This is a genomic window from Citrobacter sp. B72, from assembly GCF_016894305.1.
GTDB lineage: Bacteria > Pseudomonadota > Gammaproteobacteria > Enterobacterales > Enterobacteriaceae > Citrobacter > Citrobacter portucalensis.
The window spans coordinates 115343-173013 of sequence record NZ_CP069801.1; the positions used below are offsets into that span (position 1 = coordinate 115343).

The window sequence follows — 57671 nt, forward strand, 5'->3', positions numbered from 1 at the left end:
GCCACGTTATTAACTTTTGTGCGAACAACTATCTGGGACTGGCTAACCATCCGGAACTGATTGCAGCGGCAAAAGCGGGTATGGATTCTCACGGATTTGGTATGGCTTCGGTTCGCTTTATTTGCGGTACCCAGGACAGCCATAAACAACTGGAGCAAAAACTGGCGGCATTCCTCGGTATGGAAGATGCCATCCTTTACTCTTCTTGCTTCGACGCCAACGGCGGCCTGTTTGAAACGCTGTTGGGCGCAGAAGACGCAATTATTTCCGATGCCCTGAACCACGCTTCTATCATTGATGGCGTGCGTCTGTGTAAAGCAAAACGTTTCCGTTACGCCAACAACGATATGGTGGAACTGGAAGCTCGCCTGAAAGAAGCGCGTGAAGCGGGCGCTCGTCATATCCTGATCGCCACTGATGGCGTGTTCTCTATGGATGGGGTAATCGCTAACCTGAAAGGCGTTTGCGATCTGGCGGATAAATACGACGCGCTGGTCATGGTTGATGATTCCCATGCCGTCGGTTTTGTCGGCGAAAATGGTCGTGGCTCCCATGAATACTGTGACGTGATGGGTCGCGTGGACATCATCACCGGTACGCTGGGTAAAGCACTCGGCGGCGCATCCGGTGGTTACACCGCAGCGCGCAAAGAAGTTGTTGAGTGGCTGCGTCAGCGTTCCCGCCCTTATTTGTTCTCCAACTCACTGGCACCGGCGATTGTTGCGGCTTCCATTAAAGTGCTGGAAATGGTTGAAGCTGGCAGCGACCTGCGCGATCGCCTGTGGGCGAATGCACGTCAGTTCCGCGAGCAAATGTCTGCCGCAGGCTTTACGTTAGCCGGTGCGGATCACGCGATCATCCCGGTTATGCTGGGTGATGCAGTAGTGGCGCAGGCATTCGCCCGCGAGCTGCAAAAAGAGGGGATTTACGTTACCGGATTCTTCTATCCGGTGGTTCCAAAAGGCCAGGCGCGTATCCGTACCCAGATGTCTGCGGCGCATACCCCTGAGCAGATTACGCGTGCTGTTGAGGCGTTCACACGCATTGGTAAACAACTGGGCGTTATTGCCTGAGGATGTGAAATGAAAGCGTTATCCAAACTGAAAGCGGAAGAGGGCATTTGGATGACCGACGTTCCTGAACCGGAAGTCGGTCATAACGATTTGCTGATTAAAATCCGTAAAACAGCCATCTGCGGGACTGACGTTCACATTTATAACTGGGATGAATGGTCGCAAAAAACCATCCCGGTACCGATGGTCGTTGGGCATGAATATGTCGGCGAAGTTGTTGGCATCGGCCAGGAAGTTAAAGGCTTTAAAATCGGCGATCGTGTTTCAGGCGAAGGTCATATCACCTGCGGGCATTGCCGTAACTGCCGCGGTGGACGTACTCACCTGTGCCGCAATACGACCGGTGTCGGTGTAAACCGCCCTGGCTGCTTTGCGGAGTACCTGGTGATCCCGGCATTTAACGCATTTAAAATCCCGGACAATATCTCCGACGACCTGGCGTCTATCTTCGATCCGTTCGGTAATGCAGTGCACACGGCGCTGTCGTTCGATCTGGTTGGGGAAGATGTGCTGGTTTCCGGTGCGGGTCCAATCGGTATTATGGCGGCAGCGGTCGCGAAGCATGTTGGCGCACGCCACGTGGTGATCACCGACGTTAATGAGTATCGCCTTGAGCTGGCGCGCAAAATGGGTATCACCCGCGCGGTCAACGTGTCGAAAGAGAATCTGACCGACGTGATGGCTGAACTGGGTATGACCGAAGGGTTTGATGTGGGCCTGGAGATGTCAGGGGCGCCGCCAGCGTTTCGCGCCATGCTGGACACCATGAACCACGGTGGCCGTATTGCTATGCTGGGTATTCCGCCATCTGATATGTCCATCGACTGGACGAAAGTTATCTTTAAGGGACTGTTTATTAAAGGTATCTACGGTCGTGAGATGTTTGAAACCTGGTACAAAATGGCTGCACTGATCCAGTCTGGTCTGGATTTGTCGCCGATCATCACCCATCGATTCTCCATCGATGAATTCCAGCAGGGCTTTGACGCGATGCGTTCAGGCCAGTCAGGGAAAGTGATCCTGAGCTGGGATTAACCGTATCCACCCTGTGGATTCTGTGTGTTGTCCCCGGATGTTGATTATCATTACCATCCGGGGCTTTTTTGCTTCCTCCTGCCCGGTGCATTTTCCGCTAAAGAATTAATATTTTTTTCTGAAAATCTACCGCTTAATATGCTAAAAAGTGCCGATAACTCTACTGTTTGGCAGGATTTGATATGACCTATACCCCTGGTCTCCTGAGCGTCATTATGCCGCTTTACAACACGGGTGAGCCGTTCATTGCGTGTATGGATTCACTGATTGCGCAAACCTGGAAGAACCTGGAGATCATTATTGTTAATGATGGCTCTACGGATAACTCTGCGGAGCTTGCTCAGTCTTATGCGGATCGTTATCCGCACGTTCATCTGCTGCACCAGCGCAATGGGGGCGTTTCTGCGGCGCGCAATACCGGTATGAAAGTTGCCAGGGGAGAGTATATCGCGTACGTAGACGGCGATGATATTGCCTATCCGGAAATGTATGAAACGCTGATGAATATGGCGCTGAAAGACAACCTGGATGTTGCGCAGTGCAACGCTGACTGGTGTATTGCCGAGACGGGCCACACCTGGGCATCCATTCCTACCGATCGTATTCGTTCTACCGGCGTGATGACCGGGCCAGACTGGTTACGCAAAGCGTTAGCCAGCCGCCGTTGGCGGCACGTTGTCTGGATGGGCGTTTATCGTCATCAGACTATCCGCGACGCGGGGCTGACCTTTCTGTCTGGCCTGCACCACCAGGATATTATCTGGACAACGGAGTTTATGTTTAATGCGAAGCGCGCGCGTTACACGGAAGTCCCGCTGTACAAATACTTCCTGCACGGCGCATCTGTTAGCCGTCTGCCGCGCACCGGGCTGAAAAACCTCGCTTACCAGCGCCACTACATCAAAATTACCCGTCTGCTGGATAAGATGAATCACGACTACGCCGGACGCATTCCAATTTACCCGGAATTCAAACAGCAGGTGATTTACGAAGCGCTACGCGTTTGTCATTGCATACGTAAAGAGCCGGACGAGAAAATCCGCCAGCGCATGATTGCTGAAGTATTTGTATCGGGTATGTTCAAGCGTATGGTGAGTAATATCTGCAGCGTTAAGCTGGGTTATCAGGTGCTGTTGTGGGCTATCCGTTTTAGCCAGTGGCGCGATAAATCATTGACGCCGCGCCGCCTGGCCCATTTAACGCTGGATAGTAAAGACTGATTATTGCCAGCCCTGCCACTGCAGGCGCATATACTGCACCAGCGTGCTTTGGGTGATGCTTTCGCCGAGCACGCTGAAGAAGCGGCTGGCGTACACCGGCTCTAACGGCTGTTTCGGTTTGCATAATTTCACCCCGCGGAAAGGATTACGCGGAGCATCAGGCGTACCGTTCTTCGGTGGCGTGAGGTTTGGCTTGGAGGTATCCACCTGTGGTTCATTGAGCAAGCTGCTTGGGCGAACCAGCGTGATGTCGGCTGGCAGGCTATACAGCATCTGCTGCAGGACGCGAACCGTAGACGGGTGAGGGTGGCCAATGGCGATTGCGGAACCGTTGCGGCGTGCAAGCTCGACGGCACGATTAAACTGACGGCGAATATCGGCTTCGTTTTGCGTGTCATCCAGGAAGACTTTGCGTTTGATGACCTTCACACCGGTGCCTGACGCTGCGCGCATTGCCTGGCTGTTACCGATGGTCATGCTGTCCAGGAAGTAGAGGTCGTAGCGTTCCAGCGCCTGCATCACCTTCTGCATGCCGAAAAGACTGGAGGTCATCGCGCTGCCCATATGGTTGTTCAGACCGACCGCATTCGGTACTTTGCTTACCGCGTCACGAATGATCCGCTCAATCTCTTCGCTGCTCATTTCAGGGCGTAACGTGTCTTTCTTTAACGGCTGCTTGCTCAGCGGCGCCATTGGCAGATGGATCAAGACTTCATGCCCGCTGTTATGCGCTTTGATTGCCATTTCACGCGCATGTGGGGCGTTAGGCAGAACGGCAACGGAGATGGTAGAAGGCATCGCCAGTACCTGGTTTTCAGTGTGTGGGCGATAGCCGAAATCATCAATGACGATGGCGAGTTTGCCAGCAAATACAGGTGTTGCGAAGGCCAGCAGACTGGCGAGAGAGAGTAGTAGACGACGAAATTGTTGTGGCAAAACTTATCTTCCCAACCACGGCTGTGGATTGACCGCCTGACCCTGGCGACGAATTTCAAAATAGAGTGCCGGCCTGCCCTGACCGCCGCTGCTACCCACAAGTGCTATAGGCTGCCCGGCGCGAACCTGCGTACCGACGCTGACCAGTGCGCTCTGGTTATAACCGTACAGGCTCATATCGCCTTTACCGTGTTCAACGACGACCACCAGGCCATAGCCCTGCAGCCAGTCCGCCAGAATGACGCGACCATCGGCAATGGCTTTAACTTCGGTGCCTTCGGATGCGCCAATAACCATCCCCTTCCAACGTAGCTCACCCTGCAGCTGTTCGCCATAACGATGTAACGTTGGACCACGAACGGGCCAGAATGCCTGACCGCGCGGCGAACCCAGGCCCCCGGTACGCGACATCAGTGATTTTTCACTTTCGGTCGGTTTATAGGTTGAGCCTTTTCGTGACGCATCCTTCTGCTTATCACGTACGGCCTGCGCCTCGCGTGCTTCACGTTCCGCGCGCGCTTTGGCCGCGGCTTCGGCGCGAGCAATGCTGTTGCGCAGACGGGATTCGTTGGCGCGCATTTCGCCCAGTTGCTGTTGACCCTGTTGAATCGATGATTCCAGACTCGAAAGCGTTTTCTGGCGTTCGTTACGTGCCTGTTCCAGCTTAGCCTGCTGAGCGCGCTGTTCGTACAGTAGCGTCTGCTGTTCGCTCTGCTTATCTTCCAACTCGGCTTTTTGCGAGTCGACCTCTTCGCGGGTTTGTTTCAGCTGCGCGATGGTTTCCTGTCGCGCCTGGTTCAGATAGCCGAAATAGGCCTGCAGGCGTTGCCCACGCTGGCTTTCTTCACCGCTAAGAATGAGCTGAATGCCGGTGTGTTCGCCCTGGCGAAAAGCTGCGTCTAGCTGCGCTGCCAGGCTGCGCTCTTGCGCGGCCCGCTGTTTTTCCAGCTTCGCGAGTGCTGCGTTCATCTCTGCGATTTGTGCATTCAGCTGCGCCAGTGAGTTTTGCGTTTCGCGCAACTGCCTTGCGGCAACGGCGATGGCTTGTTCCTGAGCTTTAAGCTGAGCGAGGAGGGTGGCGCGTTGTTGTTGCTGTTGGCGTACCGCGCGTTCTTTTGCCGCGATATCGGCCTGAATAGATTTGAGCTGGTCGCGTTCGTCCGCGTGGGCGGAAAAGGCGCACAGCAATACGCCAGCGCTAAGCGCGCTGGCGTAGAACAAGGGCCTGACTGAAAACTTACGCGGTTTCACGGCCCGAGTGATGGTATTAATCGCCTTTCCCCTCATGGGGAGGGATTATTCCACGATGAACAGCGGCTTACCAGTCATCTCTTGCGGGATTTCCATACCCATCAGCGTCAGCATCGTCGGGGCGATATCAGAAAGTTTGCCGCCTTCGACTGCTTTAACGTTCTTACCACCGACATAAATCAGCGGAACGGGCAGGTTGGTGTGCGCAGTGTGCGCCTGACCGGTGGACGGATCGCGCATCTGCTCTGCGTTACCGTGGTCTGCGGTGATCAGCAACTGGCCGCCAACGGATTCAACCGCTTTCGCGACCTGTGCAACGCAGTGATCCAGCGCTTCAACCGCTTTAACCGCTGCTTCCATTACGCCGGTATGACCAACCATGTCGCCGTTCGGGTAGTTACAAATGATGGTGTCGTATTTTCCGCTCTCAATCGCCGCAACCAGTTTTTCGGTCAGCTCAGCAGAGCTCATCTCCGGCTGCAGATCGTAGGTCGCCACTTTCGGCGAGTTGATCAGGATGCGGTCTTCACCTTTGAACGGCTCTTCTACGCCACCGTTGAAGAAGAAGGTCACGTGCGCATATTTTTCGGTTTCGGAAATACGCAGCTGTGTTTTGTCGTGCTTCGCCATCCACTCGCCAAGGGTGTTAGCCAGAGACGCTGGTGGGTAAGCAACCGCAGTTTTGATGTCGGCCGCGTATTCGGTCAGCATCACAAAGTTGAGGTTAACGACTTTCTTACGGGCGAAGCCGTCGAAATCAGCATTAACAAACGCACGAGTGATTTCACGCGCACGGTCAGCACGGAAGTTCATGAAAATCAGCGTATCGCCGTCTTCCATGGCGGCTTCAGCCTGGCCTTCAGCACGGATCACGGTCGCTTTCACGAATTCGTCGTTTTCGTCGCGGGCATAAGCAGCCTGCAGGCCTTCAACCGCTGTAGCGAACTGGAACTCACCTTTTGCCAGCGTCATCAGGTCATAAGCCTGTTCAACGCGATCCCAACGGTTGTCGCGGTCCATAGCGTAGTAACGACCAATGATGGACGCTACGCGGCCTTTGCCCAGCGCGGCAAATTTCTCTTCGAATTTCTGCAGTGAATGTTCAGCGCTGCGCGGCGGGGTATCACGGCCATCAAGGAAAGCGTGCAGATAGATTTTCTCAGCCCCGCGTTCAGCAGCCATTTCTACCATCGCCATGATGTGATCTTCGTGGCTGTGAACACCGCCCGCAGAGAGCAGACCCATGATGTGAACCGCTTTGCCGCTATTTTTTGCCTGGTCGACCGCATTGGTCAGCACCGGGTTAGCGAAGAAAGTACGCTCTTTAATTTCTACATCCAGACGGGTCAGGTCCTGATACACGATACGGCCCGCGCCCAGGTTGACGTGACCGACTTCGGAGTTGCCCATCTGGCGATCGGGCAGGCCAACTTCCAGGCCAGACGCATCAATCAGGGTATGCGGACGTTTTGCCCACAGGGCATCCATTACCGGGGTTTTAGCACTAAAAATGGCGTTATCCTGGCTGTCTTCGCGATAGCCGTAGCCATCCAGAATCACCAGTACCATAGGTTTTTTAGAAACCGACATTGCGACAACCTCACACTTAATAGATAAAAAATAATTGCGTAATTTTACTACAGCTGAATCGATAAAGTAGCCCCGGAAGATCAAATAATCGACCAGAGCGCGCCGCAGAGGGCGTGGTTTTAGGTTTTTTTTTCCGTAGCGCCCCGCAAAAATGCAATCCAATGCACGCTCTGGCTGTATTTGCGCCAACGCGCAGGTATACTCCTTTCCTGGTTTTTTTAATCACTGAGTCGGGAGTTGTTACCCCCCATGCAAGAAATTATGCAATTTGTTAGTCGCCACCCTGTATTGAGTATCGCCTGGATTGCGTTACTGGCGGCTGTATTATTTACCACGTTTAAGAGCCTGACTTCCAAAGTGAAGGTGATTACGCGCGGAGAAGCCACACGTCTCATCAATAAAGAAGACGCCGTTGTCGTGGATTTACGTCAGCGCGACGACTTCCGCAAAGGCCATATCGCAGGCTCCACTAACCTGCTGCCGAGCGAAATCAAAGCCAACAACTTTGGCGAACTGGAAAAACACAAAAACAAACCTGTGATTGTGGTTGATGGTTCAGGCATGCAGTGCCAGGATTCAGCAACTGCGCTGATCAAAGCCGGTTTTGAGCAGGTGTCTGTACTGAAAGATGGCGTAGCGGGCTGGAGTGGTGAGAATCTGCCACTGGTTCGCGGCAAGTAATTTACCCGTCTTCTTTCATGCCGCAGGGTAAAAAGAACACTGGAGATAAGTCATGGCCAATATTGAGATCTATACCAAAGCAACCTGCCCGTTTTGCCATCGCGCAAAGGCGCTCCTGAACAGCAAGGGTGTGAGTTTCCAGGAGCTTCCGATTGACGGCGATGCCGTGAAGCGTGAAGAAATGATCAAGCGCAGTGGCCGTACTACGGTTCCGCAGATTTTTATTGATGCACAGCACATTGGTGGTTGTGACGACTTGTATGCGTTGGATGCGCGTGGTGGACTGGATCCGCTGCTGCGTTAAGGCGTACCGAAGTATTTAAAGGACAACACTAAAGGGTTTTCTCAACATGTCAGAACAAAATAACACTGAAATGGCTTTCCAGATCCAACGTATTTATACCAAGGATGTGTCTTTCGAAGCGCCAAATGCACCGCATGTTTTCCAGAAAGATTGGCAGCCAGAGGTTAAACTGGATCTTGATACCGCATCTACCCAACTGGCAGATGACGTGTATGAAGTAGTGCTGCGTGTCACCGTAACGGCTTCCCTGGGTGAAGAAACTGCGTTCCTGTGCGAAGTTCAGCAGGGCGGTATTTTCTCCATCAGTGGTATTGAAGGGACTCAGATGGCGCATTGCTTGGGCGCATACTGCCCGAACATTCTGTTCCCGTATGCCCGCGAATGCATCACCAGCCTGGTTTCACGCGGTACGTTCCCGCAACTGAACCTTGCGCCGGTCAACTTTGATGCGCTGTTCATGAACTATTTACAGCAGCAGGCTGGCGAAGGTACTGAAGAACATCAGGATGCCTGATGAACCAAAGTAATGCTTCAATGACTGTGATTGGTGCCGGCTCGTACGGCACCGCTCTTGCCATCACCCTGGCAAGAAATGGCCATCAGGTTGTCCTGTGGGGCCATGATCCTAAACATATCGCGACTCTCGAGCACGATCGCTGCAACGTCGCGTTCCTTCCTGATGTGCCTTTTCCCGACACGCTGCGCCTGGAAAGTGATTTAGCCACTGCACTGGCCGCCAGTCGTAATATTCTGGTGGTGGTGCCGAGCCACGTCTTTGGCGAAGTGCTGCGTAACATCAAACCATTGATGCGTCCTGACGCACGACTGGTCTGGGCGACAAAAGGTCTGGAAGCGGAAACAGGGCGTCTGCTGCAGGACGTCGCGCGTGAAGCGCTGGGGGACTCAATTCCACTGGCGGTTATTTCCGGCCCGACGTTCGCCAAAGAGCTGGCTGCGGGCATGCCGACGGCGATTTCTCTGGCCTCGACGGACGACAATTTTGCTGACGATCTCCAGCAGTTGCTGCACTGCGGCAAAAGCTTCCGCGTTTATAGCAACCCGGATTTCATTGGCGTGCAGCTTGGCGGCGCGGTGAAAAACGTCATTGCCATTGGTGCGGGGATGTCTGACGGCATCGGTTTTGGCGCGAATGCACGAACCGCATTGATCACCCGTGGGCTGACCGAAATGTCTCGTCTTGGTGCGGCGCTGGGGGCCGATCCTGCCACCTTTATGGGGATGGCGGGTTTAGGCGATCTGGTGCTGACCTGTACCGACAACCAGTCGCGCAACCGTCGTTTTGGCATGATGCTCGGCCAGGGGATGGACGTGCAGGGTGCGCAGGACAAGATTGGCCAAGTGGTTGAAGGCTATCGCAATACGAAAGAAGTTCGTGAATTGGCGCACCGTTTTGGTGTTGAGATGCCAATAACCGAGGAAATTTATCAAGTATTGTATTGCGGAAAAAACGCGCGCGAGGCAGCATTGACGTTATTAGGCCGTGCACGCAAGGACGAGCTGAGTCGCCACTAGCTGTAAGGAACTGTTGAATATAACGACCCGATCCGCGAAGAACGGATCGGTCGTTTTGCTACCTTCTGGAGTACGCAATGCCGTGTGAAGAACTGGATATCGTCTGGAAAAACATTAAAGCGGAAGCCCGGGCACTGGCGGAATGTGAGCCAATGCTGGCCAGTTTTTACCACGCAACGCTGCTCAAGCATGAAAATCTCGGCAGTGCGCTAAGCTATATGCTGGCGAATAAACTCGCTTCTCCAATCATGCCCGCCATTGCGATTCGCGAAGTCGTAGAAGAGGCCTACGCGGCCGATCCTGAAATGATTGCCTCAGCGGCCTGCGATATTCAGGCAGTACGCACGCGTGACCCGGCTGTAGATAAATATTCCACTCCACTGCTGTATCTGAAGGGCTTTCATGCGCTTCAGGCCTACCGTATCGGTCACTGGCTGTGGCATCAGGGGCGTCAGGCGCTGGCGATCTTTCTGCAAAATCAGGTGTCCGTTACCTTCCAGGTTGACATTCATCCGGCGGCAAAAATTGGCCGTGGGATTATGCTCGATCACGCCACCGGCATTGTGGTCGGTGAAACCGCGGTGATTGAAAACGATGTCTCTATTCTGCAATCCGTCACGCTGGGTGGGACCGGTAAAGCCGGCGGTGACCGCCACCCGAAAATTCGTGAAGGCGTGATGATCGGCGCGGGAGCAAAAATTCTCGGCAACATTGAAGTCGGGCGCGGCGCGAAGATTGGCGCAGGTTCGGTCGTGCTACAGCCCGTACCGCCGCATACCACCGCCGCAGGCGTACCGGCGCGCATCGTCGGTAAGCCAGACAGCGATAAACCGTCCATGGATATGGATCAGCATTTCAACGGGATACATCATACGTTCGAATACGGCGATGGCATCTGATTTCGAGCTATCTTACTTGTCATCTTGAACCCGGGCTGTGCTCGCCATCCTCACGTACTACGTGTACGCTCCGGTGGCTGCGTGCAGTCCGTGTCCAACCTGACTGCGCCGATAACGCTCGAAAAATAACGGTAAATTCTTTCGTAGGTCGGATAAGGCGTCAGCCGCCATCCGACAAAAATCAACTACGCAATATCGCGCCGGGATAACCTAACTGGCGCCAGGCCTCATACACCACCACCGACACCGCATTCGACAGGTTCATGCTGCGACTGTCCGGCATCATCGGAATACGAATTTTTTGTTCGGCAGGCAGCGCGTCGAGGATGCTGGCTGGCAGACCGCGAGTTTCCGGGCCAAACATCAGATAATCCCCATCCTGATAGCTTACCGCGCTATGCGCTGGCGTACCTTTGGTGGTCAGGGCAAACAGACGTTGCGGATTTTCTGCGGCGACGAAGGCGGCGTAATCAGGGTGGCGTTGCACGGCGGCAAATTCATGGTAATCCAGCCTCGCGCGACGCAGGCGCTTGTCGTCCCAGGTAAAGCCCATTGGCTCAATAATATGCAGACGAAAGCCGGTGTTGGCGCAAAGACGGATAATATTGCCGGTATTTGGCGGGATTTCTGGTTCGAATAAAACGATGTTTAGCATGCTGCCCCCTTAAGTACGGGGCAGCATAGCAAATTAACGTTTACGCCGCATTTCCACGTTTGGGCTGCATCGGGTAGTCAGCCACCTGTTTACCCAGTTCTTGTACCAGCGAATCACGGCTGATTTCGCTAATCGATTTTGCACCGGTCAGGGTCATTGCCACCTTCATCTCTTTCTCGATCAGATTTAGTAGATTCGCCACCCCGGCCTGACCGTGGGTGGCCAGCGCGTACAGATAAGCACGTCCCAGCAGAACACTATCCGCGCCCAGCGCAATCATACGTACGACGTCCAGACCGTTGCGGATCCCACTATCTGCCAGAATGGTGATATCGCCTTTTACTGCATCGGCAATGGCGGGCAGCGCGCGAGCAGAAGACAGCACGCCGTCTAACTGGCGGCCACCGTGGTTAGAGACAACAATACCATCCGCGCCAAAGCGTACGGCGTCTCGGGCATCTTCGGGATCGAGGATCCCTTTGATCACCATCGGGCCATCCCAGAATTCGCGGATCCACTCGAGGTCTTTCCAGGAAATCGACGGATCGAAGTTATTCGCCAGCCAGCCGATGTAATCCTCAAGACCGGTAGGTTTACCAAGATAAGTCGAGATATTACCTAAATCATGTGGGCGACCGTTCAGGCCAACGTCCCATGCCCACTGTGGATGGGTGACTGCCTGCCAGTAGCGGCGCAGTGCGGCATTTGGGCCGCTCATCCCGGAATGGGCGTCACGGTAGCGTGCACCCGGTGTTGGCATATCGACGGTAAAGACCAGCGTAGAGCAGCCCGCCGCTTTGGCGCGTTCCAGCGCGTTGCGCATAAAGCCACGATCGCGCAGAACATATAGCTGAAACCACATTGGACGCTTGATGGTTGGGGCGACTTCTTCAATCGGACATACGGATACCGTGGAAAGCGTAAACGGAATGCCTTTGGCATCAGCGGCGGCGGCGGCCTGAACTTCGCCCCGGCGCGCGTACATGCCGCACAGACCGACAGGTGCAAGGGCCACCGGCATGGAGAGCGTTTCGTTGAACAGCTTTGTCTCCAGGCTCAGGTCGGACATATTCTTCAGCACGCGCTGGCGCAGCGCCACCTCTGACAGGTCTGCCACGTTACGGCGCAGAGTGTGCTCTGCATACGCCCCTCCGTCTATATAGTGGAACAAGAAGGGGGGTAGGATGCGCTGGGCTGCGGCACGATAGTCGCTGGCTGCTGAAATAATCATGTGTTGTTCTCCCTGCTATTCTCACCAGGGTCACCGGGCAGGCGGGTGATACGCGCCTGGCGGGCCTGATCTTCATCAAATCGTTTAATCGTGGTATGGACAAAACTGAGGTGCGCCATCATTGCTTTACGCGCTCCGTCGGCATCTCCGGCAACAATCGCATCCAGGACGGCCTGATGCTGCGCCGTCAGTTGCGAAAATACGGGCGGCACAAGGTACATACGCTGGCGGCTCTGTTTCACCGAAGACTGCAATACGTCGAAGAAACCGCGCATGGTCTGTAACAGCACCACGTTGTGCGAGGCTTCCGCAATGGCGAGATGAAAGCGAACGTCTGCCTGCGAGGCGAGATCTGGATCTTCGCTTTGTGTGGCCTCGAAACAGAGTCTGATCTTCTCTTTGTCGGCAGCAGTGGCACGCATAGCTGCATGCCAGGCGGTGCTGGCTTCGATGGCGTGGCGGGCTTCCAGAATATCGAAACTGTAATCAGGGTCGTCCGCCAGCAGAGTTTTCAGCGGCTGAACGATGTTTTGTTCAGACCAGGCCTCATGCTGCCAGCGGATAAACGTCCCGCCGCCACGACGGCTAATCAACACGCCTTCGCTCACCAGTTTCGCCAGCGCCTCGCGCAGCGAGTTGCGCGATACGCCGAGCTGTACGGCCAGTTGGCGCTCAGCGGGCAACTTCATGCCCGCCTCCAGCTGTTGTTCTTCAATCAGCGCCCGCACACGAGATGCGACTTCGTCTGACAGGCGTCTGGGCATCACTATCATGGAATCATCCAGGTTAAGACATAGGCCTGCAGCGTGGTAATCACACCCACCATGCAGGTGAAAATCAGACTGTGCTTCACGGTAAAGCGGAACAGATCAGACTCTTTCCCCACTAATCCCACTGCCGCACAGGCGATTGCGATAGATTGCGGAGAGATCATCTTGCCGGTCACGCCGCCGGTGGTATTTGCGGCCACCATCAGCACATCCGAAACGCCGATTTGCTGAGCGGCCGTGGCCTGCAGGGCGGCGAACAATGCGTTTGATGAGGTGTCGGACCCGGTCAGGAATACCCCCAGCCAGCCAAGGAACGGCGAGAAGAAGGTAAATGCGCTGCCGGTATGTGCCAGGGCCAGTGCCAGGGTGGATGAAAGCCCGGAGTAGTTAGAGATAAACGCGAATGCCAGCACCATCCCGATGGAGTAGATAGGCAGCGCCAGATCTTTCAACGTGCTGCCAAAGGTCTGCAGCGCAGCAGATGGCTTCATTTTCAGCCAGACGATAGACAGCAGGGCGGCAAACAGTATTGCGGTACCGGTCGCGGAGAACCAGTCAAATTTGTACACCGCCGCGTAGGCTGTAGCTTCGTGTACGACCGGTGGCATACGGGCAACCAGCTTGTCGAGGAACGGAACCGGAATATTGACCACCCAGTGGTACATCGCGCCGCCTGGCGCAAACAGCGCTTTAAACGGCGGTATGCTCCACAGCGTGACGGTAGCGGTCAGGAACAGGAACGGTGACCAGGCGCGTACCACCTGCCCAGCGGTGTAGCGGGTGCGTGACAGATCCATATCGACCTGCGAAGCGCCCATATCGCCAAAACGGAAGATGCGTACCGGCTGCCAGCGTTTCAGGAACAGCGTCAGACACACCAGTGAGACCAGAGAAGAGATGATGTCCGGCAGTTCCGGCCCGATAAAGTTAGAGCTGAGGTACTGTGCGATAGCAAACGAGCCGCCAGCGACCATCACCGCAGGCCAGGTTTCTTTGACACCACGCCAGCCATCCATAATCGCCATAATCCAGAACAGCACGATAATGGTCAGGAACGGCAGTTGACGACCTACCATCTGGCCAATCTCGAAGCTGTCCAGTCCGGTAACCTGACCGGCAACCAGAATCGGAATGCCCATTGCGCCAAAAGCGACCGGCGCGGTATTTACGATCAGGCACAAACCTGCCGCATACAGCGGGTTAAAGCCAAGACCAACCAGCAGTGCGGCGGTAATCGCTACCGGAGCACCGAAGCCTGCTGCTCCTTCGAGGAATGCCCCAAAGGAGAAACCGACAATCAGCATTTGCAGACGCTGGTCTGGGGTAATCGAGAGTATCGATGATCGGATAATGTCGAACTGTCCGGTCTTCACCGAGATTTTATAGACGAATACCGCGGCGATAATGATCCAGGCAATTGGCCACAGACCGTAGAAGAAACCGTACACTACGGATGCCAGCGCGTGATCGACCGGCATTTTGTAAAACAGCAGGGCGACTGCCAGAGCAATCACCACCGTCCAGGACGCCGCAACATAGCCTTTCAGCTTGAGCTTAATCAGGGCGAAGAAAAAAAACAGGATAGGGAGCGATGCGATCAGGCTGGAAAGCCAGATATTACCGGCCGGGTCGTAGTTCTGTTGCCAGAGATTCATTGCAGGTCTCCTGGGGGCCGCCGACATAATGGAATGAGTCTTTGCTCAAATCTTCGTCACACTATGTGTAAAAGTGGCCCTGCCAATATTGTTGTGTAGGGGTAATGACAATGAATGGTTAATCAAATGTTATTTATTGGCAACGGTATTGTACTCACATTTTAATGAAATGTGAGGTGTTGGTATGATCTGGCTAAAATTGGTAGGGCCAATTGAGGGGTGAGGGCAACAAAGAGAAGTGAAAAGGCAATGGCATGATGCCATTGCCTTTGATGTCGGGAGTATTGTTACTTCATTACCACTGGAAGCCAGCACCAATGGCTGCAGAGTAATCGCCCTGGCTGTTGCTGGTTCCTTGCAATTTATACACCCAGCCCCCGCTTTCACTTACCATGGAGACACCAATGGCGACGGCACTTTCACCATTAAACGTACCCCCAGCAATCGAGGTCATGTTGGCTCCCGGTGCGTAAGCTTGTGGAAGACCAGCCATGGCCATTGCTGAGGCAATACCGCCGCTCATCTTGTTTTCTACTCCTTTGATTTTACTGTTCATTTCACCCATTTTTTGATCGGTATAGGTGTTTGCTTCTTCTACGCTGCGTTTCAATTGCGCATAGTTCACCGCATCCGTATCGTTCACCGCCGCTGAAACATTGCCGATCCGAGTGGTACCGCCACTCCCGTCTCCCAGGTTGAGCACACTGTAGTTAACCGAGCCATCGGTATTGGTTTCATAACGAACGGAACCTGCTTCTGAGGCTTTCAGTTGCGCCACATTAACCGCGTCAGTGTTGTTCACCCCTGCGGCAACATTGGTAATACGACGTTGTTGAGTCGAGGAACCGACAGACACCGTATTCGCTTCATCTGCGACTGAATTTGTACCTAACGCCACGCTGTTTTCAGCAGCCGCAATAGATCCGGAACCTATCGCGACGCTGTCCGTACCTTGGGCATTTGCATCTACGCCATCGGTGTTGGTCTTGAAGTACTTGGTGCTCCCGGTAGTGACAATATCGCCGACAGAGTTTTCGATATTGGTGACGCGGGTATCAAGACTACTCACCTGCGTGTTCAGGTTATTGATGCTTTCGGTATTTGCGGCAACGTGGCTGTCGGTGACTTTCAATTGACCAACGTTTACGGCATCGGTGTCTGCCGAACCCGCCGCGACGTTAGTGATCTGACGTTGACCGTCTTCACTGCCGACAGAGAACTCACCGACAGAGTTCTGCGGTGCGTCCATGTTGTAGGCGGTGTAGTCAGTCTGTGCGCCGCGAGTGGTCTGAGAACCATTACCCATTGCAATACTGTTTGCATGGTTGGCGCGTGCGTTAGAACCGATAGCAATACCGTTGATGGCATCAGCCATCACCAGTGTATTCAGACCAATACCAATACCTGCATCAGCATTGACGATGGTTTTCGCACCCATTGCCAGTGAGTCAGTCCCGACAGCCAGTGAATCTTCTTCCGTTGAGTTTGCGTGGTAGTACTTGGTCGGTGTAGTGGCGACCGCACCAATGGCATTTTGTAACTGACGAACTGTTACTGCATCTTGCGCTTCAGAGCCGTCCGCAACGTTGGTAATTTGACGATAGCTTTCTCCATCCGTCCCCAATGACAACGCGCCCAGCAACTCTCTGTCTGTTGTATCGTAACCAATGACGACGCCATCGCTTGTTACACTCGTTGCTTGTATACCGGTTGTAATAGCGCGGTTAGAGCTGGAGCCACTGCCCAAGGCGATGCTGCCCTCAATGCTGCTGCTGCTGTTCTCTCCAAGAGCCAGGCTCGAAGCACCGGATGCAACGGCGTTGTAACCCACTGCTGTTGCGCCGTCACCCGTTGCGTATGCATCCTGGCCTTCAAGCCCGCTATCATTCGTGCGGATGTATTTCACGCCGGTACCATTTTCCGTGATATAGGTTTCGCTGGTATCGCCGGTTATTTGGCTAATAGATTCGTTGTACTGAGAAATCAGCATGTTAGTTTCATAGAGCTGAGAGCCATTAACGGCGTCAGTACTGTCACTGGCGATTTCACCTGCTGCTACATTGGTTATCTTATTGGTACCGCTGGTACCGTGGCTGGCGCTGAACGCACCCTCTTCGTCATCCCAGCTCAGTGCATCGGTACCAAGGTTGGTGATGGACGTATTGATATCCGCGATAGCAGAGGTGTTTTGATCTACCTTCTGGTTGGTTTCATACAACTGTGAGCCGTTTACCGCGTCGGTACTGTCCTCAGAAAGCTCCCCGGCGGCGACATTGGTGATTTTACTGGTACTTCCACCGTGGTTTGCGCTGAAAGCTCCGATGTCTTCGTCCCATAACAGAGCATTATCAGTGAGGCCGGTAATGGAGGTATTAATGTCAGTGACAGAAGTATTCAGGTTATCAATTGCGGTGCTGTTCTGAGATATGTTGGTGGTATTGGCGGCGATATCGGTCGTATTCTGATCCACTTTTTCATTGGTTTCGAACAGCTGCGAACCGTTAACCGCGTCGGTGCTGCTCTCAGAAAGCTCCCCGGCGGCGACATTGGTGATTTTGTTTGCCGTACTACTTCCGTGGCTGGCGGAGAACGAATTCGTTTCCTCATCCCAGCTCAGTGAATCGGTACCAAGATTGGTGATCGTCGTATTGATATCTGCAATATCTGATGTGTTTTGATCTACCTTCTGGTTGGTTTCATACAGCTGTGAGCCGTTCACCGCGTCTGTACTGTCTTCAGAAAGGTCCCCGGCGGCGACATTAATGATTTTGCTGGCGCTTCCCGCGTGCTTAGCGCTGAATGCACCAGAGTCAGCATCCCACAGCAGGGCATCATCGGTGAGCGTGGTAACTGAGTCGCTCAGGTTGTTGATATTGGTGGTGTTGGTGGCGATATCAGTGGTGTTCTGAGACACATTTTCGTTGGTGGCAAACAACTGGGAGCCGTTAACGGCATCGGTGCTGTCCGCGGCCAGGGTGCCTGCCGCCAGATTGGTGATCTTACTGGCGCTTCCCGAGTGGTTAGCGCTGAATGCACCAGAGTCAGCATCCCACAGCAGGGCATCATCGGTGAGCGTGGTAACAGAGTCGCTCAGGTTATTGATATTGGTGGTGTTGGTGGCGATATCGGTTGTGTTCTGGTTAATGCTGTCGGTATTGGTAGTGATATCAGCAGTGTTCTGATCCACTTTCTCATTTGTATCAAACAGCTGGGAGCCGTTAACGGCATCGGTGCTGTCCGCGGCCAGGGTGCCTGCCGCCAGATTGGTGATCTTGCTGGCGCTTCCCGAGTGGTTAGCGCTGAATGCACCAGAGTCAGCATCCCACAGCAGGGCATCATCGGTGAGCGTGGTAACAGAGTCGCTCAGGTTATTGATATTGGTGGTATTGGTGGCGATATCAGTGGTGTTCTGGTTAATGCTGGTCGTATTAGCGGCGATATCGGTTGTGTTCTGGTTAATGCTGTCGGTATTGGCGGTAATATCGGCAGTGTTTTGGTTGATGCTGTCGGTGTTGGCGATGATATCAGCAGTGTTCTGATCCACTTTCTCATTTGTATCAAACAACTGGGAGCCGTTAACGGCATCGGTGCTGTCCGCGGCCAGGGTGCCCGCCGCCAGATTGGTGATCTTACTGGCGCTTCCGTTGTGCTTAGCGCTAAAGGCGCTAGTGCTGTCATCCCATAACAGCGCGTCTTCGGCTAATCCTGCGACAGAGGCATCTGTGTTAGTGATAGAAGTGTTAAGTGCGCTTAATGCACTGCCTACGTTATTGTAGATGCCAGTGCCCACCTCGTAGAGAGGGGCATTCACCGTACCATCAGAATTAACAGAAGCCCCTCCGCCGAGTCGATCGGCGACAGATTGACTTAAAGAATAAATTTGCGAACCTGTGACGGCATCGGTACTGCTGGAATTGATGTCGCCTTTAGCAACATAGGTGATCTGCCGTTGAGTGGTGCTGTTACCCACGGCGACGGAATTGTCTTCCAGGGCGGTAGAGCCAGTGCCAAGGGCAACTGAGTTGGTGCCTATCGCTTTTGCGCCATTACCAAATGCAGCACTGTCGTCGCCGCTCGCAGTGGATTGATTACCTAGTGCAACGGAAGTTATTCCGCTCGCAGTGGCTTTATTACCTAATGCAACCGATTTTGCACCGCTCGAATCGGCATAAACACCCATTGCCATCGAATAACTTCCACTGGCCGAGGAAGAGGCTCCCATTGCAATGGCCCGGTCACCGGCAGAAACCGATTTTACGCCAAGCGCTAGCGAAGAGTCGCCGGAGGATTGGCTGTATGAACCAATGGCGGTACTCCATTTCCCCATCGCAGAGGCGTTATAACCCATTGCGGCGCTTGCGCCATCTTCGTTGGTGTAAGTATTGGCTGTGGCAGCGGTACCAATTGCAATCCACCCTGTTCCCGTTGTACCGGATACAGTAACACCGCTGCCAGTATCGTTCCCTGCGTTGGCCAGCGCATCCGCTGAGATCATAATACCGCTAAGGCTGATGAGTGCGGAAACCGCCAGCTTTCTGCGGCCGCTTTTTTTTCCGCGGCTTTTTGCGGTTTCGCTGGTGACAATAAATGTTCCCGTAGCGGCATTCCAGAGGACTTTAAATATTTTGTTCATGGATAAGTGCTTTCCTTTTCTAAAATAGTTGTAACAATGGCTATTATTTTTTTTGCTTCTTTTTTGTATCTTTAATAGGTTGTATGCTTTCGAAGATAACATTCTTCATGTTGATGCCTATTTTTAGATACTTAAGATTATTGGGCGATACGCCTTTTAATGTCAGCGTGACATTTGTCCATGCTCCCGGTAAGAGTTCGATTGTCGAATCCATTTTCGTGTTGAGCAGGAGTTGTCGCCAGCGAGGCAGATCTTTTGCCTCGGAAGGTTTTTTCGTACCCCACGTCATATTAAACGCCAGGTTTGATACGGGAACGCTGAGTAAGTTAACCAAATCAAGATGAATAACACTTCCATCATCTATTGGCTCAATAGATAAAATACGCCCGGCTAATCCAATATTGCCGTTGTTAATAATAAAATAGTGCGTTTGTGATGGGTCCAGTTCTGTGTAGTCGAATAGTCGTTGTTTGCGTTCAATGCGGCCAACGACTTCAGCGACCTTTTGGGTCGCCTGGATAAGTGTAGTTTGTTGTTTTTCTAATAGGTCTATCTTTGCTTCTTGTTCTTTTTGCTGTTTTTTTAGTTCTTCGACAAGGTGTTTATCTGCAAAGTAATCACAACCTGATAACAAGAATGTGAATCCTAAAACAAGCAGGGGAACAAATTTTCCATTATTGTTCATATAAAATATCCTTATTTGTAATTTATATGGTGTAAATAGCTAACCTGTTATTTATTCAGCTAACTCACCATTCTGCGGGCATTGCCAATAACCCATTAATGTATGGTTATAATGAAAATATTCATTGTTTCTATGGAATTGTGCAAGTACCCGACGTTCTTTATTAATTACCCATAGCAATGCCTTATAAAAATATAATCATAATATTTATGTATAGAGGCATTGTTTTATGGATGATAATGTTATTTAATTTTGTGGGTCAATTATATTCTGCGGGTCATGAGAAAAGAGGATGAAAAAATTCATTGTATAAATATAAACGGACATGATGGTGGAGTTTTTTTCCTGAAAAGCAGGAATTGCCGTTAAAAATGAACTTGTATATAAGCGGTGTAAATATTTCCAAGAAAAAATTCAGAATATAGCCCGATGCTCTCAAGACACCCGTCGTACGGCGGGTGTCTTGAGAGCCTGTGATGCGGGAGTGTTTAGAACTCGCTCTTCGCGAAGCCCGTCATCTCTTTCAGACCCATTTCACGGCCAAGCTCGGTCATCGGGTGGACGACGATCAGGCCGCGCACGCTTTTCTTCAGTTTGCCCATGTCAGCCTGCTCTTTTTTGGTGATGGCCCGACGGAACGGAAGTTTTGTCAGCTTTTGCGCTTCTTTGCTCAGCTTCTGGCCGTGAACTTCACGCAGGCGTGCGATCTCGGCTTCCAGAGTTTCTTTCTCTTTTTCCAGCTCGGCGTATTTGTCGGCGGCTTCAACCAGGGACAGGTCTGCCTGCTGGTGACGAATAGCGTCCAGACGATCGCTCAGGCGTTTAATTTCGTTTTTTTCGACTTCTTTCATAGGATAGCTTCTGATAAAAATAGGATGAATGCCCTATAGTATGCGCGCAGAGCGGGATTATTCACAACTGCTCGAAGATAAATAATCAAATACCGTAAGTATTAATTAGCTAATGATAATGTTACTACATTGATTAACAAGGAATTTTAAGCGATAAGATCGGCCGTGGTGCTTTTTATTGGCGTGTTCGTGGTGAAGCACGTTTTCCTCAATATAAACACCAAACTGATCCTAAACTTAAATGATCAACCGCACAGGCTGAGCGCGGTTAATACATGGAGGAGGGAAGATTATGGCGAAAATAGGTGAGAACGTTTCAATCCTGATTGATAAAACTGTCGATTTTATGGCTTCAAGCCAGGCTTTTCGCGAATATTTGAATAAAACACCGCCGCGCAACGTTGTCCCTTCAGAAATACCGCAGGAAAACGCGCAGCTGTATCTGCAACGTCTGGCGTACTATCGGCAACTGTATCGACCGCAGCAGGAAGAGAAATAAGCAAACATCGTCTTATTTTTGAAAGGCTTTTTTTAAGCTGATTTTAGAAATCAGCTCGGTCAGGGAAAGGACCATGGTGGATCGAACCATCTGCTGGTAACGCTGGATCTGCATGGCATGCAAACCAGAGTCTGAGGTATCAAACTGGGGTGGCGGCGGGAGTGCCGTCACGCAGTGAAGTTCACCAAACGGTCCAAGAATTTCGTCGTCGGTGAATGCGTATTCGTTGCCGTCGTGATTCAGCTCCTCCCGCAGCGCCATCAGCAGCTCAGCATCTTCATACTCCGGGCGACTGAGTACGCCCAGGCCGTAGATTAACTTCAGACGAACAGAAAGATCGCCCAACGGACCATCGCCGTCGAGCAGCGGTTCTACGGCGTATTTCACCGCATAGTCGTCTTTGCGAAATACCTGAAGCACAAGGATATTCACCGCCTCGGTGAGCAGTTCTACGGCGGTGATGAGGAAGCTGCGTACGGTTTTGCCAGCATTCAGACGCTCAAGCACACGATTTTCAAAGGCCTGCGTTTGTTCCATTATTGCCTGCATATCTGACAATCTATTATTCAGGCGCAGGATATCCTGCGCCAGGTCCTGCATCATTTCTTTGCGTTATACGCGTTAACAGCCTCAAGCACGACATCACTATTGGCATCCAGCCCGGAAACTTGCGCCAGCGCGGCCTGTGGGCCTTTTTCGTCAATCAGCGCGGCCAGTTCCTGTGCCTGCGGATCTTCTTCGCTGCGATAGTGCATCGCTGCCGCAATACCGGTAACCAGATTCGCATGCGGCAAACCATACTCCAGCGTACCCAGCAGTGGTTTAATCAGGCGGTCGCCAGCGCTAAGTTTACGCAGCGGCTGACGACCCACGCGCTCAACGTCATCTTTCAGATACGGGTTTTCAAAACGACCGAGGATTTTCTGAATGTATGCCGCATGTTTTGCTGCATCAAAGCCATAGCGTTTGATCAGTACCGCGCCGCTCTCTTCCATCGCACCTTTTACCACTGCGCGGATTTTCTCGTCGAGAATCGCGTCACGGATGGTTTGATGACCGGTCAATTTTCCGAGGTACGCGGTTATAGCATGCCCGGTGTTCAGCGTGAAGAGTTTACGTTCGACAAATGCCATCAGGTTATCAGTTAATTCCATTCCTGGGATGTTTGGCAGTTCACCTTTGAACTGTGTTTTGTCGACAATCCACTCACTGAAGGTTTCGACGGTAACTTCCAGCGGATCGTTGGTTGCTGAAGCCGAAGGCGGAACAATGCGGTCCACGGCAGAATCGACAAAGCCAACATGTTCTTCAACCCAGGCTTTATCTTCATCTGCTAACGCGTTCATTACATGGCCTTTCAACTGGGTCGTTCCGCGCACCATGTTTTCACAAGCGATGATATTTAGCGGAGTAGCGATGCCCTGCGCCTTGCGTTTAACCAGTCCTTTGGCGATGGCTGGAGCGATACGCTCAAGCACAACCGGACCGACGGCGGTAGTGACTAAATCTACGTGGGCAATCAGTTCAACAACATCATCGCAGATGCTGCTCACGGCGTTGACGCCAGAGACGGTATCAATCTGCTCGTTTTCACCCACGACATGAACCTGATAGCTATGACGGGCATTCAGGGCATCGAGCACGACCTGATTTACATCCGCGAACGTCAGCTGTATCCCCGCGTCCGCCAGCAGTTTGCCGATAAAGCCACGACCGATATTACCTGCGCCAAAATGTAATGCTTTCATAGTATTAACCTTCATTAATGTTTTTACCCAAGAGGGCTGGGGTGAGGGACTGCATTGATTTCCCCTCAACCTAACCCTCTCCACAAGGGAGAGGATTTTGTAGGCCCGGTAAGCGTGAGCGCCACCGGGCAATAACGCTTACTTACGACCTGCCAGCAGTTCCAGAACTTCATCCACGCTGGTGGTATGGGCCAGACGTTCGATCACGGATTCATCATCCAGAGCGTTAGTCAGGCTGGTAATCACCTGGATGTGCTCGTTGTTACGCGCTGCGATACCAATAACCAGACGGGCAATATCGTCTTCTTCTTCACCGAAGCGAACGCCTTCCGGGTACTGGCAGAACACCACACCGGTTTTCAGCACGCGGTCTTTGGCTTCAACCGTACCGTGCGGTACTGCGATGGACTCACCCAGGTAAGTCGGGGTCAGTTTTTCGCGGTCCAGCATCGCCTCAACGTATTCTGGCTCAACGTAGCCACCTTTCACCAGTTGCTCACCAGCAAAGCGAATCGCTTCTTCTTTGTTAGCCGCTTTACGGCCAAGGAAGATGTTCTCCGCACCCAGTTTGAACAGGTGGGTATCACCCTCTTCAAAGCTGTCTTTCAGGTGGTCGCGAACTTTCTCCTCGTTCACGTTGTGGCGCTGCGCAGCGACCAGACGTTCGGTCAGGTTGGAGTACAGACCGCTGTCGAGGAAGTTGGTCAGCGAAATGTGCTGTGCCTGAGGCACCTGGCGCATCGCGCGTTCGGTCAGGTCACGGTGGGTAATGACCAGATCCACATCCGGCGGCAGATTGTTAATCGCGCTGTTAGTGACGGAAATCTGAGACAGCCCTGCATCCTGCACTTTCTTACGTAGTACGCCCGCACCCATGGCGCTGGAACCCATACCGGCATCGCAGGCAACGATGATTTTACGCACATGGCTCAGGTCGTTGGTTACATCGCCAGCCGCCAGCGGAGATGCGCCTTTGGATTCCGCTTTCATGTCGTGCATACGACGGGTTGCGGCATCAATGTCATCATCTTCTTTCACTTTGCTGGTTTTCAGCAGAATGGCTGAGACCACAAAGGAGACTGCCATAGCCGCACAGATAGCAGCGATGTTAGCGAAGTAAGCTCCCTTAGGTGTCATTGCCAGCACGGCCAGGATAGAACCCGGAGACGCCGGAGAAACCAGACCGCCGTTCAGGATAGTCAGGGTAAATACGCCAGTCATACCGCCGAGAATAACGGCCAGGATCAGGCGCGGGTTCATCAGCACGTACGGGAAGTAAATTTCGTGGATACCACCCAGGAAGTGGATGATAGCCGCGCCGCCTGCAGACTGCTTAGCGCTGCCGCGACCGAAGAACATGTACGCCAGCAGGACGCCCATACCCGGACCTGGGTTAGCTTCAATCAGGAAGAAGATGGATTTACCCATCTCATGGGACTGCTGAATACCCAGCGGTGAGAAAATACCGTGGTTAATGGCGTTGTTGAGGAACAGGATTTTCGCCGGTTCAACGAAAATCGATGCCAGTGGCAGCATGTCATGGACAACCATGAAGTTAACGCCTGCCGCCAGAATTTTGGACAGTGCTTCAACCAATGGACCAATGCCGAGGAATGCCAGAATGGCGAGGATCATACCGATGATGCCAGCGGAGAAGTTATTCACCAGCATCTCAAAACCGGATTTGATCTTACCGTCTACCCAGTTGTCGAAGTGTTTGATCGCCCAGCCGCCCAGTGGGCCTGCAATCATCGCGCCGAGGAACATTGGCATGTCCGCACCGACGATAACGCCCATGGTGGTGATTGCACCAACTACGCCGCCACGCTCGCCGCCAACCAGTTTACCACCGGTATAACCGATCAGTAGCGGCAGCAGATAGGTGATCATCGGGCCGACCAGCTTCGCCAGCGTTTCGTTCGGCAACCACCCTGTCGGAATGAATAATGCGGTGATAATACCCCACGCGATAAACGCGCCGATATTTGGCATCACCATGTTGCTGAGGAATCGACCAAAGCTTTGCACCTTGATCTTAATATCGGATGACATAAAAACACCCCTTCTTATGTTTGCTATCACGCAGGCTGAAAGCCCGAGGTTTGTTAATGTAGCGGCAGGAGGTAGCCGGACCCTGTAGATACTGCGAAATCTGGCACTGAATCGTTCAACTGTCCAGTCGATGGCCTTTTATGTGACATTCGTCACGTAAATATAGGGTGTATGGCGTTAGTTAATGTGATTTTCATCACAAAATACCGGTACAAAAAAACATCGCAGTGCAATAATTCGCTGAAAATGAGGATTAAATGTGAAGTGATTCACATTTTTACTTTCCTTGTTTGTTGGATTTTTGTGATGTGAATCGCAAAGTATTTTCATCTGAAATTTATCAGATGTGATCTGCGGCAGGTTCTACCCCCGACATTTTTTATTGCAAAACAAAGCAACTTCTCACCAGAAAAAATATTTATTTTGTGGTATGGCAAAAACCCTTAACTCCAGTTATGTTCAAAACATCAGCCAGGGTGCATACGGCTGCCGGCATAAAAAAACTCTAATTAGCGTGAATTCGAGGCAGGTATGTTTCTAAATTATTTCGCGTTGGGCGTGCTGATCTTCGTTTTTCTGGTTCTGTTTTACGGAATCATCGCCATTCACGATATTCCCTATAACATGGCTAAAAAACGTAACCATCCCCATGCCGATGCCATCCATACTGCAGGATGGGTGAGCTTGTTCACTCTTCATGTTATTTGGCCGTTCCTGTGGATCTGGGCCACGCTCTACCAGCCTGAAAAGGGATGGGGAATGCAGTCACACATCACACCGACCGGAAAGGAGTCAGACCCTGAGATTGCCGCGCTGGCAGCGCGCATCACCCAGTTGGAAAAAAGACTGGATGGGGAGAAAAAAACCGATAACTCCACCTTTCCGGAGATTTAATCATGGATTTGTTGATAGTCCTGACCTATGTGGCCTTTGCCTGGGCCATCTTTAAAATATTCCGTATTCCGGTAAACCAATGGACGCTTGCTACCGCTGCATTAGGTGGGGTGTTCATTGTTGCGGGATTGATTTTATTAATGAACTATAACCACCCGTATACCTTTACGGCGCAAAAAGCGGTTATTTCAATTCCGGTCACTCCGCAAGTCACAGGAATTGTTAGTGAGGTAACGGATAAAAATAATCAGCTAATTAAAAAAGGCGATGTGCTGTTTAAACTCGATCCGGTACGGTATCAGGCGCGTGTCGACAGGCTGCAGGCTGATCTGGTTACTGCTACGCACAACATCGACAACCTGAAAGCACAGTTGTCGGAAGCGGTCGCCAATACCACCCGTGTATCTGCTGAACGTGACCGTCTGTATAAAGATTATCAACGCTATTTGAAAGGCAGTCAGGCGAAGGTTAACCCGTTCTCTGAAAGCGATATCGATAACGCCCGGCAAAACTATCTGGCACAAGATGCGCTGGTCAAAGGCTCAGTAGCGGAACAGACGCAGATTCAGAGCCAGTTAGACAGTATGGTCAACGGTGAGCAATCCCAGGTCGCCTCCCTGCGCGCCCAGCTTGCCGAAGCCAAATATAATCTTGAGCAGACCGTTGTGCGTGCGCCCAGCAACGGTTACGTGACGCAGGTGCTCATTCGCCCGGGGACTTACGCCGCCGCGTTGCCTCTGCGACCTGTTATGGTATTTATTCCTGAACAAAAACGGCAAATCGTGGCGCAATTCCGCCAGAACTCGCTGCTGCGCCTTAAACCAGGCGATGAAGCGGAAGTGGTGTTTAACGCGCTGCCTGGCCAGGTTTTCACCGGCAAGCTGACCAGTATTCTTCCGGTCGTTCCGGGCGGTTCTTATCAGGCGCAGGGCGCATTACAGTCCTTAACGGTGGTGCCGGGTACCGATGGCGTGCTGGCCACGATTGAGCTGGATCCGAATGCCGATGTGGATGCGCTGCCGGACGGTATCTATGCTCAGGTTGCAGTCTATTCCGACCATTTCGCCCACGTGTCGGTAATGCGTAAAGTACTGCTGCGCATGACCAGTTGGATGCATTACCTTTATTTGGATCATTGAGACTGCCATCACCTGCCATTTTCAGTGACCTGAGCCATACTAAGCGGTGTCCCACTATCGTTGGGCACCGCTTTTTTGTTGGCAAAAAGGACCCGGCATGAAACTCATTGGCAGCTATACCAGCCCTTTTGTGCGTAAAATTTCTATTCTGTTACTGGAAAAGGGCATCACCTTCGAATTTGTGAATGAACTCCCCTATAACGCGGATAGCGGCGTGGCGCGCTATAACCCGTTAGGTAAAGTACCCGCGTTGGTCACCGATGCGGGCGAGTATTGGTTTGATTCTCCTATCATCGCGGAATATATAGAGCTACTGGATATTGCACCAGCCATGCTGCCGCGTGATCCGCTGGCTGCGCTGAAGGTACGCCAGTTGGAAGCGTTGGCAGACGGCATTATGGATGCCGGTTTAGTTTCGGTGCGCGAACAGGCTCGCCCTGCCGTGCAGCAGTCAGAAACTGAATTATTACGTCAGCGTGAGAAGATCACCCGTAGTCTGGATGTGCTGGAAGGCTATCTGGCGGATGGTACGCTGAAAACGGATACGGTTAACCTGGCAACCATTGCGATTGCCTGCGCCGTCGGTTATCTCAATTTCCGTCGGGTTGCGCCCGGCTGGTGTGTTGACCGACCCCGTCTGGTCAAACTGGTGGAAACGCTCTTTCAACGCGAGAGTTTTGCCCGTACAGAACCGCCAAAGGCTTGATGCGTATTATGTCCGCCTGAGCAAAGTCACGGTACAATCCTTCCTATATCGATATCCCTCTCCACGGTGGAGAGGGCCACCAACAGCCAGGCCCTTTCATGACAACCGACATGCGTTCACTCTACAGCCAGCTTCCTGCTATCGATCGTTTATTGCGCGATAGCGCCTTCCCAGCCTTACGTGAATCTCACGGCCATACCCGGGTGGTTGACCTGCTGCGTCACATGCTCGATGAAGCCAGAGAAGCTATTCGCGACACGCACGCGCTCCCGGCATGGTGTGAGGACTGGGCGCAAGAAGCCAGCGCCCGGCTGGAACGAGAATCGCAAAGCGCGCTACGCCCGGTGATTAACCTGACCGGAACGGTGCTGCATACCAACCTTGGACGCGCGTCGCAGGCCGAAGAAGCAATTGAAGCGGTGGTACAGGCGATGCGCACGCCGGTGACGCTGGAATACAGTCTGGATGATGCCGGGCGGGGACATCGGGATCGGGCGTTGGCGGATTTACTCTGCCGTCTGACGGGGGCGGAAGACGCCTGTATCGTCAATAACAATGCGGCAGCTGTTCTGCTGATGCTGGCCGCCACGGCGAACGGCAAAGAGGTGGTTGTGTCTCGCGGCGAGCTGGTGGAAATAGGCGGCGCGTTTCGTATTCCGGACGTCATGTGTCAGGCCGGATGCATTCTACGCGAGGTGGGGACCACCAACCGGACCCATGCGAAAGATTACCGCCAGGCGGTGAATGAAAACACCGGTCTGCTGATGAAAGTGCATACCAGTAATTACAGCATTGAAGGCTTCACAAAGTCGGTGGATGAGGCGGAGCTGGCCGTAATTGGCCAGGAGCTGGATGTTCCGGTGGTGGCGGATCTGGGCAGTGGTTCGCTGGTCGATCTCAGCCAGTATGGATTGCCGCAGGAGCCGATGCCGCAGCAACTGATTGCTGCTGGCGTCAGTCTGGTGAGTTTCTCCGGCGATAAACTGCTGGGCGGGCCGCAGGCTGGGATAATTGTCGGTAAAAAAGAGATGATCGCTCGTTTGCAGAGCCATCCGCTGAAACGCGCATTACGGGCAGATAAAATGACACTGGCTGCGCTGGAAGCGACGCTACGGCTCTATCTGCACCCGGAAGCGCTGGCGGAGAAGTTGCCGACGTTGCGCCAGCTCACCCGCTCACAAGAAGCGATCCACGCGCAGGCACAGCTATTACAGGCACAGCTTGCAGAGCATTACGGTGATGAGTTCGCCCTGAATGTGATGCCTTGCTTGTCGCAGATTGGCAGCGGCTCACTACCTGTTGATAGGCTGCCCAGCGCGGCGCTAACCTTTACCCCACATGACGGGCGCGGGAGCCGCCTCGAAGCGTTGGCCGCCCGTTGGCGTACGCTGCCCGTGCCGGTTATTGGGCGAATTTATGATGGCCGCTTATGGCTGGATCTGCGCTGCCTTGAAGACGAGACCCGGTTTATGGAGATGATGCTGAAATGATTATTGCAACCGCCGGACACGTTGACCACGGAAAAACAACGTTATTACAGGCGATTACCGGTGTGAATGCCGACCGTCTGCCGGAAGAAAAAAAGCGCGGCATGACCATCGATCTCGGCTATGCCTACTGGCCGCAGCCGGATGGGCGGGTGCTGGGGTTTATCGACGTTCCTGGACACGAAAAGTTTCTGTCCAACATGCTGGCGGGGGTCGGCGGCATCGATCACGCGTTGCTGGTGGTGGCGTGTGATGATGGCGTAATGGCGCAAACCCGTGAGCATTTGCAAATTCTGCAGCTGACGGGCAATCCGCAGATCACCGTGGCACTCACGAAAGCCGACCGCGTAGACGAAGCAAGAATTGAAGAGGTACGTGCGGAGATTCAGGCCACGCTGGGGAATTATGGTTTCGCGGAGTCGGTGCTTTTCGTCACTGCGGCCAATGAAGGCCGTGGCATAGAGGAACTGCGTGACCATTTGTTGCAATTAACGTCGCGCGAGCATGCCCGCGATCACAGCTTCCGCCTGGCGATTGACCGCGCCTTTACGGTCAAAGGCGCAGGGCTGGTGGTGACCGGGACGGCGCTCAGCGGTGAAGTGAATGTCGGTGACACGCTGTGGCTCACGGGCGTCAATAAACCGATGCGCGTACGTAGCCTGCATGCACAAAATCAGGCCACCGACCGCGCGCAAGCGGGACAACGTATTGCGCTGAATATTGCCGGTGATGCGCAAAAAGAAGAACTAAACCGCGGCGATTGGCTGCTTTCCGATGCGCCGCCAGAGGCTTTTACCCGCGTGATTGTTTCTTTAGAACATGCCGCGCCGCTGATGCAGTGGCAACCGTTGCATATTCACCACGCGGCTAGCCATGTTACCGGGCGTATCTCTCTGCTTGAAGGGACACTAGCTGAACTGGTGTTTGATACACCACTCTGGCTTGCCGATAACGACCGTCTGGTGCTGCGTGATATTTCTGCCCGTACAACGCTGGCAGGTGCACGTGTTGTGACGCTTAATCCGCCGCGACGCGGAAAGCGTAAGCCGGAATATTTGCAGTGGCTGTCGGCGCTGGAAAACGCGCAGACTGACGGTGACGCCCTGGCGCTGCATTTGACGCGTGGGGCGGTGAATATTCCTGATTTCGCATGGGCGCGTCAGCTCAACGGCAACGGGATGCGCCCGTTGATTGAGCAACATGGTTTTATTCAGGCGGGATACAGCCTGTTGAATGCCCCCGTTGCCGCGCGTTGGCAGCGAAAAGTCCTCGATACGCTGGCGACCTACCATGAGCAGCACCGTGATGAACCAGGACCCGGGCGCGAGCGCCTGCGCCGTATGGCTTTGCCGATGGAAGACGAAGCGCTGGTATTGCTGCTAATTGAAAAGATGCGCGAGAGTGGCGCGATCCATAGCCATCATGGCTGGTTGCATTTGCCGGAACATAAGGCGGGTTTCAGCGATGAGCAGTTGGCAATCTGGCAAAAAGTAGAACCACTTTTTGGCGATGAGCCGTGGTGGGTGCGCGATTTGGCAAAACAGACGGGAACGGATGAGCAGATGATGCGTGTGGCGTTACGACAAGCGGCACAGCAAGGCATCATTACCGCGATCGTGAAAGATCGTTATTACCGTAACGATCGGATTGTGGCCTTTGCCAATATGATCCGCGAACTGGATCAGGAAAGGGGATCGACATGTGCCGCCGATTTTCGCGACAGGCTTAACGTCGGGCGCAAATTGGCTATCCAAATTCTGGAATATTTTGACCGCATTGGTTTTACTCGCCGTCGGGGAAATGATCATTTATTACGCGATGCCTTGCTGTTCCCTGAAAAATAATGAAACAATTAATTCAGAAATAAAATGAATTAATACAATATATATATTGATTGAAATCAGCACATTAGATTATGAACCTAATGTGCTTTTTTATTCTGAATGTTATTAAAATAACAACCTCGATCATATTTTGTTGGGATTTTCACTCGTATGCTGCCTGTCTCTTTTGAGTAATTAAGGATCGTACAATGGCTGCTTCAACATTTTTTATTCCTTCCGTGAATGTAATCGGCGCTGATTCATTAAAAGACGCGATGAATACAATGGCGGAATATGGTTTTCGCCGTACGCTGATTGTTACGGATGCCATGCTGACGAAATTAGGTATGGCTGGCGATATTCAAAAAGCGCTACAGGAACATGATATTTCCAGCGTAATTTACGATGGTACGCATCCTAACCCCACGACCAGTAACGTTGCTGCTGGCCTGAAAATGCTGAAAGAAAATGACTGTGATAGCGTTATTTCTCTCGGCGGCGGCTCTCCTCACGATTGTGCGAAGGGCATTGCGCTGGTGGCGGCTAATGGTGGCGATATTCGTGACTACGAAGGTGTAGACCGCTCTGCAAAACCGCAGCTGCCGATGATCGCCATCAACACCACGGCGGGTACGGCATCTGAAATGACCCGCTTCTGCATCATCACTGATGAAGTACGCCACATTAAAATGGCGATTGTGGATAAGCATGTTACACCGCTGCTGTCCGTCAATGACTCCTCGCTGATGGTCGGTATGCCGAAGTCTCTGACGGCGGCTACCGGTATGGATGCGCTGACTCACGCTATCGAAGCCTATGTTTCTATTGCTGCGACCCCCATTACCGATGCGTGCGCGCTTAAAGCTGTCACCATGATTGCGGAAAACCTGCCGGTCGCCGTGGAAGAGGGCGGCAATGCTCAGGCGCGCGAAGCCATGGCCTATGCGCAGTTCCTTGCAGGTATGGCATTTAACAACGCCTCTTTGGGTTACGTGCACGCCATGGCGCACCAGTTGGGTGGCTTCTACGATCTGCCACACGGTGTATGTAACGCCGTGCTGCTGCCGCATGTGCAGGTTTTCAACAGCAAAGTTGCTGCCTCTCGTCTGCGTGATTGCGCGGCTGCGATGGGCGTTAACGTGGCTGGACTGAGCGAAGAGCAAGGGGCGGAAGCCTGCATCGCGGCGATCCGCGAACTGGCGCAGAAAGTGAATATTCCGGCTGGGCTGCGTGAGCTGAACGTGAAAGAAGAAGATTTTGCCGTTCTGGCGACTAATGCTCTGAAAGATGCCTGTGGTTTCACTAACCCGATTCAGGCGACACATGAAGAAATCATGGCGATTTATCGTGCTGCGATGTAATTCGTGATACCTGTCGTAAAGCAGTAAAAGGCTGGCGAATAATTCGCCAGTCCCGTCTACCCTTGTAGTACCCCTACAGCAAGGAGACGGTCATGACCAATAACCCCCCTTCAACACGTATTTATCCCGGCGAGTATGGTTACCCTCTGAAGTTAAAAGCCCGATACGATAACTTTATCGGCGGTGACTGGGTCGCACCGGTGGACGGTGAGTATTACCAAAACCTGACGCCGGTAACCGGGCAATTACTGTGCGAAGTGGCCTCTTCCGGCAAAAAGGACATCGATTTGGCACTGGATGCCGCGCACAAAGCAAAAGATAAATGGGCGCAGACTTCCGTGCAGGACAGGGCGGCGATTTTGTTCAAAATTGCCGATCGTATGGAGCAAAATCTGGAGCTGCTGGCGACGGCTGAAACCTGGGATAACGGTAAACCCATCCGTGAAACCAGCGCGGCAGATGTGCCGCTGGCGATTGACCATTTCCGCTATTTCGCGTCCTGTATTCGTGCACAGGAAGGGGGAATAAGCGAAGTTGATAGCGATACCGTGGCGTATCACTTCCATGAACCTCTTGGCGTGGTGGGGCAAATTATCCCGTGGAACTTCCCGCTGTTGATGGCCAGCTGGAAGATGGCGCCTGCCCTGGCTGCCGGTAACTGTGTCGTGCTTAAACCTGCGCGCCTGACGCCGCTGTCCGTGTTGTTGCTGATGGAAGTTGTCGGCGATCTGCTCCCGCCTGGCGTGGTGAACGTGGTAAACGGCGCGGGTGGGGAAATCGGTGAGTATCTGGCGACGTCAAAACGCATTGCAAAAGTGGCGTTTACCGGCTCAACGGAAGTTGGGCAGCAGATCATGCAGTACGCCACGCAGAACATTATCCCTGTTACGCTGGAGCTGGGCGGGAAATCCCCCAATATCTTCTTCGCGGACGTGATGGATGAAGAAGATGCGTTCTTTGACAAAGCGCTGGAAGGTTTTGCATTGTTTGCCTTCAACCAGGGCGAAGTATGTACCTGCCCAAGTCGGGCGCTGGTACAAGAATCCATTTACGAACGTTTTATGGAAAGAGCTATTCGTCGGGTGGAAAGTATCCGTAGCGGCAACCCGTTAGACAGCGTGACGCAAATGGGCGCGCAGGTGTCGCATGGTCAACTGGAAACCATTCTGAATTACATCGACATTGGTAAAAAAGAAGGGGCAGATGTTCTCACCGGCGGGCGGCGCAAGCAGCTGGATGGCGAGTTAAAAGAGGGGTACTACCTCGAACCGACCATTCTGTTTGGTAAGAACAACATGCGGGTTTTCCAGGAGGAGATCTTCGGACCGGTGCTGGCTGTCACGACGTTTAAAACCATGGAGGAAGCGCTGGAAATCGCTAATGACACCCAATATGGGCTTGGCGCTGGCGTCTGGAGCCGTAACGGAAATCTGGCGTACAAAATGGGGCGTGGGATTCAGGCGGGGCGAGTTTGGACCAACTGTTACCATGCTTACCCGGCACATGCGGCGTTCGGCGGCTACAAGCAGTCGGGTATCGGGCGCGAGACGCATAAGATGATGCTTGAGCATTATCAGCAAACCAAATGCCTGTTAGTGAGCTACTCTGATAAACCACTGGGGCTGTTTTAATTTCACGTCACCTACTGCCCGGTCGCGTTTAGCGTACCGGGCATCAAGTTATGTCCTCAGGTAAGTGGCTGGGGTGAACGAACGCAGCCAACAAAGAAGCAGCTCAAAAGACGACGGGTATATATAAACCCATATATCGTTATATAAATAAGATAATTGCATCCAATCTGGTCATTCCAATACTATTATCAACTCTATTGTTTAAATCAAATTGCATCCGAATTTCTTAATTTAAATCCCTGAGGCAAATATGTTCCTTAATTATTTTGCATTAGGAGTGCTTATTTTTGTATTCCTGGTCATTTTTTACGGGATTATTATTCTGCATGATATTCCCTATCTAATTGCAAAGAAACGTAACCATCCTCATGCCGACGCAATACATGTTGCGGGTTGGGTTAGTTTGTTTACCTTACATGTTATTTGGCCCTTTTTATGGATCTGGGCAACGCTTTATCGCCCGGAACGCGGGTGGGGCATGCAGAGCGCGGATTCTTCCCTGATCCAGCTTCAGGCAAGGGTTGCGGATCTGGAAAAGAAACTGGGTGAGGCCAAGACCTCTCCGGCGGAGTAATATCGATGGATTTACTGATTGTTCTGACCTATGTGGCGTGTGCATGGTCAATATTTAAAATTTTTAAAATTCCTGTAAATAAATGGACAGTTCCTACCGCGGCATTAGGCGGTATATTCATTGTTTGCGGACTTATATTACTGATGAATTATAACCATCCGTATACATTTAAGGCACAAAAAGCGGTAATTTCTATTCCCGTGGTGCCGCAGGTAACGGGTGTAGTGACAGAAGTGACGGATAAGAAGAATACGCTAATCAAAAAAGGCGAGGTTCTGTTTAAGCTTAATCCAGGGCGTTATCAGGCGCGGGTCGATCGCCTGAAGGCTGATATTGTCACCGCACAGCATAAAGAGCAGGCTCTGGTTGCGCAGTTAGACGAAATGAAAGCCAACACGCAGCGGGCAAAGGCCACGCGTGACAAACTGGCAAAAGATTACCAGCGCTATGCGCAGGGGAGTCAGGCGAAGGTGAATCCTTTTTCTGAACGCGATATCGATGCGGCGCGCCAAAACTACCTGGCGCAGGAAGCCTCGGTGAAATCCTCCGTTGCAGAACAACAGCAAATTCAGAGCCAGTTGGACAGCCTGGTACTGGGTGAGAATTCGCAAATTGCCAGCCTGAAAGCACAGCTAGCGGAAGCAGAGTTCAACCTGGACCAGACCGTGGTTCGCGCGCCCAGCGATGGTTACGTCACTCAGGTGCTGATGCGCCCAGGAACCTATGCCGCCGCGCTGCCGATGCGTCCGGTCATGGTATTCATCCCGGATCAGAAACGACAAATTATCGCCCAGTTCCGTCAAAACTCGCTGTTGCGACTGGAACCAGGCGATGAAGCGGAAGTGGTGTTTAATGCCCTGCCGGGTAAGGTGTTTAGCGGTAAACTGGCCGCCATTAGTCCGGCAGTACCGGGTGGTACATACCAGTCGAACGGGGCACTGCAATCTTTAAACTCTACGCCCGGTTCGGAAGGGGTAATCGCCACGATTGAGCTGAATGACAATGCGGATGTGAACGCATTACCTGATGGGATTTACGCCCAGGTTGCCGTTTACTCTGACCACTTCGAACATGTGTCAATCATGCGCAAAGTCTTGTTGCGGATGACCAGTTGGGTGCATTACCTGTATCTCGACCACTAAGCGCAGGCTATTTCGCTTACTCAGGCTGTCGTATCGCCTGAGCAAGCTGCTGACGTATCTCCGCGAGCATTGCATCGAGAATATACTGCACACGCCAGGGCTGGTATTCACGCTTGCGGAAAATCGCCACTAAATCCAACCACCATTCATGTTGCTCCGAGAAACACGGGACCAGCATCTCGGAACGACAATCTCTTTGCACACTTTCATTTGGCGCAAAAACAATCCCCAAATGATTACGTGCCAGCGCCAGTGCGGATTGTGTATTGTCGCAGATGTAATTTCCCGTCACACGATAGTCACGCATCTTTTTGTCTTCAGCAGAATTGAATCGCCAAATGTTGGCATCATCAATCATCATAGAATCAATTAGAATGCAGGAATGGTTGACTAATTCATCAGGACTACTAATAGGATTCTTGGTGAGATATTCCCGACTGGCAAAAGCAATAACCGCATATTTAGTGATGAAACTGGCGACCAGTGATTCATCTTTAGGATGAGCATAGGAAAGTAAAATATCACAATCGTCAGGAAAGTCGACGCCTTCATAAAATGCTTTGCGATCCAGATTATAGGTTTTTAGCACCAGACTGATATCGCCAATATCCATTATTTTTGCAATAACATGTTGCGATAAGTAAGCAATAATTCCGGTTGGTGCATATACCGTTACTTTGCCACGTTTCTCGTGCTTATAATCAGCAATGAAATTATTTAACTGCTCATTTCTGTCTAACATGTCATTGATGTAAGGAAGTAACGCAATACCAAACGGCGTGAGGGTCAGTTGTCGGGTGGTGCGGTCAAATACCTTTAGCCCCACTTTTGATTCAAAATCAGCAAGATACTTACTTACGTTGGCCTGAGCAATGCCGAGAACAGTAGCGGCATGGCTGATATTTTCACTGGCAGCAATTACCGAAATAATCTTCAGTTCCCGGTGTCTAAGTTGTAATTTATTCATCGCCAAGCCCAATATATATAATTTTATATATATTACTATATAAATAAGAACCTTGCACCGATGAAATTGTAAGCATTATTATGCACCCGCTTTGTAGCTTATTTTAAAATGGAATGTTGGCATGTTAATTAAACGCAATATTGTGGCGCTGCTCGCCTTTTCTTTTATGGCGAGTGCAACTGCCGCAGAATTTTCTATTGGCGCTGGCGCTGTATATAATGAATCACCTTATCGCGGGTATAATGATAATGTTCACGCAGTACCGCTTGTCAGTTATGAAAGTGAATCATTTTATTTTAGGCAAACAACGCTAGGTTATATTTTGTCTAAGAGTGAAAGTAATGAATTTAGTATTACTGCCTCTTATATGCCGCTGGAGTTTGATCCCGGCGACAATGACGATCACGCGATGAAAACGCTGGATAAGCGTGACGCAACTGCAATGGCGGGTGCCGCGTGGTATCACCATGAAAGATGGGGTAGCGTGAAAGTCTCCGCCGCTGCGGATGTGCTGGACAACAGTAATGGCTGGGTAGGGGAAGTTTCACTGTTCCGTCCAATGCCGATGGGCAAGCTGACGCTGACGCCATCAATTGGCGTGCTCTACTATGACGAAAAATTCAATGAATACTACTACGGCATTTCGGGTAATGAGTCCCGTCGTAGTGGTTTATCAAGCTATTCCCCAGGCGATAGCTGGACACCGTATGTTGGCCTGTCCGCTAAATACGCATTAACCACTAACCTGACGCTGCTGGCAAGCGCCAACTATAGCGCACTGCCGGATGACATTAAAAATAGTCCGATGGTTGATCGTGATGACAGCTTCACCTTTATGTCCGGTCTGACCTGGCGTTTCTGATTCTCACCCGTTTGTCCTCAGGGAGGAGGGCAATCTTTTCATGAGACATTGACGGATGGGGGCTAACCGCCGCCATCCGCCTTATTATTACTGCTCGTTTATCCAGATACGCATTTCGCCTTCACCACGGTTCGCCCAGCTAAACCACGGAATAAACGTCAATGTATGCGCCTGGCGCGAAGCTGGGGAAACATCGTAGTGCCACAACGATTGTTGTGCTGCATCGGCATTACTTTGCTTCAAGCCTTCAGCCTGAATTAACATTTTATGGCTGAACAATCCCTTACCCTCGAATACTCTGAACTCACTCTCTTTTGGCAACCACAGGTTATGCAATTCCTCACCGTTATCGGCCTGCTCCAGGCAATACACCAGCGGTCCACGCTGAATGGCGACCTTACCGGCAACATGACGCACTAATGGATTTCCGTATACCCGACGCACCGGCATTGGCAGGGTCAGACTGAGCGTATCGCCTTCCTGCCAGGTTCGGCTGATGTGCAAATAGCCTTTACGAATATCCTGCTCAACTGGCTGACCATTCAGTAAAACCTGCGGCGCGGTGCACCAGTCTGGCAGGCGCAGGGCCAGGGTGTGATATATCGACTGCGGTGATTCGATGGCGATTTTCACCTGCTCATGCCATGGATAATCCCCGCTAATGCGCAGCTTGAGCGAGCCATCCGCCACCGGGACTTCCATGCTATTGCCCACGTACATATTGATATATAGCGCGTCCTGACGTGGTGTGTAGATGTAATGACCAATAGAGGTGAGTACGCGGGCGATATTCGGCGGGCAACAGGCGCAGCCAAACCAGCGCTGACGAACGGGTTTCACGTGATCATAAATATGATTGAATTTTAATGAGTTAGGATGTACTTCCAACGGGTTCACATAGAAGAAGTGCTTGCCATCGAGTGCCATCCCGCCCAATACAGTGTTATACAGGGCGCGCTCCATCACGTCGGCATACTGGCTGTCTGCCTCCATCTCCAGCATTCTGCGGGCGAACATCATTAGACCGATTGAGGCGCAGCTTTCCGCATACACGGAGTCGTTAGGCAGATCGTAATCGCTGCTAAACGCCTCGCCGCTGCTTTGTGAACCGATCCCGCCGGTAATGTACAACTGACGCTGGGCCATGTTTTTCCACAGACGCAGGCAATCCTGACGTTTGCCTTCATCCTGACTCAAGCGTGCCAGATGCGCCACGCCGGTCATCAGATAAACAAAACGCACTGCATGACCGATCGCCGTTTGCTGTTCTGAAATGGGCTGATGAGCCTGGCTATAGGGTTTATCCTTCACCATCCATGCCGGGCCGTAAGTATGCCAGTAAGAGGTTTGGCCGCGCTTTTCGTACTCTTCGTCATAGAAATGGGGTTGCGCGCCGCGCTGTTCCACAAAGTAATTTACCAGCGCCATATAGCGTGGTTGCTGGGTCACTTCGTATAAGCGCATTAACGCCAGCTCAATTTCCGGGTGTCCCGGATAGCCGCGCAGTTGATTCTCTCCGAGCCCGAAAATGTTGTCGATGTGGTCTGCCAGACGGCACACGACATCTAAAAGACGACGTTTTCCCGTCGCCTGAAAGAACGCGACACCTGCTTCGATCAAATGACCTGCACAGTACAACTCATGACACTCGGCGAGGTTAGTCCAGCGTTCATCCGGGGCTTTCACTGTAAAGTATGTATTGAGATAGCCGTCTTCACACTGCGCAGCGGCCACCAACTCGATGACCTCATCTGCGGTTTTCTCAAGTTCCGCATCAGGTTTCTGGCACAGGGACCAGGCGACTGCCTCCAGCCATTTCGCTACGTCGCTATCCTGAAAAACCATGCCGTAAAATTCGCCATCCTGCAGTCCTGCGGCGATACGAAAGTTCTCTATCGCATGACTTGGTTCCGCCTCTGCAATGCGGTCATTCAGTGCATCCCACTGGTAGGGGATCACTACGTCACGCACCAACTGCTGATATTGTCCGAGGAACGGATCGCTGACGGTGAGCTTATGCAGGTCGACTTCCAGTACGTTCATTTCGTGCTCCTTAAGGCTGTACATGACGCTGACGCAGATCGGTGGCAATGCGCGACATCATCGGATTATTGAGTTTGCAGATGCGGATAGACAGCGCCAACAGCAGGTGGAACAGTGCGGGAAGTAGCGTCTCCATCGCGGTAATTCCTTGCAGCGAACTGGCGGTTTGGTTACCAGCGCCTGGCTGATAGGCGACAAAAATAAATAACAGGCTGATGATCCCCGCACTTGAGGCCCAGGCCAGCTTGATGAAAAACAGGTTGAAGGCGAAATTCATGCCGGAAGAACGCACGCCGGTTTTCCACTCGCCGTAATCGTCGGCAAAGGCCATCAGCGAGAAGTGCAGAGGCAGCGTAAAGCCCAGAATAATGCCGTTGCCGAGAATAACCGCCAGCCATAATGTTTGATAAGCCGGACCGGTCGGCAGGAACCACATCATCACTGCCAGGGCTGCCAGCACCAGGTTGGTGTAGTAATAGAGTTTGACGGTATCTATACGGCGGGTCAGCGGGCTGACAACCACTGAACCGATGATGGACGCAAAGGTCACCATGGTGAAAAACAGCGACGTGTAAGCTGTACTGCCTTCCAGCACGTAGGTAATGAAATACATGTACCCGCCGCCACGAATATTGAAGACGTTAATCAGCAGGAAAGACATCACCAGCATCAGCAGCAACTGGTCATTTTTGCGTAGCCCACCAATGTGTTCACGCAGGGTAAATTTCCCCATCATCGCCAGCGGCACACGCTCGCGAACCCAGAAGAAGCAGCACAGGAACATCACCACAGCGATGGCGCACAGGATGCCCACGCCGAACTGATAACCCTGCGCGGCATTGCCCTGACCCAGAATATCCACCATCCACGGCAGACCAACGGAGACAAGGAATCCCGCCACGCCGCACAGCACAAAGCGCCAGGACTGACAGGCGATCACCTCGTTATGGCGGGTCGTCATGGTGTTGATCAGCGCACAATACGGTACGTTGATGGCGGTATAGCCGACAGAGAGCAGTAGATAGGTGCCGAATGCCCAGGCGATTTTTACGCTCATGCTGGCGTCAGGGACGGTAAACGTGAGTACGCCAATGATGCCAATGGGAATTGCCACCCACAGCTGCCATGGGCGAAAACGCCCCCAGCGGCTTTGCGTGCGGTCGGCAAGTATGCCCATTATCGGATCGGAAATGGCATCAAATACGCGCAGGGCAATAAACAATGTGCCGACCAGCGCGGGCGTTAACCCGAAGACATCGGTGTAGAAAAATGTCAGGAAGTTCATGATCAGACAGGTAATTACCGTCCCGCCTGCATCGCCTAACCCATAACCTATTTTTTCACGCAGGGATAATTTGTCGTCCTGGGCACGCTGTGCCAAATCAGATGTCGTAATCGGAGCCGAAGTCATAAATAACTCCCGGAGAGGATGTTCAGAAAGTATCCCGCTACGTTGCGGGTTATTTGTTTGTAATTTGCAAAGTACGTTATTTATTCTGCACGAAATGTTTGGGTCAACAAGGGAAGAGAAAAGTATAAAAAGATGACAATTCCGACTTCATTATAAAAATGTGATTTCGATCCAGCGAAAAGCAAGTTTATCGTGAATAATCAATAATAAAGAGCGGTTTGAATAATGCAAAAAGCGGGAATTTGAATATATATGCTCGAATTATCCATGTCTCTTCCGATTAAAGTGCAAAATGGTGGGCTATTTATTTCCCGAGGTGTGGGAAGCCATCCGGCGCGGCAATTGCAATCCTGGGAAATCATCTTTGTCGAAAAAGGGACATTAACGATTCGCGAAGGCCAGACCGTTTTTTGCGTGAATGCTGGAGAAAGTTTGCTGTTATGGCCGCAGCGTTCGCATATTGGTGTGGGACAGTTTCCGGCTGATTTGAAATTTTACTGGCTACACTTTGAGGTGACAGCAGAAAACGATGCTTCACTTACAGAACCGTTGCTTGCGATTCCTCAGCATGCGCGGGTTAGCGAGCCACAATATATTATTTCGCTGTTTCGCCAGTTCTTACGCGAGCAGGAAAATATTCATCGCAGCGTTGCGCTGGAACTGATCCTACTGCTGATTTTGCAGCAAATCTCCGCGGCGGCTAGCGAGCAACCCGCAGATAGCCCCGGTAATGCGCTGGCATGGAAAGCGCAACAAATAATCCACACTCAGTTCCACCTGCCGATTAGTGCTTCAACTCTGGCGAAAGAGCTGCATTGCAATGCGGATTATCTGGGGCGTGTATTCCGTAGCGCTTTCCGGCTGACGCTAACTGAAGCATTGCATCGCCAGCGGGTAAGGGCAGCGGAAAAGTTGTTGATCAGTGACTCGCTGTCACTTACCGAAGTGGCGATTAAATGTGGATTTAATGATGTGGGTTACTTTCGTAAAATCTTTCGTAAGCATACCAGCCTGACGCCTGCGGCGTGGAAACGGCGCTACTGCAAAGAGCATATTAATTCGGCGTAAATGAGGAGCGCCGGGTGGCGCTATGCTTACCCGGCCTACAAAATGACAGACCAGTGCAAGCACAGCGCCGCCGGACGTTAATTTTGCCCGTAATACGCATTCACACCGTGTTTACGCAGATAGTGTTTATCCAGCAACTCAGGCTGCATATCCGGCAACTGCGGAGCTAACTGGCGCGAGAAAAGCCCCATGTAGGCGCATTCTTCGAGTACCACTGCGTTATGTACGGCATCTGCGGCATCTTTACCCCAGGCAAACGGACCGTGTGAATGCACTAACACTGCCGGAACCTGCAGCGGATTGAGATCGCGTTGCTCAAAGGTCTGAATGATCACTTCACCGGTTTGATATTCATATTCGCCATTGATTTCCTCAACGGTCATCAGCCGGGTACACGGAATAGAACCATAGAAATAATCGGCATGCGTGGTGCCCCATGCCGGGAGATCAAGACCCGCCTGCGACCAGATCGTCGCGTGGCGTGAGTGAGTATGGACGATCCCACCGATCTCATTGTAGCGGCGGTACAGCGCCAGATGGGTTGGCGTGTCTGAGGAGGGTTTTTTACTGCCTTCAACCACGTTGCCGCTGGCAATATCCACCACCACCATATCGTCGGCGGTCATCACGTCATATTCCACGCCGGACGGCTTAATCACCATCAGCTTACGCGTTTCATCCACAGCGCTGACGTTACCCCAGGTAAAGGTGACTAAACCATGAGCCGGAAGCGCCAGATTGGCCGCCAGCACCTCGGCCTTCAGTTGTTCTAACATGGAAATCCTCCTTCCTGCATACGTGCTTCTATCCAGCGTCGTGCCTGGATAATTTCCAGTACCGGCTCTTTTGCTTTTTCAGTCCACATTTCAATCAGAAACGACCCGCGATAGTTCAGCTCATGCAGCGTTTTGAAGATACCAACAAAGTCCACGCACCCTTCGCCAAAGGGCACATCGCGAAACTGGCCCGGATGGGTTTCGGTTACTGGCAGTGTGTCTTTCAGATGGATAGCGGCGATACGGTCGATGCCCAGCGTCAGTTCGGCAGTGACGTCATTACCCCATGCGCTGAGGTTGCCCACATCCGGGTAGACGGTGAACCACGGCGATGACAGCATTTCATCCCACTTTTTCCACTTGCTAATTGAGTTCATAAAAGCAGTATCCATGATTTCTACCGCCAGCATGACCTGCGCGGCGGCGGCTTGCTCGACTGCCCATGCCAGCCCTTCGGCAAAGCGCTGCTGCGTACCTGCGTCATGTTCCTCGTAATAGACGTCGTAACCTGCCAGTTGAATAGTGCGAATACCGAGATCGCGCGCCAGACGAATGGCTTTGGTCATGATGTCGCGTGCCCGAACACGGACTGATTCATCGCGACTGCCAAAGGGAAACCGACGGTGGGCGGACAGGCACATTGAGGGGATTGCCACGCCGGTTTCTAACATTGCGCTCACCAGCGATGTACGCTGAGCAGGACTCCACTCAAGACGCGACAGACGTTCATCGGTTTCATCCACTGACATCTCGACGAAATCAAAACCACAGCTTTTCGCCAGCACCAGACGCTCCGGCCAGGAGAGGTCTTTCGCCAGCGCTTTTTCATAGATACCTAACGGATGATTACGCATACTGTGCTCCCCAGATAGCATCGATTTGCGTATGGAATTCAGCGGCAACCTGCGTTGGGTTTTGCGCCCCAGCCAGCGCGCGTCCGGCGATAAAGGCTTTGACGTTGATATCGCGAAACAGTGGCAGGTCGGCGGGCGTAATCCCGCCGGTAATCGACAACTCCAGACCGATATCGGAAAGCGCTTTCATGCGCGCCAGATCAGCTTCTCCCCATTGTTGTCCGCTGGCCTGAGCATCGCGGCCACGATGGTAAATTGCCTGGCGAACCCCAACGCGATACCAGTCACGGGCATCATCCAGCGTCCAGTTGCCGAACAGTTCCATCTGAATTTCGCCGCCGCAGGACTGCGCGACGCCATGGCCTTTCTCTACCGTCGCCAGTGGGGCAGCGCAGATGATAGTCATCCAATTAGCGCCAGCGCCAAACGCTTGCTGTGCGAGGGTTTCGCCCGCATCGGCTACTTTCCAGTCGGCAACGATGATTTTATTTGGACACTGGGTACGCAGCGCTTTCACGGCAGCCAGGCCTTCGGTTAAGCAGAGAATCGTCCCTGCCTCAACGATATCAACGCTTTCTTGTAGCAGTGCGACATCGTGTTGGGCCGCCTGCAGGTTGGTGTGGTCGAGCGCCAGTTGCAGTAATGGTCGACTCATCATTCGTGCTCCTTAATGCGGGCGTGATAGCCCTGTAGTGCGGTAATTAAATTCTGGTATTGGCGGTATTTACGCTGGTAGCTCGCATGCGCCGTAGCGTCTGGCAGCAGTGTGCGAACCGGGTGCTGTAAGCTGCGCTGCGCGTCACTGAAATTGTGATAAACGCCGGTGCCTACGCGGGCGGCGAGCGCAGCGCCAAAGCAGCCGGTCTCTTCAATCTGTGGCAATTCGATACGTAAACCGCTGACGTCCGCCAGCATTTGCATCCAGATGTCGGAGTGGGCCGGACCTCCAGTAACGCGCAGGGTATGTGCCTGCGTAAAACGTTCGCGCATGCGGTTCAGGTGGGTCATATGGCTGAAAACCACGCCTTCGTAGATGGCCTGTAATAAGTGGGAGCGAGTGTGTATAGCCTGCATGCCATAAAAGCCGCTGGTCATCTCCAGTCCGGCGTTGCTGCCGTACAAAAAGGGCAGAAACAAAAGCTCGCTACCGGCTTTCGGTAAGCTGGCAACGGCCTGATTAATCTCATCAAAAGAGAGTTCGCCCCACTGGGCGGTAAACCATTCCAGATTGCCTGAAGAAGTCGGGCTGGCTTCATGAACGATGTACTGCCCGTAATTTACATAGCGACCATAGACATAGGGATGGGGCTCGTGGTCGCGCAGGCCGTGAGCGATCCCGCTGGTGACGGCCCAGGTACCCATCACCGCGTTGAGGGTGCGTTCATCTTCGATACCGGCGCAGAGTGCGGTGGAAACCACATCAAACAGTCCGCCGACGACGGGGGTACCCGCCGCCAGACCGGTTATGGCGGCTGTCTGAGCGGTGATTTCCCCGCATATTTCTGCTGAACCAACGATGGGGGGCAGGGCATTGTCGATTTCACTGATGCCCAGCCACTGAGTCAGCCTCGGGTCGTACTGACCCGTGGTCATGTTGTAGAGGTTCGACTCGGAGATATTGCTCTCTTCACAGCCTTTGGCGCCGGTTAAGCACCAGCGCAGGTAGTCATGACCCATCATGACGCTACCAATTTGCGCGTAGCGCTGGGGGGCGTTCTCTTTCACCCAGCGCAGGAGCGATGCCGGATGCCCGGTCCACAATGTCTGGCGGGTGATCGGGTAGAGCTGCTCAGGTATCCCATCCTGCTGCCAGCGCTGAACGATTTCCATCGCGCGTCGGTCAGAAGAGAGAATGGCATTGCCTAGCGGCTTATCTTGTTTATCGAGAAGGAACAGACCTTTGCCCTGAGCGGATATACCGACGCCTTTGATTTGCTCACCGCACACGCCTGTGCGCTTTAACAGCCCGGCGATGGTCGCGACGCACTGTTGCCACAGTTGGTGCATATCGCGTTCGGCGTAACCTGGAAATGGCGATATTGTCTGCAGCGATTGCCGGTTAATTCCCTGCTCATGACCTTTGGCATCATACAAACCCGCTTTCAGATATGTACCGCCACAATCAATACCCAGCCAGAAGGTCGCTTTCTTACTCATCTTTGTTATCTCATTTTTGCCGGATGGCGCTGCGCTTATCCGGCCTACGACGGTTGCCCGGTAAGCGAAGCGCCACCGGGCATTGTTTTAAGCTGTACGTTTATGTGGATTCAGCGTCTTTAGCGGCGCGGCACCTGCATCGCATTTTGCTGGTAGCAACAGGGCCATCAGCGCGGCCAGAGCCAGTGAAATTGCCAGGCAATAAACGCCCGCATCTTTGCTGTACAGGGTGATGAGAACGCCGACCGCGTAAGGGCCGCAGAAGCCACCGAGGTTGCCGAGAGCGTTGATGACCCCACGTGCGCCACCGGCCATTTCCGCACTGAACAAACGCGCTGGAATAGTCCAGAACACGCCCGCAGCCGATTGCAGGAAGAATCCGCAGCCGACCAGCGCGGCATAAGCCAGCCAGACGTTATTTTTCAGCGCCACAGAGAGGAACATGCACAAGGCAAAGCCAATCAGCGGCAGGCAGACGAACAACTTGCGTTTACCGGTGCGGTCAGAGAGTGAAGAGAACAGGAACATCCCGGCAATTGCGCCGACGTATGGCAGAATGGCGAGCATGCCGACCTGTCCCATGCTGCTGTGAGTCAACTCTTTGAGGATGGTCGGCAGCCACAGGGTGTAACCGTAAATCCCGGTCTGATAGAAGAAGTTCAGCGCGATTAGCTGCCACATGGTTTTATCGGAAAGTACCGCACTCAGAGAGGCATTTTTGACCTCTGTTCCGGCAATGGCTTTTTGCTCGGCGGCCAGGGTTTCTACCAGGTAATTTTTCTCCGCCTCAGAGATCCAGCGTGCTTCCTGCGGACGGTCGTAAACGGTATAGGCCCACAGCACCAGGACGACGACAGACAGTAAGCCTTCAATGATAAACAGCCAACGCCAGTCGAGTACGGTGATGATCCAGCCCGAGAGCGGGGCGGTAATGATCCCGGCAATCGGCACAAACATAATCACAATCGCATTGGCGCGACCGCGCTCGGCGTCGGGGAACCAGTTACTGATCATCGTCAGCACGACCGGCAGCATGCCGCCTTCAGCAACGCCGAGTAAGAAACGCAAAACCAGCAGTTGATACTGATTCGTGATTAATCCCGTCAGAACGGAAATAACCGCCCAGGCAACCAGCGACCAGCCGATAAATTTCTTGCCGCTGCCGTGTACGGCAATTTTTCCGCCGGGAACCTGTAAAAACAGATAACCGATAAAGAAAATACCACCGGCCAGACCGGCCATGGTGGCGGAAATACCTAATTCTTCATCCATTCCGCCGGGCATCGCGAATGCGATATTGACGCGGTCCATATAAGAAATAATACAGGCGATAAGAATAGGTGGAATAATCCGTAGCCAGCGCTGACGGGGTATGTCTTGAAGTGTAGGGCGAGAGGTCATGTTCATATTAATATTCTCGTAGAGTAGTATTTTATTTTTATAGTTTTGCTTTATTTAATGCGGCGATACCGTCGCGCAATATCGCTACACGATGGTTCACATCTGCACTGGCATTTATTTCCAGCAATTTAATGCCAGAAAATTGCAATGGATCTGCTCCTGCGCAGGCGAATAATTCGCGGGCATGCTCTGTGGTCATTAGACCTTCTGGACAGAAAGGGGCAAACGGTGCATGTAAGTCCTGCCACTCGCCGTATTCCCCCGCAAGCGTGGTACCGGAAAACATCAGTGCGCCCAGTTTTCCAGCCCGTTTGGACTGCTGCGTGTGGGTCAGCGGTAGGGTGAGGCTCCGCCCTTCAATGGCCGAGCGCGCCCAGTTAATGCACACGCTGATGTCATATCCGGCTATCGCGTCCAGCACGTTGTCTAACGGTAAAAATCCTTTGCGTGGCGCGGGGCCTGTCATGGCATCGCAATGTTCCAACACCAGATCGCAGGACCAGTCCCAGCGGGTAATTTCTTTCAGCGAACGAGCAAACGCGTCGGTGGCCTGAGCGACGTTCGGGTTGCCCGCCAGCGGAGCAGCATGCAACTCCAGTGCAATCACTTTTCCGCCGTTGGCCGCATTGATATGGTTGATTTTCTGCTGCAGATGACGGTAATACGCCACGCTGGCTTTACGCTGTTCTTCATCGCTGGAGGCCAGCCCGAAACCACCATTAATACCGCGACGGCGCATGGTTTCCATAATGGCCGTGACCACGATTTGCCAGTCGCCCGGCGTATGGCGTAATAACCATTCGTCGCCTAACGGGTGCAGATGTTCAAGACAGGGCTGCTCCAGTCCGCGAATATCCGGGGTATCGGAGAGTTGTCGCCAGAATTCCTTCTCTTCCTCTTCACTCTTTTGGTGAAATGAGGGTGCACAGGGGTACGCACCGATAATATAACCGGTAGTGTTAGCTTTCATTTTTTGTGCTCCTTTTATAAAACTGAAATAGCAACCTTCACGACTATTTTGCGGATCGGTGTGGCGACAGTTTTATGACATGCTGGACGATGAACATCCTGCGGGAAAAATATGGCGTAACTTCCCGGAATCATTTCAATAAAAGATTCATGTTCGCTGGCGTGATAAAAAATAATATCGCGCTGTTCTAATAGCGATTCACTGATTTGGTTATTCCCGGTATCAATGGCGATCCCGATTTTCTCTTCACCCCAGGCCAGAAACTGAATATCCAGATAGCGGCGATGCACCTCAGGACGATTTTCGGCAACGTCACGCGTGGTTAAATCAATAATTTGCGCGAAGATATTTTTACCGTCGATCTCCACCACGCCCGGCTCCAGTTTGCGAAAATCTGTGGTGCGCAGAAAGTCGAGCGCCCTTTCAATCGCAGCAGGCAAATGGCATGGGTTAGGTTGAGCAATATGTCCGAAGATCATGGTGTTGCTCCTTACAGGGCCTGAATTTTTGCCCAGACGCTGTCGTCAACGGTGATACCGTTCCGGCGATTTTCTTCCAGTAGCTTCGTAAACTCGTGGCCCGGCAGACGGACAGGCGTGTTTTCATCTGCGCGTTCGGCGGTGGTGATGAAATCCATAATCCGCTGTAGCTTGGCATCACGGGTGGCGCCATCGATCAGCTTATCCACTTCAATGGCGATAAATATCTGTGAAACGCCATATTCATCGCTGTTATCCTGGGTGACTTCCGCAACGGAAGAGCCATCAGAAAGCAGGGTGGCAATCATATCCAGCACAATCGACAGACCCGAACCTTTCCAGTAACCCATTGGCAATATGCGGCGGTTTTTTTCGATAACGCCCGGCTCTTTGGTGAGATTGCCTTCATCATCAAAGCCACCGTCTACCGGCAGTTCGCGACCGGCCAGGCGATTCACTTCCAGCATGCCGTAGGAGAACATCGACATAGACATATCAACCATGGTGATTGGCGATGAGGGGATCGCGACGATCAGCGGGTTAGTGCCAATGCGGCACTCTTTCGAACCCCACGGCGGCATGACGGCAATCGAGTTAGTCCAGCAGATACCGATGTAACCTTTCTCCGCCGCCTGCCAACCATAGCTGCCGCCGCGCATCCAGTGGTTGGCGTTACGCAGTGCGACCAGGCCAATACCGTGATCGGAGGCCAGCTCAATGGCTCTGTCCATCATCTTTTTCGCCGTCAGATTGCCGATCGAACGCTGAGCATCCCATTGTTCAATCGCCCCCAGGCTGGTAATGCGTTGCGGTTTGGCCTCAGGAATGATGTCGCCGTTATCCAATTGCTGAATAAAACGAGGAAAACGATTCACACCGTGCGAATAAACGCCGGACTCGGTAGTGCGCGCAAACATTTCGGCACAGGCATCGGCGGTTTCAACGGCAATACCGCGTGCCAGCAGTACCCGATTGAACGCATCTTTCAACTGCTCAAAAGTGACTTTCATTCCTGTTTCCTTGTTTAAATTTGATCGCTTTTTTATCTCTAAATTTCACTATGCGAAATCTGATTTCAAATATAGCGATCAAATTTTGACAGATCAACGGGGTGGTCTATTTTTTAAAATCATCAAAATCAAATAGTTGTGTTTTTTCGGTTCAGATCGTGAACTGAAACACACTTTGCGCTACCATCAGAGCGCGACGAAAAGGGGAGCGGAAGCGATGGGCACAAAAGAGAGTGAAATGACGCAAGACAAAGAGAGGCCAGCCGGAAGTCAGAGCCTGTTCCGTGGTTTGATGTTGATTGAGATTCTGAGTAACTATCCGAATGGGTGCCCATTGGCCCATCTGTCTGAACTGGCCGGGCTGAACAAAAGTACTGTGCATCGACTCCTGCAAGGGCTGCAGTCCTGCGGATATGTCACGCCTGCACCTGCTGCGGGTAGCTATAGGCTGACCACCAAATTTATCGCCGTTGGGCAGAAGGCACTGTCGTCACTGAATATCATCCATGTTGCCGCGCCGCACCTCGAAGCGTTGAATATTGCTACTGGTGAAACAATCAACTTCTCCAGCCGTGAAGATGACCACGCGATTCTGATTTATAAGCTGGAACCGACGACGGGCATGCTGCGTACTCGCGCTTATATCGGTCAACATATGCCACTGTATTGCTCCGCGATGGGTAAAATTTACATGGCGTTTGGGCATGCGGATTATGTGAAATCTTACTGGGAGAGCCATCAGGATCTTATTCAGCCGCTGACCCGCAATACCATTACCGGTTTACCAGCGATGTACGACGAATTGGCGCAGATCCGCGAAAGCAGTATGGCGATGGATCGGGAAGAGAACGAATTGGGCGTTTCCTGTATTGCCGTGCCGGTGTTTGATATTCATGGTCGGGTGCCGTACGCGGTGTCAATTTCACTATCTACCTCGCGACTTAAGCAGATAGGGGAAAAAAATCTACTCAAGCCGCTACGGGAAACCGCGCAGGCGATTTCAAATGAGCTGGGTTTTACCGTTCGCGATTAAGGTTATTCAGGCACCTGACAAAATTTAACCGTTTCCCCTGTCCGATCAAAGCGCCAGGGGCGGTCTCTCTGGCACTCTGTGGTTTTCACGCAGAGGGAGGGGGCAATGAACGCGTTTATTATGGCGGATGCGGCAAAATGTATTGGGTGTCGTACCTGCGAAGTTGCCTGCGTCGTCGCGCATCAGCAAAACCAGGACTGTGCTTCGGTCTCTTCTTCTGCGTTTATACCGCGGATTCGGGTCATCAAAGACGACGCCTTTACCACGGCGGTCGCCTGCCATCAATGCGAAGACGCTCCCTGTGCGAATGTTTGTCCAACTCACGCCATTCGTCGTGAACATGGGCATATCTTCGTTGAACAGGCACGTTGTATTGGTTGTAAAAGCTGTATGCTGGCCTGCCCGTTTGGGGCAATGAATGTCGTTGCCCGTTCGTCGCGGGTGCAGGCGATAAAATGCGATTTGTGCTGGCATCGCGAGACGGGGCCCGCGTGTGTCGAGGCCTGCCCGACCAGCGCGTTGCAGTGTATTGATGCCGTCAGCATTCAGCGACAGCGCCTGCGTTCACAGCCGCTGTGAAGTGAGCCCGACCCGCACTTGGGTCGGGTTTGCGTTAGCCTTCCAGCCAGGCGCGTTCGATCTCTTCCGCCAGAATCTTCACGCCAGCTTCGATTTTCTCCGGCTCTGGCACGTAGTTCATCCGCATGCACTGATGGGTATGCGGCCAGGGTTTATCCAGCCCCGGGAAGAAGTAGTCACCAGGAACCATCAGTACGCCGCGCGCTTTCAGGCGCTGATACAACAGTTCTGTGGTGATCGGTAAATCTTTGAACCATAGCCACAGGAAAATCGCGCCTTCAGGTTTATGGATAAGGCAGCGATCTTCAGACAAGTAGCGGCGAATAATCGCAATCGTCTCCTGTACGCGCTGATAGTAAAACGGCTTGATAACCGTTTCGGACAGACGCAGCAGATCGTTACGTTTAATCATCTCGCACATCATCGCCGGTCCCATCCCGCCAGGTGCAAGGCTGATGATGCCGTTCATATTGGTAATCGCAGTGATGATTTTTTCATTCGCGATAATGATACCGCAGCGGGAACCTGGCAGACCCAGCTTGGAAAGGCTCATGCACAACACAATGTTGGGGTTCCACAACGGGCGTGCTTCGCTAAAGATAATGCCTGGGAATGGTACGCCATAGGCGTTATCAATCACCAGCGGGATCCCATGCTGGTTGGCCAGCCGGTCCAGCTTCATCAGCTCGTCGTCGGTGATCACGTTGCCTGTCGGGTTAGTGGGGCGCGATACGCAGATCATCCCTGTCTCTTCACCGATGTGCAGGTGTTCAAAATCAACGTGATACTTAAACTGGCCTTCCGGTAGCAGCTCAATGTTCGGACGTGCTGAGACGAAGAGATCTTCTTCTAGCCCGGAATCTGCATAGCCAATGTATTCCGGCGCTAACGGGAATAACACTTTTTGCGTTGTTCCGTCAGCGCGGCGTCCGGCGAACAAATTGAATAAGTAGAAAAACGCGCTCTGACTGCCATTTGTCAGTGCAATATTTTGTGGCTCGATATCCCAACCCTGCTTCTCACGTAGCAGTTTCGCCAGTTCAGACAGTAGCTCGGTTTTCCCTTGCGGACCGTCATAATTACAAAGCGCATCAGTGGCTTTGCCGTTTGCCAGCATATCTGTCAGCAGAGACTGGAAGTAATTTTGCATCTCTGGAATTTGCGCCGGATTACCACCGCCGAGCATGATGGCGCCTGGGGTGCGTAAACCGTCGTTGAGGTCCTCCATCAGGCGGGTGATGCCTGAATGGCGGGTAAATTTGTCGCCAAAAAGTGAGAATGTCATAGCAGGGGGTCTGTCGAACTGAGTAGTAAAGTGGCTAACCATAGCGCTACCTATGGCAGGGTGCAAATCAGGGGGAACGGGCTGGATTGATGTTTTGTGCTACAGATGCTTGCCTGGCTGGTTTTTTATTTTGTGTTGGGTTTCCCGCTGTATGCACAGCGGGAAGCCTGTTGGGATCAGGGCTGACCGGCCCACACCACCATCACCTTATCGTCGCCATGCTCGCGGATAAATCCGTATCCCTGCTTCAATGTCAGCGTGGTCTGTTTACCAGCACCGATGGCGGGATGTCTGGCCCGGAACTGACTGATGCGCTGCCAGTGAGTGACGCTGGCGGCAGATTTCCCGGCCACATCCGGCCAGTTCATTTCTGAGCGCGTACCCTGCAATGGGTCTGAACCTGTTGGTCCAAAGGGCCGGGCCGATTCGTCGCCGTAAAAGAGTTGTACCGCGCCTGGCGCCAGCAGCAATAGCTCGGCAGCTTTGTCTCCACCTTCGCGGAACAGGCGCGTATCGTGCGAGGAAAGATAGCTCAGGACGTTGAAATCCTGTAGTTTTTCAGCCATTTGTTGCCAGGTGACATCCATATTTGCCAGACAATCGACGGCCTTTGCCGCCTGCTCCTGATAGTCGAAATTGATCATCGCATCAAAGCCGTGACGGTAATAGTCGCTTTGCATCACGCCGTGACCCCAGGCCTCGCCGGTCATCCAGAAAGGTTTGTCATCCAGCGCTTTATCCGGGTTCGCTTTCTTCCATTCAACCAGCGCCGCGCTGGCCTGTGTTTTTAACTGCTGCCAGGCGGGAAGTTCGACGTGTTTGGCGGTATCGACCCGAAACCCGTCAATCCCGTAATCACGCACCCACTGGCTGAGCCAGTGGGTCAGATAATCTCGGGGCGTGTAACCAGCAATAGCTTTAGCGTGCGTATCTGGTTTGTGTAGATAAAAGTTTGGCAGCCCGGAAGGCGTGGTGGATTCGGTTTTCAGATCGGGCAGGAAAGCCAGCGACATGGTCTGGTCGTCAAAACCCGGATTGTCGTAATCACCAATATCGGTGCGGATCCAGTTTTTCCCCCACCATTTTTCCCAGCCTGCTTTATCGCTGAAGTTGATGTAATCATTAAAGCTGTGCCAGCTTTGCCCGGCGGCTGGCTTCCAGTCCGTCCAGCGTTCACCGAGCGTGTTTTTCAGTTCATCGCCCGACAAGTACAGGGCCCCAAACTGATACTCCTGCATATCCGCCAGCGTGGCGTAGCCGGTATGATTCATGACGACATCAAACAGGATGCGAATGCCGCGCTGGTGCGCGCCGTCAACCAGCGCACGCAGGTCAGCTTCATTACCCATATTCGCGTCGAGGGTGGTCCAGTCCTGAGTGTAATAGCCGTGGTAAGCATAATGGGGGAAATCACCTTTGGTGCCACCGCCGACCCAGCCGTGAATTTGCTCAAACGGCGCGCTGATCCACAGGGCGTTGATGCCTAACTGTTGTAGATAGTCGAGTTTGCTGGCCAAACCGCGCAAATCGCCCCCGTGGAAAGTACCAATTTCCTGCATGCCGTCGTTGCGACGCCCGTAGCTGTGGTCGTTGCTTGGGTCACCATTTACAAAGCGATCCGTCAGGACGAAATACACCGTAGCGTTATGCCAGTCGAAAGCGGCCGGGGCATCAGTTTCCACCCGTTCCAGCAGCAACAGTCCGTTACTGGCTGCGGCAGGCTGTAGGGTAATCGACCCATTTTTTACCGTTGCCGTTTGCTGGCTGTAGAAATCACGCACCACGGCACCTTCCGGAAAGGTCTGGCTCACATCTAGTGTTAACGGCGAACCATCCCATTTCGGGCACTGGCGAATCTGGGTCGTGACAGGGTCTGCTGCGCTTTTTACCGAGAGCATCAACGTTGGCGTTCCGGAGCGGGTATCCACTTCCAGCGTGTAATCGCCGTCTTTGAATAAGCGCCATTGCGGCGGGGCGCCTTCACACGGTTTTAGCGACAGCATCTGGTTGAGTTTTATCGCATCAGCAGGCTGCCAGCACTGTTGGTCAAAATTTAGGATTAAAGGACGCGTACCCTTCGTCAACGCTGCATGGCTGATGAATTTACCCGTACCTTCCGCTTCGAAGATGGGGAGTCCCTGAGAAGTCCATGATGAGGCGATGGCAATGCCGGGCATGAGCGCCAGCGCAACGGCGGCAAGTTTCATAATGCTGTCCTTGGTGCTGCGATTTTCGCCAGTTTGCCAGTGAAATCAGGCCGGAAACTCCTCCTTTGAGTCGATTCCGCCAGGAGGAGAAGTGAGGGTGAGCGATCGCGCGCAAAAAATGAACTTATTTTGCGATAACCTCCACATTTTCTTCGAATTAATAGCACCCTGAACCGTTAATGCGTGACATAGTTTCAGAATTGGACTATTCCTTTGGGTGCTCTTGACGGCTATTTTTGATATGATTTGAGATTCATCTCTCATTTTTGTGAAAAATATAAGGTGTTGGAATGTATAAATCCGACCAGGAGACCTAATGATATTGACTCCCATTCGACGATATGGGGCAATGATTCTTATGTTACTCACCGTTGCATTTTCGGGTGAGGTGCTGGCAAAGACACACACGGCGACAACGAGTCACAAGCCCCAGGTAATCAAGACAAGTAATACACAGGTAAGCAGTAAACAAGAGTATTCTCGCAATAGTGCAAAGAGTAGTTCACTTCCTGATTTGCGAAAATACCCTTCCGGAACACCAAGGAAAAAAGCGTTTCTCCGGACGGTTATGCCTTATATTACCAGTCAAAATGCTGCCATTACGGCGGATCGTAACTGGCTGATTTCAAAACAGTACCAGAACCGCTGGTCACCGACTGAGCGTACGCGTATGAAAGACATCGCGAAGCGCTACAAGGTGAGCTGGTCTGGCAACACGCGTAAAATCCCATGGAATACGCTGCTTGAGCGCGTAGACATTATCCCGACCAGTATGGTGGCAACCATGGCTGCGGCTGAAAGTGGCTGGGGTACGTCGAAGCTGGCGCGTAGCAACAACAACCTGTTTGGCATGAAATGTGGCAAAGGTCGTTGTAACAATGCCCCGGGTAAGGTGAAAGGCTACTCACAGTTTGAATCTGTGAAAGAGTCGGTGAATGCTTACGTCATCAACCTGAACACGCATCCGGCTTACTCTTCATTCCGTAAGTCACGTGCGCAGCTGCGTAAAGCCGATCAGGAAGTCACCGCTACCGCGATGATTCATAAGCTGAAGGGTTATTCCACTAAAGGACAGAGCTACAACAACTATCTGTTCGCAATGTATCAGGATAACCAGCGTTTAATCGCCGCGCATATGTAATTCTGTGTGCCGGATGGCGGCTTCGCCGCATCCGGCAATAATCCTCACAGCAACACTTCGCTGTTCACATCGCGATACTCTTTGGGCGTCGTGTCATACTCTTTCTTAAAGACCGAATAAAAGTATTGCAGAGACGGATAGCCGCACATCTGTGAGATTTCGTTGATTGAAAGCGTGGTAGATATCAACAGGCTGCGCGCTTTTTCCAGCTTTTCGGCATGAATCACGGCGTGGATAGTCTCTCCAACTTCTTCTTTAAAACGCTTCTCCAGATTCGAACGAGAAATCCCCACTGAATCCAGCACTTGTTCAACCTTAATACCTTTACAGGCATGGTTGCGGATAAAGTGCATCGCCTGAATCACCGCCGGATCGGTTAATGAACGATAGTCGGTTGAGCGGCGTTCAATGACGCGCACCGGAGGAACCAGTGTACGTTGCAGCGGCAGCTCTTCATTTGCCAGTAAACGATGTAAGAGCTTAGCGGCCTGATACCCCATCTGCCTGGCTCCCTGAGCCACGGATGAAAGCGCCACCCGCGACAGATAGCGGGTCAGTTCTTCGTTGTCGATCCCAATCACACACAGCTTTTCCGGAACCGGAATATGCAGGTGTTCGCAAACTTGCAGGACGTGTCGTGCCCGTGCATCGGTAACGGCGATAATACCGGTTTGCGGCGGTAGTGTTTGTAGCCAGTCCGCCAGACGATTTTGCGCGTGCTGCCAGTTTTCCGGTGCGGTTTCCAGCCCCTGATAGACAACGCCGCGGTACTTCTCTTTGGCAACCAACTGGCAAAACGCATATTCACGTTCCGCGGCCCAGCGTTTGCCGCTTGACGATGGCAGACCATAGAATGCAAAGCGGTTAACCCCTTTTTCCTTCAGGTGCAGGAAAGCGCTTTCTACCAACGCATGGTTGTCGGTGGCGATGTAATGTACCGGTGGATAATCTTGCTCCAGATGGTAGGAGCCTCCAACGCCGATGATGGGAACTTCAACATCGGCAAGTAATTGCGCAATATCATCATCGTCATAATCAGCAATAACGCCGTCGCCTAACCAGTCTTTAATATTATCGATACGGGCGCGGAAATCTTCCTCAATGAATATATCCCACTCGGATTGCGATGCCTGTAAATATTCACCCACACCTTCTACCACCTGGCGGTCGTAGGCTTTATTGGCATTAAATAGCAGAGTGATGCGGTGACGTTTATCAAACATAAGAACCTGTCCTGGAAAGGTTAACGTGGGCCTGTCGATACTAGCAAAACCGCAGGTACGACTGCTTGATGAAGCGTGACAAAATTCCTGATTGCCTGAGGCTACGCAAAATTTACATACTGGTCGCGGGATGACAATTGTCATTTT

At 52.4% G+C, this 57671-nt stretch carries 50 protein-coding genes (1 of these 50 cut by a window edge); 23 read left to right on the forward strand and 27 right to left on the reverse strand.

Annotation, left to right across the window (positions count from 1 at the left end; all coding sequences use genetic code 11):
* From kbl to JQN59_RS00565, 3 genes are all read left to right on the forward strand, one after another.
* Positions 1-1073, forward strand: the 3' portion of a protein-coding gene (gene kbl / locus JQN59_RS00555; RefSeq protein WP_003827313.1) for a glycine C-acetyltransferase. The gene continues 124 nt to the left of window position 1, outside the view; the window shows 1073 of its 1197 coding nt (coding positions 125-1197); its start codon lies off the left edge, out of view; its stop codon occupies positions 1071-1073.
* 9 nt (positions 1074-1082) lie between these two features.
* On the forward strand, positions 1083-2108 hold the full coding sequence (gene tdh / locus JQN59_RS00560) for an L-threonine 3-dehydrogenase (RefSeq protein ID WP_003024132.1): 1026 nt from the start codon (positions 1083-1085) through the stop codon (positions 2106-2108).
* A gap of 182 nt (positions 2109-2290) precedes the next feature.
* The gene (locus JQN59_RS00565; RefSeq protein WP_048215306.1) at positions 2291-3328 is read left to right on the forward strand and encodes a glycosyltransferase; all 1038 of its coding nucleotides are present in this window, start codon (positions 2291-2293) and stop codon (positions 3326-3328) included.
* Here the strand turns inward: JQN59_RS00565 and JQN59_RS00570 are convergent, their stop codons facing one another.
* From JQN59_RS00570 to gpmM, 3 genes are read right to left on the reverse strand one after another with little or no spacing between them, the layout of a single operon-like run.
* Positions 3329-4264: a divergent polysaccharide deacetylase family protein gene (locus tag JQN59_RS00570; RefSeq protein WP_204528154.1), complete on the reverse strand. Its 936-nt coding sequence runs from the start codon at positions 4262-4264 to the stop codon at positions 3329-3331. It lies immediately after the preceding gene.
* 3 nt (positions 4265-4267) lie between these two features.
* Positions 4268-5527 carry a murein hydrolase activator EnvC gene (gene envC, locus JQN59_RS00575; RefSeq protein WP_231587333.1) on the reverse strand — a complete coding sequence of 420 codons (1260 nt, stop codon included), beginning with the start codon at positions 5525-5527 and terminating at the stop codon, positions 4268-4270.
* Positions 5528-5560: 33 nt separating this feature from the next.
* Entirely contained in the window at positions 5561-7105 is a 1545-nt protein-coding gene (gpmM, locus tag JQN59_RS00580) for a 2,3-bisphosphoglycerate-independent phosphoglycerate mutase (RefSeq protein WP_048216378.1), read from the reverse strand.
* A 249-nt stretch (positions 7106-7354) separates the two neighbouring features.
* Between gpmM and JQN59_RS00585 the strand changes: the two genes are divergently transcribed.
* The 5 genes from JQN59_RS00585 to cysE all read left to right on the forward strand — a co-directional run bounded on the left by JQN59_RS00585 (position 7355) and on the right by cysE (position 10522).
* Positions 7355-7786, forward strand: coding sequence for a rhodanese-like domain-containing protein (locus tag JQN59_RS00585; protein ID WP_003024148.1), 432 nt, complete (start codon positions 7355-7357; stop codon positions 7784-7786).
* Between the two features lie 52 nt (positions 7787-7838).
* Complete coding sequence (gene grxC / locus JQN59_RS00590; RefSeq protein WP_003024152.1) at positions 7839-8090, forward strand: glutaredoxin 3; 252 nt, start codon at positions 7839-7841, stop codon at positions 8088-8090.
* A 46-nt stretch (positions 8091-8136) separates the two neighbouring features.
* Positions 8137-8604 carry a protein-export chaperone SecB gene (secB, locus tag JQN59_RS00595; protein WP_003024155.1) on the forward strand — a complete coding sequence of 156 codons (468 nt, stop codon included), beginning with the start codon at positions 8137-8139 and terminating at the stop codon, positions 8602-8604.
* Positions 8604-9623, forward strand: a complete 1020-nt coding sequence (gene gpsA, locus JQN59_RS00600; RefSeq protein WP_149607890.1) for an NAD(P)H-dependent glycerol-3-phosphate dehydrogenase — start codon at positions 8604-8606, stop codon at positions 9621-9623. Before secB ends, gpsA begins: the two co-directional genes overlap by 1 nt.
* Positions 9624-9700: 77 nt before the next feature.
* Entirely contained in the window at positions 9701-10522 is an 822-nt protein-coding gene (gene cysE / locus JQN59_RS00605; RefSeq protein ID WP_003024160.1) for a serine O-acetyltransferase, read from the forward strand.
* A 181-nt stretch (positions 10523-10703) separates the two neighbouring features.
* Here the strand turns inward: cysE and trmL are convergent, their stop codons facing one another.
* From trmL to JQN59_RS00640, 7 genes are all read right to left on the reverse strand, one after another.
* The gene (gene trmL / locus JQN59_RS00610) at positions 10704-11177 is read right to left on the reverse strand and encodes a tRNA (uridine(34)/cytosine(34)/5-carboxymethylaminomethyluridine(34)-2'-O)-methyltransferase TrmL (protein WP_204528155.1); all 474 of its coding nucleotides are present in this window, start codon (positions 11175-11177) and stop codon (positions 10704-10706) included.
* Positions 11178-11217: 40 nt separating this feature from the next.
* Complete coding sequence (gene lldD / locus JQN59_RS00615) at positions 11218-12408, reverse strand: FMN-dependent L-lactate dehydrogenase LldD (RefSeq protein ID WP_008786460.1); 1191 nt, start codon at positions 12406-12408, stop codon at positions 11218-11220.
* Positions 12405-13181 carry a transcriptional regulator LldR gene (gene lldR / locus JQN59_RS00620; RefSeq protein WP_003024170.1) on the reverse strand — a complete coding sequence of 259 codons (777 nt, stop codon included), beginning with the start codon at positions 13179-13181 and terminating at the stop codon, positions 12405-12407. Before lldR ends, lldD begins: the two co-directional genes overlap by 4 nt.
* Positions 13178-14833, reverse strand: coding sequence for an L-lactate permease (gene lldP, locus JQN59_RS00625; protein WP_048215310.1), 1656 nt, complete (start codon positions 14831-14833; stop codon positions 13178-13180). Before lldP ends, lldR begins: the two co-directional genes overlap by 4 nt.
* A 295-nt stretch (positions 14834-15128) precedes the next feature.
* Positions 15129-19466, reverse strand: coding sequence for a trimeric autotransporter adhesin SadA (sadA, locus tag JQN59_RS00630; protein WP_204528156.1), 4338 nt, complete (start codon positions 19464-19466; stop codon positions 15129-15131).
* 43 nt (positions 19467-19509) lie between these two features.
* Positions 19510-20151, reverse strand: a complete 642-nt coding sequence (locus JQN59_RS00635; protein ID WP_048215312.1) for a DUF3251 domain-containing protein — start codon at positions 20149-20151, stop codon at positions 19510-19512.
* A 488-nt stretch (positions 20152-20639) separates the two neighbouring features.
* Complete coding sequence (locus tag JQN59_RS00640) at positions 20640-21002, reverse strand: YibL family ribosome-associated protein (RefSeq protein ID WP_008786458.1); 363 nt, start codon at positions 21000-21002, stop codon at positions 20640-20642.
* Between the two features lie 292 nt (positions 21003-21294).
* Between JQN59_RS00640 and JQN59_RS00645 the strand changes: the two genes are divergently transcribed.
* Positions 21295-21501 carry a hypothetical protein gene (locus tag JQN59_RS00645; RefSeq protein WP_032945348.1) on the forward strand — a complete coding sequence of 69 codons (207 nt, stop codon included), beginning with the start codon at positions 21295-21297 and terminating at the stop codon, positions 21499-21501.
* 12 nt (positions 21502-21513) lie between these two features.
* Here the strand turns inward: JQN59_RS00645 and mtlR are convergent, their stop codons facing one another.
* From mtlR to mtlA, 3 genes are all read right to left on the reverse strand, one after another.
* Complete coding sequence (gene mtlR, locus JQN59_RS00650; RefSeq protein ID WP_003024179.1) at positions 21514-22101, reverse strand: mannitol operon repressor MtlR; 588 nt, start codon at positions 22099-22101, stop codon at positions 21514-21516.
* Positions 22101-23249, reverse strand: a complete 1149-nt coding sequence (gene mtlD, locus JQN59_RS00655) for a mannitol-1-phosphate 5-dehydrogenase (RefSeq protein ID WP_149607367.1) — start codon at positions 23247-23249, stop codon at positions 22101-22103. The genes mtlR and mtlD overlap by 1 nt, the downstream gene beginning before the upstream one ends.
* A 138-nt stretch (positions 23250-23387) precedes the next feature.
* Positions 23388-25301 carry a PTS mannitol transporter subunit IICBA gene (gene mtlA / locus JQN59_RS00660; RefSeq protein WP_008786455.1) on the reverse strand — a complete coding sequence of 638 codons (1914 nt, stop codon included), beginning with the start codon at positions 25299-25301 and terminating at the stop codon, positions 23388-23390.
* A gap of 531 nt (positions 25302-25832) precedes the next feature.
* On the opposite strand from mtlA, the gene JQN59_RS00665 reads away from it, so the two are divergent.
* From JQN59_RS00665 to JQN59_RS00705, 9 genes are all read left to right on the forward strand, one after another.
* Positions 25833-26195 (forward strand): DUF3302 domain-containing protein, encoded by a 363-nt coding sequence (locus tag JQN59_RS00665; protein WP_003827338.1) that lies wholly within the window; start codon positions 25833-25835, stop codon positions 26193-26195.
* 2 nt (positions 26196-26197) lie between these two features.
* On the forward strand, positions 26198-27334 hold the full coding sequence (locus tag JQN59_RS00670; RefSeq protein ID WP_008786454.1) for an HlyD family secretion protein: 1137 nt from the start codon (positions 26198-26200) through the stop codon (positions 27332-27334).
* 97 nt (positions 27335-27431) lie between these two features.
* Positions 27432-28040 (forward strand): glutathione S-transferase, encoded by a 609-nt coding sequence (locus JQN59_RS00675; RefSeq protein WP_149607366.1) that lies wholly within the window; start codon positions 27432-27434, stop codon positions 28038-28040.
* 98 nt (positions 28041-28138) lie between these two features.
* Positions 28139-29530, forward strand: coding sequence for an L-seryl-tRNA(Sec) selenium transferase (selA, locus tag JQN59_RS00680; RefSeq protein ID WP_071446113.1), 1392 nt, complete (start codon positions 28139-28141; stop codon positions 29528-29530).
* Complete coding sequence (gene selB, locus JQN59_RS00685; RefSeq protein WP_149607365.1) at positions 29527-31371, forward strand: selenocysteine-specific translation elongation factor; 1845 nt, start codon at positions 29527-29529, stop codon at positions 31369-31371. The genes selA and selB overlap by 4 nt, the downstream gene beginning before the upstream one ends.
* A gap of 188 nt (positions 31372-31559) precedes the next feature.
* A complete protein-coding gene (gene yiaY / locus JQN59_RS00690; protein ID WP_149607364.1) occupies positions 31560-32711 on the forward strand; it encodes an L-threonine dehydrogenase in 1152 nt (383 codons plus the stop codon).
* A gap of 92 nt (positions 32712-32803) precedes the next feature.
* Positions 32804-34342 carry an aldehyde dehydrogenase AldB gene (gene aldB / locus JQN59_RS00695; protein ID WP_048215318.1) on the forward strand — a complete coding sequence of 513 codons (1539 nt, stop codon included), beginning with the start codon at positions 32804-32806 and terminating at the stop codon, positions 34340-34342.
* A 250-nt stretch (positions 34343-34592) separates the two neighbouring features.
* Positions 34593-34916, forward strand: coding sequence for a DUF3302 domain-containing protein (locus tag JQN59_RS00700; RefSeq protein WP_003024200.1), 324 nt, complete (start codon positions 34593-34595; stop codon positions 34914-34916).
* A 5-nt stretch (positions 34917-34921) separates the two neighbouring features.
* Complete coding sequence (locus tag JQN59_RS00705) at positions 34922-36058, forward strand: HlyD family secretion protein (RefSeq protein ID WP_048215319.1); 1137 nt, start codon at positions 34922-34924, stop codon at positions 36056-36058.
* A 16-nt stretch (positions 36059-36074) separates the two neighbouring features.
* Here JQN59_RS00705 and JQN59_RS00710 read toward each other — a convergent pair whose 3' ends face one another.
* A complete protein-coding gene (locus tag JQN59_RS00710; RefSeq protein WP_048215320.1) occupies positions 36075-37025 on the reverse strand; it encodes a LysR family transcriptional regulator in 951 nt (316 codons plus the stop codon).
* 121 nt (positions 37026-37146) lie between these two features.
* On the opposite strand from JQN59_RS00710, the gene JQN59_RS00715 reads away from it, so the two are divergent.
* Positions 37147-37887, forward strand: a complete 741-nt coding sequence (locus JQN59_RS00715) for a MipA/OmpV family protein (RefSeq protein WP_048215321.1) — start codon at positions 37147-37149, stop codon at positions 37885-37887.
* 87 nt (positions 37888-37974) lie between these two features.
* On the opposite strand, the gene JQN59_RS00720 is transcribed toward JQN59_RS00715, so the two are convergent.
* Positions 37975-39930: a glycoside hydrolase family 127 protein gene (locus JQN59_RS00720; RefSeq protein ID WP_048215322.1), complete on the reverse strand. Its 1956-nt coding sequence runs from the start codon at positions 39928-39930 to the stop codon at positions 37975-37977.
* 10 nt (positions 39931-39940) lie between these two features.
* Positions 39941-41341, reverse strand: a complete 1401-nt coding sequence (locus tag JQN59_RS00725; RefSeq protein WP_008786444.1) for an MFS transporter — start codon at positions 41339-41341, stop codon at positions 39941-39943.
* Between the two features lie 252 nt (positions 41342-41593).
* On the opposite strand from JQN59_RS00725, the gene JQN59_RS00730 reads away from it, so the two are divergent.
* Positions 41594-42409 carry a helix-turn-helix domain-containing protein gene (locus tag JQN59_RS00730; RefSeq protein ID WP_003827350.1) on the forward strand — a complete coding sequence of 272 codons (816 nt, stop codon included), beginning with the start codon at positions 41594-41596 and terminating at the stop codon, positions 42407-42409.
* A 77-nt stretch (positions 42410-42486) separates the two neighbouring features.
* Here the strand turns inward: JQN59_RS00730 and araD are convergent, their stop codons facing one another.
* The 8 genes from araD to yiaK all read right to left on the reverse strand — a co-directional run bounded on the left by araD (position 42487) and on the right by yiaK (position 50056).
* A complete protein-coding gene (araD, locus tag JQN59_RS00735; RefSeq protein ID WP_103014689.1) occupies positions 42487-43185 on the reverse strand; it encodes an L-ribulose-5-phosphate 4-epimerase in 699 nt (232 codons plus the stop codon).
* On the reverse strand, positions 43179-44039 hold the full coding sequence (locus tag JQN59_RS00740) for an L-ribulose-5-phosphate 3-epimerase (protein WP_149607363.1): 861 nt from the start codon (positions 44037-44039) through the stop codon (positions 43179-43181). Before JQN59_RS00740 ends, araD begins: the two co-directional genes overlap by 7 nt.
* Positions 44032-44694 (reverse strand): 3-keto-L-gulonate-6-phosphate decarboxylase UlaD, encoded by a 663-nt coding sequence (gene ulaD, locus JQN59_RS00745; protein WP_048227376.1) that lies wholly within the window; start codon positions 44692-44694, stop codon positions 44032-44034. Before ulaD ends, JQN59_RS00740 begins: the two co-directional genes overlap by 8 nt.
* Positions 44694-46196 (reverse strand): FGGY-family carbohydrate kinase, encoded by a 1503-nt coding sequence (locus JQN59_RS00750; protein WP_149607362.1) that lies wholly within the window; start codon positions 46194-46196, stop codon positions 44694-44696. The genes ulaD and JQN59_RS00750 overlap by 1 nt, the downstream gene beginning before the upstream one ends.
* A gap of 87 nt (positions 46197-46283) precedes the next feature.
* Entirely contained in the window at positions 46284-47603 is a 1320-nt protein-coding gene (locus tag JQN59_RS00755) for an MFS transporter (RefSeq protein ID WP_003827355.1), read from the reverse strand.
* Between the two features lie 31 nt (positions 47604-47634).
* Positions 47635-48567, reverse strand: coding sequence for a DUF4862 family protein (locus JQN59_RS00760; RefSeq protein WP_149607361.1), 933 nt, complete (start codon positions 48565-48567; stop codon positions 47635-47637).
* Between the two features lie 14 nt (positions 48568-48581).
* A complete protein-coding gene (locus tag JQN59_RS00765; protein ID WP_103014694.1) occupies positions 48582-49046 on the reverse strand; it encodes a YhcH/YjgK/YiaL family protein in 465 nt (154 codons plus the stop codon).
* A gap of 11 nt (positions 49047-49057) precedes the next feature.
* Positions 49058-50056 carry a 3-dehydro-L-gulonate 2-dehydrogenase gene (gene yiaK, locus JQN59_RS00770; protein WP_003827358.1) on the reverse strand — a complete coding sequence of 333 codons (999 nt, stop codon included), beginning with the start codon at positions 50054-50056 and terminating at the stop codon, positions 49058-49060.
* A 217-nt stretch (positions 50057-50273) separates the two neighbouring features.
* On the opposite strand from yiaK, the gene yiaJ reads away from it, so the two are divergent.
* Together yiaJ and JQN59_RS00780 are read left to right on the forward strand one after the other, a co-directional pair.
* Positions 50274-51089 (forward strand): IclR family transcriptional regulator YiaJ, encoded by an 816-nt coding sequence (gene yiaJ, locus JQN59_RS00775; protein ID WP_003827359.1) that lies wholly within the window; start codon positions 50274-50276, stop codon positions 51087-51089.
* 105 nt (positions 51090-51194) lie between these two features.
* Complete coding sequence (locus tag JQN59_RS00780) at positions 51195-51668, forward strand: 4Fe-4S dicluster domain-containing protein (RefSeq protein ID WP_048215323.1); 474 nt, start codon at positions 51195-51197, stop codon at positions 51666-51668.
* 34 nt (positions 51669-51702) lie between these two features.
* On the opposite strand, the gene avtA is transcribed toward JQN59_RS00780, so the two are convergent.
* Both avtA and malS read right to left on the reverse strand, forming a co-directional pair.
* A complete protein-coding gene (gene avtA / locus JQN59_RS00785) occupies positions 51703-52953 on the reverse strand; it encodes a valine--pyruvate transaminase (protein ID WP_003837697.1) in 1251 nt (416 codons plus the stop codon).
* 176 nt (positions 52954-53129) lie between these two features.
* Positions 53130-55160: an alpha-amylase gene (malS, locus tag JQN59_RS00790; protein ID WP_149607360.1), complete on the reverse strand. Its 2031-nt coding sequence runs from the start codon at positions 55158-55160 to the stop codon at positions 53130-53132.
* 316 nt (positions 55161-55476) lie between these two features.
* Between malS and JQN59_RS00795 the strand changes: the two genes are divergently transcribed.
* The gene (locus tag JQN59_RS00795; protein ID WP_008786441.1) at positions 55477-56301 is read left to right on the forward strand and encodes a protein bax; all 825 of its coding nucleotides are present in this window, start codon (positions 55477-55479) and stop codon (positions 56299-56301) included.
* A gap of 44 nt (positions 56302-56345) precedes the next feature.
* On the opposite strand, the gene xylR is transcribed toward JQN59_RS00795, so the two are convergent.
* A complete protein-coding gene (xylR, locus tag JQN59_RS00800) occupies positions 56346-57524 on the reverse strand; it encodes a D-xylose utilization transcriptional activator XylR (protein ID WP_003827365.1) in 1179 nt (392 codons plus the stop codon).
* Between the last annotated feature and the right edge of the window lie 147 nt (positions 57525-57671).

What these genes read in the sequence shown, in the direction of transcription:
- tdh (WP_003024132.1), top strand. Translation starts at nt 1,083, where the DNA reads ATGAAAGCGTTATCCAAACTGAAAGCGGAAGAGGGCATTTGGATGACC.
- JQN59_RS00565 (WP_048215306.1), top strand. Translation starts at nt 2,291, where the DNA reads ATGACCTATACCCCTGGTCTCCTGAGCGTCATTATGCCGCTTTACAAC.
- gpmM (WP_048216378.1), bottom strand. Translation starts at nt 7,105, where the DNA reads ATGTCGGTTTCTAAAAAACCTATGGTACTGGTGATTCTGGATGGCTAC.
- JQN59_RS00585 (WP_003024148.1), top strand. Translation starts at nt 7,355, where the DNA reads ATGCAAGAAATTATGCAATTTGTTAGTCGCCACCCTGTATTGAGTATC.
- grxC (WP_003024152.1), top strand. Translation starts at nt 7,839, where the DNA reads ATGGCCAATATTGAGATCTATACCAAAGCAACCTGCCCGTTTTGCCAT.
- secB (WP_003024155.1), top strand. Translation starts at nt 8,137, where the DNA reads ATGTCAGAACAAAATAACACTGAAATGGCTTTCCAGATCCAACGTATT.
- gpsA (WP_149607890.1), top strand. Translation starts at nt 8,604, where the DNA reads ATGAACCAAAGTAATGCTTCAATGACTGTGATTGGTGCCGGCTCGTAC.
- cysE (WP_003024160.1), top strand. Translation starts at nt 9,701, where the DNA reads ATGCCGTGTGAAGAACTGGATATCGTCTGGAAAAACATTAAAGCGGAA.
- trmL (WP_204528155.1), bottom strand. Translation starts at nt 11,177, where the DNA reads ATGCTAAACATCGTTTTATTCGAACCAGAAATCCCGCCAAATACCGGC.
- lldD (WP_008786460.1), bottom strand. Translation starts at nt 12,408, where the DNA reads ATGATTATTTCAGCAGCCAGCGACTATCGTGCCGCAGCCCAGCGCATC.
- lldR (WP_003024170.1), bottom strand. Translation starts at nt 13,181, where the DNA reads ATGATAGTGATGCCCAGACGCCTGTCAGACGAAGTCGCATCTCGTGTG.
- lldP (WP_048215310.1), bottom strand. Translation starts at nt 14,833, where the DNA reads ATGAATCTCTGGCAACAGAACTACGACCCGGCCGGTAATATCTGGCTT.
- sadA (WP_204528156.1), bottom strand. Translation starts at nt 19,466, where the DNA reads ATGAACAAAATATTTAAAGTCCTCTGGAATGCCGCTACGGGAACATTT.
- JQN59_RS00635 (WP_048215312.1), bottom strand. Translation starts at nt 20,151, where the DNA reads ATGAACAATAATGGAAAATTTGTTCCCCTGCTTGTTTTAGGATTCACA.
- JQN59_RS00640 (WP_008786458.1), bottom strand. Translation starts at nt 21,002, where the DNA reads ATGAAAGAAGTCGAAAAAAACGAAATTAAACGCCTGAGCGATCGTCTG.
- JQN59_RS00645 (WP_032945348.1), top strand. Translation starts at nt 21,295, where the DNA reads ATGGCGAAAATAGGTGAGAACGTTTCAATCCTGATTGATAAAACTGTC.
- mtlR (WP_003024179.1), bottom strand. Translation starts at nt 22,101, where the DNA reads ATGCAGGACCTGGCGCAGGATATCCTGCGCCTGAATAATAGATTGTCA.
- mtlD (WP_149607367.1), bottom strand. Translation starts at nt 23,249, where the DNA reads ATGAAAGCATTACATTTTGGCGCAGGTAATATCGGTCGTGGCTTTATC.
- mtlA (WP_008786455.1), bottom strand. Translation starts at nt 25,301, where the DNA reads ATGTCATCCGATATTAAGATCAAGGTGCAAAGCTTTGGTCGATTCCTC.
- JQN59_RS00665 (WP_003827338.1), top strand. Translation starts at nt 25,833, where the DNA reads ATGTTTCTAAATTATTTCGCGTTGGGCGTGCTGATCTTCGTTTTTCTG.
- JQN59_RS00670 (WP_008786454.1), top strand. Translation starts at nt 26,198, where the DNA reads ATGGATTTGTTGATAGTCCTGACCTATGTGGCCTTTGCCTGGGCCATC.
- JQN59_RS00675 (WP_149607366.1), top strand. Translation starts at nt 27,432, where the DNA reads ATGAAACTCATTGGCAGCTATACCAGCCCTTTTGTGCGTAAAATTTCT.
- selA (WP_071446113.1), top strand. Translation starts at nt 28,139, where the DNA reads ATGACAACCGACATGCGTTCACTCTACAGCCAGCTTCCTGCTATCGAT.
- selB (WP_149607365.1), top strand. Translation starts at nt 29,527, where the DNA reads ATGATTATTGCAACCGCCGGACACGTTGACCACGGAAAAACAACGTTA.
- yiaY (WP_149607364.1), top strand. Translation starts at nt 31,560, where the DNA reads ATGGCTGCTTCAACATTTTTTATTCCTTCCGTGAATGTAATCGGCGCT.
- aldB (WP_048215318.1), top strand. Translation starts at nt 32,804, where the DNA reads ATGACCAATAACCCCCCTTCAACACGTATTTATCCCGGCGAGTATGGT.
- JQN59_RS00700 (WP_003024200.1), top strand. Translation starts at nt 34,593, where the DNA reads ATGTTCCTTAATTATTTTGCATTAGGAGTGCTTATTTTTGTATTCCTG.
- JQN59_RS00705 (WP_048215319.1), top strand. Translation starts at nt 34,922, where the DNA reads ATGGATTTACTGATTGTTCTGACCTATGTGGCGTGTGCATGGTCAATA.
- JQN59_RS00710 (WP_048215320.1), bottom strand. Translation starts at nt 37,025, where the DNA reads ATGAATAAATTACAACTTAGACACCGGGAACTGAAGATTATTTCGGTA.
- JQN59_RS00715 (WP_048215321.1), top strand. Translation starts at nt 37,147, where the DNA reads ATGTTAATTAAACGCAATATTGTGGCGCTGCTCGCCTTTTCTTTTATG.
- JQN59_RS00720 (WP_048215322.1), bottom strand. Translation starts at nt 39,930, where the DNA reads ATGAACGTACTGGAAGTCGACCTGCATAAGCTCACCGTCAGCGATCCG.
- JQN59_RS00725 (WP_008786444.1), bottom strand. Translation starts at nt 41,341, where the DNA reads ATGACTTCGGCTCCGATTACGACATCTGATTTGGCACAGCGTGCCCAG.
- JQN59_RS00730 (WP_003827350.1), top strand. Translation starts at nt 41,594, where the DNA reads ATGCTCGAATTATCCATGTCTCTTCCGATTAAAGTGCAAAATGGTGGG.
- araD (WP_103014689.1), bottom strand. Translation starts at nt 43,185, where the DNA reads ATGTTAGAACAACTGAAGGCCGAGGTGCTGGCGGCCAATCTGGCGCTT.
- JQN59_RS00740 (WP_149607363.1), bottom strand. Translation starts at nt 44,039, where the DNA reads ATGCGTAATCATCCGTTAGGTATCTATGAAAAAGCGCTGGCGAAAGAC.
- ulaD (WP_048227376.1), bottom strand. Translation starts at nt 44,694, where the DNA reads ATGAGTCGACCATTACTGCAACTGGCGCTCGACCACACCAACCTGCAG.
- JQN59_RS00750 (WP_149607362.1), bottom strand. Translation starts at nt 46,196, where the DNA reads ATGAGTAAGAAAGCGACCTTCTGGCTGGGTATTGATTGTGGCGGTACA.
- JQN59_RS00755 (WP_003827355.1), bottom strand. Translation starts at nt 47,603, where the DNA reads ATGAACATGACCTCTCGCCCTACACTTCAAGACATACCCCGTCAGCGC.
- JQN59_RS00760 (WP_149607361.1), bottom strand. Translation starts at nt 48,567, where the DNA reads ATGAAAGCTAACACTACCGGTTATATTATCGGTGCGTACCCCTGTGCA.
- JQN59_RS00765 (WP_103014694.1), bottom strand. Translation starts at nt 49,046, where the DNA reads ATGATCTTCGGACATATTGCTCAACCTAACCCATGCCATTTGCCTGCT.
- yiaK (WP_003827358.1), bottom strand. Translation starts at nt 50,056, where the DNA reads ATGAAAGTCACTTTTGAGCAGTTGAAAGATGCGTTCAATCGGGTACTG.
- yiaJ (WP_003827359.1), top strand. Translation starts at nt 50,274, where the DNA reads ATGGGCACAAAAGAGAGTGAAATGACGCAAGACAAAGAGAGGCCAGCC.
- JQN59_RS00780 (WP_048215323.1), top strand. Translation starts at nt 51,195, where the DNA reads ATGAACGCGTTTATTATGGCGGATGCGGCAAAATGTATTGGGTGTCGT.
- avtA (WP_003837697.1), bottom strand. Translation starts at nt 52,953, where the DNA reads ATGACATTCTCACTTTTTGGCGACAAATTTACCCGCCATTCAGGCATC.
- malS (WP_149607360.1), bottom strand. Translation starts at nt 55,160, where the DNA reads ATGAAACTTGCCGCCGTTGCGCTGGCGCTCATGCCCGGCATTGCCATC.
- JQN59_RS00795 (WP_008786441.1), top strand. Translation starts at nt 55,477, where the DNA reads ATGATATTGACTCCCATTCGACGATATGGGGCAATGATTCTTATGTTA.
- xylR (WP_003827365.1), bottom strand. Translation starts at nt 57,524, where the DNA reads ATGTTTGATAAACGTCACCGCATCACTCTGCTATTTAATGCCAATAAA.